Genomic DNA, 57,671 nt, shown 5'->3' with positions numbered 1-57,671 from the left:
TAGTCAAGGTTGCGTTCGGCCTCGGACAGCCGGGTCCGGGCCTCGGAGCCGACGCCGCCGCGGCGGGCGGCAATGAAGTCCTGGGCCGCGGAAATGTGCGCCTGCGCCCCGGCAATGGTTTGTGACAGGGCAGCCTGGGCCCGCAGCGCCTGCTGCTGTTGGTCGCGAATGCCGGTGAGCAGCTCATCGAGCTGGCCGTGGGCACCCTGGACCGCGCCCAACAGGGCCACGGGATCGCTCTTGCCGGCCGAGCTTTGGGCCTTGACGTCGTTGAGGGTTGCTTCCGCGGCCGCCACGGTGGGGGCGTAGCGGGAGAATTCGCCCGAGGCGACCATTGATTTGGCCTGTTCGAGGTCGGCCAGTGCCGCTGGCAGGGCCGATTCCAGCGCTGTCGAGGCGTCCTTGATGGCCGCTTCGCGTTTGTCGATGGCTTCCAGCAGCACCCCGTATTGGAGCAGGCTTTCCTCGGCGGCCTTCACGGAGAGGGCGGCGTTGGCGGTGTCGCCGGCGGCCAGCTTGGCATCGGCGTCGGCCGCGGCCGAGTCCACGAAGTCCAGCCGTTCAGTGGCCTGCTTGACGTTGTCGCGCACCGTGGCGACGGCCGATTCCGAATACTGGGCGGTGAGGCCGGCCAGCGATTGTTCCGCGGCGGCGACGGCGGTCCTTGCCGTTGCCGTCTGGGACCGGATGGTGCCCAGCACCTGCGGCGCCGTGCGTTCAAGTTCGCGCAACTCGTCGAAGGAGGCCTTTTCGGCCTCCAGGGCGGCGTTGGCATCCTCGGAGCGCTTGATGATTTCGCCCAGCCAGCTGCGCTGCTCATCGATGGTGTCCGGGATTTCGTCGTCGAGCTGTTGCTGGAGCTTGAACGATTCGCTCAGGTGCGTCTTGGCGCTCTCCAGGGCGGCCGCGAAGGGCTTCACGGCGTCCTCTCCGTAGGACGCCTGGGCGAAGCCGATCTCGTGCTCGCTTGACTTGATGGCGTCGTCGGCCGCGATGAGCAGCGAGCCGGCCTTGCTGCGCAGCTCCGCGATCGTCATGCCCGCGTTGGGGTCAAGCGCCTTGCCGTCGGGACCGTAGCCCTTGGCCGTGGCCTCCGTGGCAGCCTTCTTGCGCCGGTTGCGAATCACCAGGGCCGTGCCCGCGCCGCCCACGACGACGACGCCGCCAACTCCGAGTGCCACGAGACCGCCCGTGGCATTGGGGACGGTGCCCTTGCCGCCGCCGGCCGCATCGCCCGTCGCGGCCGCTGCATCGATGGCCGCCTGTGCCCAGTTCCCCGCGGAAAGCTGGGGTTTGATCGCATTGGATTGGATGCTGGAACCCTGGGCGGCCGTCAGGAAGGTGTTGGTTCCGCCGATGAACGCATACTGCTTGTCTTTGACAGCGACGGCCAGCAGGACGTCGTACTGGCCCATGTTCTTCTGGGCGGCGACCGTCTGGGCCCACGTCTCCGGGCTCTGCCCGTCAAAGCTGTCCACATAGACCGCGAAGAGCGTGACGCCGTGGTCCTTGCTCAATTTCGTGATGGCGTTCTGGACGTCGGCCTTCTTGCCGCCGAGCACATTGGCGTCATCCACGATGTAGCTGCCCGGCGCAATGGTCACCGGCGGTTCCGCCCGCACAATCGCGGCCTGCGCCGTGCCGGTCTGCACTGTACTTGCCTGCACTGTAGCTGCCTGTGCAGGGCCGGCCGGGAACACCAGGAATGCGGCAAAGCCCAACGCCGCCAGTACCCGGGAGAGTAACTTGAATCGTGAAAACATCGTCCACCTTTGTATGTGCCGACTGTGCAGGGAACCAGCGCGTAGTTTCACTTTGATTCTAGGTCTGTTTTTTCGTCAGCGTCCACGGCCTCCCGGTGTGGCGCAGCGACGCCACCCCGGGCCGGGACGGCGTGTGGGACATAATTGGAAGACGGAGTTCTTCACAGCTACCTTCCAGCGAACGTTCGTAAACGCATCAGACGTGCCGGTCATGATGGATATCAAGCAAGGGTTCAACAACAGATTTTTCAAGAAGGGCAAGGCTAATGAGCGAGAATATGGCTGGGGACACCAACCGCGAGCAAGGCACCCCCGCAGAAACACCGAAGACACCGGCACCAGAAAACGCAGGGGCCCAGGAAACGGCCGCGGCTACGCCCGTCGCCGATTCCCCGGCCGATCAAGCCCCGGAGACGGCATCCCCGGACAGCAACGCGACGGAACAGATCGCACCGTTCGCCGCCGACCCGGCAGCCCCCGCAACGGGCCCCGCCCAGCCATATCCGGCCCAAACCAACCCGACCCAGCCGATCTACACGCCGAGCCCGACCCAAAGCTGGCAGAACCCGGCCCAGCCGGAACACCCCGCCCAGCCGGCACAGCCCGTATGGAACGAGGCGGGCACCCCCGCCGAGACCCCTCGGCACGTTGCGCCCGAACCCGCCTACCCGGCACAGGAACCCACTGCCTATGCCGCGCAGGACGCCGAGGCGCCCTACGGCTATGAGGCGCAGGAGTCCTACCCGGCAACCGCGGCCCAGCCGACGCAGGCCTACCCGGCAGCGCCGTCCGCCGAGGGGGCGGGCTACCAGCACAACGATTCCACTCACGCGGAAGCCGGCTACCCGGCGTCGAACGCGTACCCGCACGTCCTAGCCCCGGCCGTCACGGCACGCCCCCGGCAGCGCAAGAAGGTGGGGATGGGCCTGTTCGCGGGCAGCGTCGTCGCCGCTGCGCTCGTCGGCGGCCTCGTGGCCGGCGGCACCACCTACCTGGTGGGCCAGCAGAGCCCCAGCACGGTCGCCTCCTCCACCCAGCAGTCCTCGCCGATCGTGGTCAACAACCCGAGCTCGGTCAACGCCGTCACGGCGGCCGCGGCCAAGGCGTTGCCCTCCGTGGTGACCATCTCGGCCACGAGCGGCAGCTCCGGCGGCACGGGCTCCGGGATCATCCTGAACACCAACGGCGACATCCTGACGAACACCCACGTGGTCACCCTGGACGGGGCGGCGGCCCACGCCTCCATCTCGGTCCAGACCAGCGACGGCAAGGTGTACGCCGGAACCGTGGTCGGCACCGATCCGCTCTCCGACCTTGCCATCGTCAAGATCTCGGCCCCCAACCTGGTACCGGCAGTGCTCGGCGACTCGAGCACGCTGAACGTCGGTGACAACGTGGTGGCGATCGGCGCCCCGCTCGGCTTGAGCGGGACGGTGACGGACGGCATTGTCTCCACCCTGAACCGCACCATCCAGGTGGCGTCCTCGGCCGTGCCCAGCACGCCGAGCGATTCCTCGCAGGGCGGCAACGGCGGCTCCGGCGGCGGCAACGGCTTCCAGTTCTCCCCGCCGGACGGCTCCAGCGGCAGCGCGCAAACCGCCACCGGCACCGTGAACCTGAACGTGATCCAGACGGACGCGGCCATCAACCCCGGCAACTCCGGCGGTGCACTGGTCAACTCCTCCGGCCAGGTCATCGGCGTCAACGTCGCAATCGCCTCCGCCAGCAGCTCCTCCTCGAGCTCCAGCGGCCAGTCGGGGAACATCGGCGTCGGCTTCTCGATCCCGATTAACAACGCCAAGCGGATCGCCCAGGAACTGATTGCCAATGGCAAGGCCACGCACGGCCAGCTGGGCGTTTCCGTCCAGGACGCCACGGCGGGCGGCTCCTCCGGATTCACCGTCGGAGCCCAGATCGCCTCCGTGACCTCGAGTTCACCGGCGGGCAAGGGCGGCCTGAAGGCCGGGGACGTCATCACGGCGCTGGGCGGCCAGACCGTCAGCGACGCCTCCTCCCTGACGGCGGCCGTCCGGCAGCAGGCCGGCGGGGCCACCGTGAAGGTCACCTTCACCCGCAATGGCAAGACCATGGAAGCCGACGTCACGTTGGGCACCGCGGCCGCCAGCTAACCATCCGCCACCAGTGAAGGACCAGCCCCCGAACGTGGGGGCCGGTCCTTCACTGGTTCTCAGGCGTTAAGCTTCGGCGAGGACGCGGCCCAGGACCGGCTTCGTGGCAGCCAGTCCAAGCCAGACCAGCCCCATCCCGCCGGCCAGGACCCCGGCAATGACGGCCAGCGAAAGCGGGGCAACGATCAGGGCCAGGCCCGTCAGCGGGAACAGGAGCACCGCCGAAAACGCCGCCGAGCCCACGGTGACGAACCGCACCGGCGCCATGACGGCGCGTTGGCGGGCAGCCTCCATGACGCCGCGCGGCATGCCCAGCCGGTCAAGGCTGACATAAAGATCGCGCCGGTCAAGGACGGCCGCCGCGGCATTGACACCCGCACTGCACGCCACCAGCACGAACGACTCCACCACCGTGATGAGCACCCCGGTGCGCATGTCGGTGAACAGGTTGGCCTCGGGTGCGTTGCCGCCCGCGCCCGCCCCGTCGATGACGGCCAGGCCGGTGCCTGCCACGACGGCCACAAAACTTGTCATGGCCAGCCCGCTGACCTGACGCCACGCGGCCTTGGGCGATTCGAGGATGGTGCGCGCCGCCAGCAGCTTGGCGGGGGTGGCCGCCGTGCGGGCGGACCGCCCCGCCGTCCACTTGAGCAGGAACGGTCCCACCAGGTTCAGCAGCGCCAGGCCGCCGGCAAAGACACCCACCAATATCAGGACCATGACGGCCGCAGACCCGCTCGCGGTCAGCGTGCTCATGACCATATAAAGCACGACGCCGGCCCCGGCCCCCAGTGCGATCCGCACCCAATGCACGGCGGGGGCTTTTTGCCGGGTGCGCACGCCGAGCGGCGAGAGGACCACCTGGCGCAGCCCGATCGCGGCGCTCACGGCGGCCAGCAGCAACAGCGATCCCTCGGCCGCCCCCAGGACCAGGGGATGCAGCCACAGCGCCGCCATGCCCAGCGGCTTGCCCTGGAAGGGAATGAGCGCCACGGCGGGGACTGCCGCCGCGTACAGCACCGTGCCCGCCAGGATGCCGGCGGCGGCAATCACGGTGGACTCCACCACCGTCAACACGCCCACGAGTGCCGGGGTGGCGCCCAGCAGCCGCAGCGTGGACAGGCGTTCGTCGCGGCGGCGCGCGGACAGCCGGGCGGCGGAACCGCCCAGCGTCAGCAGCGGCATGACGAGCAGGGCCAGCGCCACCAGGGCAAGGTTTTGGTATGCGCCCGCCGTGCCGGACGGGTCATCTGCGGGGGCGTTGGTGAAGAAGCTCAAGGCCCCGGCCAGCACCGTCAGCAGCAGGGCGGTGACCAGCGCAAAGGCGGTGGCCGGCAGCGCCGTGACGGCCTTGCTGCCCGGTGCCGGCCGGGACAGGAGCCACAGCACGGGCAGCACGGTTTTCATTGGGCACCCCGCGGCCCGGCCATGAACGTGGTGCCGGCGTCGGGATTGCCAGCAGCGGGAGCCGTGAGGTTTCCGCCGCCGGTACCTGCCACCTCGGCCGGGCGGGCCGGCGGCGCGGGGGACAGGACGCCGTCGTGCATGAAAAGGGTGCGGGCACAGCGGGCGGCGACCGTGGGATCGTGCGTGACCACCACCAGGGTGCGGCCGCGGCCGGAGGTGGCCTGCAGGAGGGCCGTCATGACGTCGGCGGAGGTGTGCGAGTCAAGGGCGCCGGTGGGTTCGTCGGCAAAGACGACGCCGGCGCCCGTCACCTGGGCGCGGGCGATCGCGACGCGCTGTGCCTGGCCGCCGGAGAGTTCCCCCATGCGCCTGTTTTCCATGCCGGCCAGGCCCAGCCGGGCCAGCCAGAGCGCCGACTCCGCCTCGGCGTCGCGGCGGGAGAGACCGTTGAGCATCAGGGCCAGGGCCACGTTTTCAAGCGCCGTCAGCTCCGGGATGAGCAGCCCGGCCTGGAAGACGAAGCCAAATTGTTCCCGGCGCAGTTTGGACCGGCCGGTCTCATTCAGGGCCGTGACGTCGATGCCGTTGTAGCTGACCTGCCCGGAATCGGGGGAGGTGATGCCGGCCAGGGTGTGCAGGAGGGTCGTCTTGCCGGAACCGGAAGCACCCATGACGGCCACCGACTCGCCGGCGGCAATGTCCACCGAGACATTGTCCAGGGCCTTGCCGGCGCCGTAGCGCTTGGTGAGGGAGCGTGCGCTCAAAGTAGCTGTTCTCATGCTTCCACTGTGCCCGGGGCGGGGGTGCGCCGGCATCGGGCCGCGGGCGGAATGCCGGCCGGCCGCCCTCATCCCGGGGGAGGAGCGGCGGGATCCCGTGCGGCGGGAAGTAAAGAATCGACCCATGAAATTCCGGCTCCGGCCCGGCACGAACTAAGCTGTAACGGGCAAGGCCAAGGACGAACCCGGGGATCCTGCCCACCACTGGGCACGGGGACCGGAGCCGACCGTCCATGACACAAAGGACAGTAGTGGAAAACTCAGCACTGAACATTGTGGTACTGGTCAAATACGTGCCAGACACGCAATTTGACCGCCACCTCACAGGTGAAAACCACCGCATTGACCGCGACGAGAGCATCCTCTCCGAACTTGACGAGTACGCGCTGGAAGCGGCCCTGGCCCTCACGGACGCCCGCGGCGGCGCCAAGGGCGGCAACACGGTCACGGCCCTGACGATCGGCCCGGCCTCCGCCGCAGCCGCCGTCAAGAAATCCCTGCAGATTGGTGCCACGGACGGCCTGCACATCAGCGACGAAGCACTCGCGGGCTCCGACGCCTCGGCCACGTCCCTGGCCCTCGCCGCCGCCATCAAGACCCTTGGCCCCGTGGACCTGGTCATCACCGGGATGGCGTCCACCGACGGTGAAACCTCCATCGTGCCGGCCCAGCTGGCCGCCCGCCTGGGCCTGGCCCAGATCACCTTCGCCTCCTCCCTCGAGGTGGATGGCCGCACCGTGAGCGCAAAGCGCGACGGCGACGACGTCACCGAGGAGATCCAAGCCCAGCTGCCGGCCCTCGTCTCCGTCACCGACCAGGCCAACGAGCCCCGCTACCCCAACTTCAAGGGCATCTTGGCGGCCAAGAAGAAGAAGATCACCACCCTCTCGCTGGCCGAGATCGGGCTGTCCGCGGACGCTGTTGGCCATGCCGGCTCGCTGACGCAGGTCACGACCGCCGCGGAGCGCCCTGCCCGTACGGCCGGAACCATCATCACCGATTCGGGCGACGCCGGCATTGCCCTCGTCGACTTCCTGGCCGCGCAGAAACTGATCTAAGGACCACTCATGAGTGCAATTGTTGTTTTCATTGACCAGACCGACGCACCCGGCACCCTGCACCCCGTGACACACCAGCTGCTGACGCTGGCCCGCGGCGCCGGCGAGCCGGTGGCCGTCGTGGCCGGTGCGGTCAGCGCCGAGGTGGCCGCCGAGCTGGGCGCCTACGGCGTGAGCCGCGTGCTGCATTCCGAGCAGGCCGAACTGGGCCAGTTCCTGGTGGCCCCGAAGGCCGACCTCGTGGCAGCAGCCGCCGCCGCCGTGGGCGCGTCCGCCGTGCTGGTGGACAACGGCCCGCAGGGCAAGGAAATCGCGGCCCGCGCCGGCGTGGCGCTGAACGCCGGCGTCATCACCGACGCCGTCTCCGTGACCCTCGACGCCGGCACCTTGGTGGTGCACAAGTCGGTCCTGGCCGGTTCCTACACGGTGGAGGCGCGGGCAACGTCCGCCGTCGCCGTCATCAGCGTCAAGTCCCACAGCGTTGAGGCCGCTGCTGCCGCGGAGGCTGCCGTGCCCGCCGTCGAGGTTCTGGACGTGGCGTTCGCCCCGGCCAGCTTGGCCGCCCGCATCGTCACCCGCACCCCGCGCGCCGCGTCCGGCCGCCCCGAGCTGGAGGACGCCCGCATCGTGGTGGCCGGCGGCCGCGGTGTGGACGGCGACTTTGGCCCGGTCGAGGAGCTGGCCGACGTGCTCGGTGCCGCGGTCGGTGCCTCACGTGCCGCCACGGATGCCGGCTGGATCTCGCACGCCGCCCAGGTGGGCCAGACCGGCAAGAAGGTGTCCCCGCAGCTGTACATCTCCGTGGGCATCTCCGGCGCCATCCAGCAAAAGGCCGGAATGCAGACGTCGAAGGTGATCGTGGCTGTGAACAAGGACTCCGAATCGCCGATCTTCGAGATCGCCGACTTCGGCATTGTGGGCGACCTGTTCAAGGTGCTGCCGCAGGCCGTCGAGGAGATCAAGCGCCGCAGGGCCTAATTCGCAAAAGGGTCTCGACGGGCTCGACCACCGGTGGTCGAGCCCGTCGAGACCCTTTTTTGTTTAAGCCGGGACGGTGCCGATGCCGATCAGGGCGTCCGAGTTCATCGTGACCTGCGGGCCGACTGACTTGATGAACTCGCGGCGGACCCGGGCGATTGCGTCGGGGTCGCGGGGGAGCAGGGTGCGCCAGCCGCTGCCCATGACCAGGTCCCAGGCCATGGCGTCGTCCACCGTGAGCGTGAGCGGATGGGTGGAAACTTCCACGTCCGCCAGGCCGCGCGCCGCCAGCCAGCCGGCGAGGGAGTCCGCGGAGTCGATCTTGGCCATGTTTTGGTTGGCCAGCGGCACCACGCCGGCCAGCCGCGGGCGTTCTTTGATGGCGGCTTCCAGGATCAGCCCGGCAAACGGCTCCAGCGCGCCCTCGATCCACGTGCTCGTGACGAGCCGGCCGCCGGGGCGCAGCATGGAGGCCAGGTGCTCCACGCCGGATTCCATGTCGGCAAAGAAGAACATGCTGTACGAGCACAGCACCGCGTCAAAGGTGCGGTGGCCGCGCCACTGCGTGACGTCGGCCTCGGTCAGCGTGGTGTTGAGGATGCGGCGCTCGGCCAGGTTGGCGGCCGCGATGCGCAGCAGCCCGGTGGAGAGGTCGACGCCGTCGACCGTGCCGTCCGGGCCCACGGCCAGGGCCGCCGGAATAGTGGCGGCACCGGTGCCGCAGCAGGCATCGAGCACTTTCTCGCCCGGCTGCAGCCGAGCTGCCTGGACCACGTCGCGGCCCATGGGGTCCCAGAGTTTGTCGGACCACGCCTCGAATTGCAGGGCGCCGTCGGTGAAAGCCAGGCCGGGATCGCGAGCGGACATGCATACCTCCAAGGGGTGAACTGCTGATGTGGGCCGTAGCTTTGGGTGCGGGCCCGGGATGGGTGGCTAGAGCTTGGCGCCGGCAAAACCGTTCTGCCGCCAGGCCTCATACACGGCAATCGAGGCCGCATTGGCCAGGTTCAGGGACCGCAGCGACGGAAGCATGGGCAGTCGGACCCGGCTGGTCACGCGGGGATCGTGCTTGACGTCCTCGGGCAGGCCCTCGGATTCGCGGCCAAACATGAGCACGTCGCCGGCCTGGTAGGCGATGTCCGCGTAGCCGGCTTCGCCGTCGGCCGTGAACGCAAAGACGCGCTCCGGGGCCAGGGCCTCCCAGGCGGCGTCAAGCGTCTTGTGGACGGTGACGACCGCGAGGTCGTGGTAATCCAGGCCGGCGCGGCGCAGCTTGGCGTCGGAAAAGTCAAAGCCCAACGGCTCCACCAGGTGCAGCTCCGCCCCGGTAATGGCGGCCAGGCGTATGGCGTTGCCCGTGTTACCGGGAATTTCGGGGGTTACGAAGAGGATGCGAAACACGGTTCAATCCTAACGGTAGAGGGAACAGGCGTTTGCTCAGCTGCCCGGATGTGCGGGCCGGCAGGTGGGGCTCAGTACATGCCGCCGAGCAGCCTGCTCAGGAGCTGCAGGTCCACCACGTTGGGGGTGGGTCCGGAGGAGAGGAAGTGTTTGGCTTCGCGGACGAACCGGGCGGGGTTGGCCACGTTCACCAGGTTGGAGCCGTCGGGGTCGGAGCCGCGGGCGTAGTCGATGACGGGTTCGAACAGGTTTCCCGTGCTGCTGTGCACGCACACCCAGGCGGTGACGTTGCATTCGGGGAACAGCTCCTGCATGCGCCGGGTGGCCGGGATGAGTTGCGGCGGCGCCACCACCTTGCTGCCGTGGACCAGCACGCCGCCATCCCAGCGGAACGCGCCGTTGGGCACCAGCATGGAGCCGACGATCGCCATGCGGTAGCCGGAGACGAGCACGTGGTCCAGGTAGCCGTTGTTGACGGGGGCGGTCAGGCCGTTGATGAGCCGTGCCGCCGGAACGGCGGGGAGTACCTGCTGCATGATCAGTTGGGCGGTGCGTGCTTCGCGGGCCAGCCGTGAGGCGGCACCAAAGACGCCGCGCTTGCGGGGTGCGCCGTGGACGGGCTGCGCGGCGGTGGGCCGGGGCAGGATCGGCACCTCGCCGGGGAGCAGGTCCTCGTAGGCAGGGACGTAGATGGCCGGGTCGCCGGCCGTGTTGCGGGTTTCCTTCGACGGGCGAGTGGTGAAGGTGCCGCTGAAACCGGCCCCGGAAAACGGTTCGCCGCCGCTGCGGCCGGGGGACCCGTAGCTGCCGGCTGTGCCGGTGCGCCCCGGTGCGCCCTGATAGGAGCCGTCGTAGATCCGGCGTTGGGCCGGGTTGACGAGGACCTCGTACGCCTCGGTGATCTTGCGGAACACCGCGGGGTCGCCGCCGTGGTCGGGGTGGGCCAGGCGGGCCGCCTTGCGGTACGCAATCTTGATCTCGCGTTCGGTCGCAGTGCTGGGGACGCCCAGGACCTGGTAGTGCGTGAGGTACTTCTCGCTCACCGGTGACCTTTCGCTATTCATCAGGTGGTGCGCCCCAAGTCTAGTGGGGCACCCTGTGTGGAGACTCAATTCCGCCCGGGGCCCTCGCGCTGTCATACTGGCTTTCCCATGACTGCCGCACATTCCGCCGACGACGGCGCCACCACACCTCCGCTGCCCGGCCCGCCGCAGGCCCGGGCCCGGATCCTTTCGATCGCCGTCGCCGTGAACCCGCGGGCTGCCTTTGGCGGCCGCCGCAGCAACACGACCGGCCAGGTCGGCGACATGGCGGTCGAGCGCCTGCGGGCCGCCGGGCACACCGTCACCGTGTTGCGCCGGCGCAACTACGCCGAGTTGCGCGACGCCGTGCTCGCCGCACTCGATTCCGGCGCGCAGGCGCTGCTCGTGGTGGGCGGCGACGGCATGGTCCACCTGGGCGTCAATGCGCTGGCCGGGCGCTCCATACCCCTGGGCATCATTCCGGCCGGCACCGGCAACGATGCCGCCCGCGGCCTGGGCCTTGACCCGAAGGACCCGGCGGCCGCCGTCGAGCATTTCCTCAAAGCCGCCCAGGGGGAGCCGCGCGCCCTGGATCTGGGGCGGATCGATCGCGACGGCAACGGTCCGGTCTGGTTCATGTGCGCGCTGTCCGCCGGCTTTGATGCGCTGGTCAACGAGCGCGCCAACGGGTGGCGGTGGCCGCATGGGCCCATGCGCTACAACCTGGCCATCCTGCGGGAACTGGCGACGCTCAAGCCGTTGAGCAATTCACTGGTGGTGGACGGCGTGCCGCGGCAGGAGCGGGCCGTGCTGATTTCGGTGTCCAACGGCCCGTCGATCGGTGGCGGCATGAAGATCACCCCCGATGCCAGGACCGACGACGGCCTGCTGGATTTGTTCATTGTGGCGCCCGTGTCCCGGCTGACGTTCCTGCGCATCTACCCGCTGGTCTATTCGGGCCGGCACACCGGACACCCCGTGGTCTCGATCGAGCGCGTCACCTCCGTGGACATGGACTCGGCCGGGCTCGTGGCTTACGCCGACGGCGAGCGGATCGGCTCGCTGCCGGCCACGGTCCGGGTGGACCCGGGGGCACTGCGCGTATGGGCGTGAGATTCCAGGCCCGGAGCGGGCGGGCCGGTGTCCTTGCTGCCATGGCCGGCGCAGCCGTGGCCGCCATCGCCCTGGCCGGGTGTACCGTCACGGTCCCCGCGCCCGCCACCGGCGGCACGACGGCGCCGCCCAGCCAGGCGCCCACGTTCGCCGCCCCCACCACCCAGGCCGGCCATGACGCGGCCGCCGTCGCCGCGAAGAACCTGACTTTTGCGGCCGGCAACACCCTCTCCGCCAGGGTGCCGGTCGCCTTCAGCGATGCCCTCGGCCAGCCGTCATTGGGCCGGCCCGGCCCGGCGGCGCCGGAATGGACACAGCGGATGAACAATGTTGCCGGGCAAACCCGTTATACGAATGCGGCCGGCTGTCAGCTGGCGTACTGGGTCAACGGCACCACGGGCCCGCTCGTCACGGCCGGGGACGACAAAGCCTCCACCGTGAGATTGATGGAGTACCTCATCCCGTCGCTGGTCCCCGGCTCGCTGGCCGAGGCCAGCCTGCCATGGAGCGCCGAACCGGGCAGGAAATCGCCCACCATCGCGTTCCTGGGCTACACCACGAGAGCCGGCAAGGGCGTTCCGGCCAGCACGGTGTGGGGCCGCGTGCTGGGAACCGCGGGAACAGGCCTGGTGGTCACGCTGGCCTGCCCCAGCGACGCGCTCCTGGCCGCCACGAAACCACAACTCCTGGCGAAATTGTCCGTGGCCCCGCCCTCCAATTAGACTTTCGGACCCTCGCTCGGCCCGGTGTCCCGGACGTAACGCAGGAACAGCATGGACCCGGCCTTGTGGATTTGGGCCAGCGTCATGGCACGCGGCCCGGCACCCTCGCCGTCTCCGCCCGGCAGGACGTCGGCGATGCGCTTCGCGGTCCCGCCCACCAGCAGGGGCGACACCGTCAGGCACAGTTCATCCACCTTGTCCGCGGCCGCGAAGGTGCCCAGCACGGTGGGTCCGCCCTCGGAATGGACCCGGTGCAGGCCCCTGCCCGCAAGTCCGGCCAGAAGCGCGCCCGCATCCAGCGTGTCCGCGCCGGCGTCCACGACGTCGGCCACGGCGGCTAACGCGGCCCGGCGGACCGGCGGTGCCGCAGCCGTCGTGATGACCAGGGGGCGCACGGGGGCGTCGGTGAACACCTCGAGGGTGGGGTCGAGGTTGAGCGAGCCGGACACGATGGCCAGCGGCGGGTGGACGGGCAGGCCGCGATCGGCCCGCCACGCCTGCGCCTCGGGGCTGAGCAGCTCCCCGCCGTAGCCTTCGGACCGGACTGTTTGGGCGCCCACCAGGATCACGTCGGCGTTCCGGCGCATCAGTTGGAAAAAGTGCTGGTCGTCGGCGTTGCCCAACGCGCCCGAACGCCCGTCGACGGTTGCCGCCCCGTCAATGCTCGAGACAAAGTTGAAGCTGACCCACGTCTTGCTGCCGGGGGCCGTGAAGGGCGCGGCGAGGAGGTCGTCGTCGAGCGCCTGCCCGGACAGGCCGGACTCGGGGAAGATCCGTTCAATCATGGCGTCCTCTTCGTGAAGCGTCAGCGGTGGGCGGGCTGGTTGACGTCGCCCATGTTGTGGCGCAGGTATGCCGGTTCCCGCCAGCCCAGCACGGCCTCGGTCATGCGGATGGCGGAGCTGGCAGAGGCCACATTGTGCATGCGCAGGATCCGGGCGCCGCCGAGGATGCAGATGACGCCCGTGGCCAGCGAACCCTCCAGCCGCTGCGCCTTGTCCTGATCGAGGGTTTCGCCGATGAAGTCCTTGTTCGACACGGCGGCCAGCGCGGGAAAGCCCAGGGCGGCGAACTCGTTGAAACGCCGGGTGATCTCCAGCGTGTGCAGCGTGTTCTTGTTCAGGTCGTGGCCGGGGTCCACGATGATCTTCTCGGCCGGGACGCCCAGCGACAATGCAAGTTCCACCTTCTCGGCCAGGAACGCGGCCACCTCGGCGGCGACGTCGCCGTAGCTGGGGCGGGGGTAGACGGTGCGTGGCCGGGCCAGCGAATGGGTGATGACCAGGTGGGCGCCGGTCTCGGCGACGACGGCGGCCAGCTCCGGGTTGGCGAGCCCCGTCGTGTCGTTGATGACATGGGCACCGGCGGCGATGCTGCGCGCCGCAACCTCGGGCAGGAAGGTGTCGACCGAGATGATGACGTCGCTGGCGGCCGACACCGCCTCAATGACGGGCACTACGCGGTCGCCCTCCTCTGCGGCGCTCAGGGCCGGGCCCGGCGCGAAGGGGACGCCGCCAATGTCGACCCAGTCGGCGCCGCCGTCCACGGCGGCCAGCGAGGCGGCAACCGCCGCGTCCAGCGCAAAGGTGGCGCCGCCGTCGTAAAAGGAGTCGGGGGTCCGGTTCACGATGGCCATCAACGCCACCTGGCGGCTGAAGTCCAGCGTCCGGGTGCCGAACTGGTGCACGGGGTGCAGCAGGGGCGGCGTGTAGAAGGGCGCCGCCGATCCGTGGGCGGTGCGGGCCGGCTCGAAAGTAGTCATCTCCACCATCAAATAGCCTCGAGCGGGATTTGCGGGTCAGCCAGCGCCTGCGTGTCGACCGTGCGGCCGGAGCCGATCAGCTCCTTGATGGCGTCCTGCACGTCCCAGATGTTCACGTTCATGCCGGCCACAACGCGGCCTTCGAGCACCCAGAACGCGATGAACTCGCGTTTCTCCAGGCTGCCGCGGACCACCAGTTCGGCGTCCCTGGTCAGTGCGCCGTAGCCGGAGTACTCCATGCCCAGGTCAAACTGGTCGGTGTAAAAGTAGGGGATGTCATCGAGCACCGCGTCCCGGCCCAGCATGGACCTGGCGGCCACCTTGCCGGCGGCGATCGCGTTGGCCCAGTGTTCGGAGCGGGCATAGGCGCCGGTGACGGGGTGCAGCGAGTTGGCCACGTCGCCGGCGGCGAAGATGTCGGGATCGGAGCTTTGCAGGCTGCCGGAGACCTGGATGCCGTTGTCGATGGCCAGGCCGGCCTCCTTGGCCAGCGCGATGTTCGGCACCACCCCGACGGCCACGATCACCAGGTCCGCGGGCAGCGTGACGCCGGTGGTCGTCACGACTCCGGTGACCCGGCCGGCGTCGCCCTTGATTTCCGCGGCGCTCGCCGGCAGCACAAACCGCACCCCGGCCTCCTCATGGCGGGCGGCAAAGACCGCGCCGAGTTCCTTGCCGATGGCCACCGAGAGCGGCACGTCCTCCAGGCCCAGCAGGGTCACGTTGTTGCCAAGCTCGCGGGCGGTGGCGGCAATTTCCATGCCGATCCAGCCGGAGCCGATCATGACCAGGTTGTGGCCGCCGGCGGACAGCAGCTCCTTCATGGCCACGGCGTCGGCCTTCGAGCGGAAGTAGTGGACGCCGTCGAGCTCCACGCCGGGGAAGGGGATCACCCGCGGTAAGGCGCCCGTGGCAATGAGCAGCTTCGCATACGGCAGCACCGAGCCGTCGGACAGGCTCACGGCGTGGGCGGCGGGGTCGATCGCGGTGGCAGCCGTGCCGGTGCGGACCGTGACGTCGTGTTCGGGGTACCAACTTGCGGGGTAGGGGAGCAGGGCGTCGTCGCCCTCCTTGCCGGCCAGGAAACCCTTGGACAGAGGCGGGCGCTGGTACGGGATCTCCGGCTCCTCCGCCACGATCGTCACCGGGCCCGTGTAGCCTTCGGCGCGGAGGGTGTCGGCGGCGGTGGCGCCGGCCAGACCCCCGCCAATGATCACCATGCCCGCATCGGCACTACTGGTGTCGGCGCCGGTGGGGGTTGCTGCGCTGTTTGACTCGCTCATGATCGAAACTCTTTCCGTGGAAATGACTGTTTCTTGGGAGGAACGACTGCCTGGGGTTGGGGTGGGTGGAAGGGCCGCTTCGGAGCCTTAGCCCGGGAACTGGTCCCGCAGCGGGCCGGCACCGGCCAGGGCGCCGGTGAAGACCGAGGTGCGGGTGGACGTGCCGGCCGCCTGCACCCCACGCAATGACATGCACATGTGCTCGGCCTCCAGTACGACGCCGACGCCGCGCGGTGACAGCGTCTCCTCCAGCCAGTCTGCCACTTGCTGGGTCAGGCGTTCCTGGACCTGCAGGTCACGGGCAAAGAGCTCCACGCCGCGGGCCAGCTTCGACAGCCCGAACAGCCGCTCACCCGGGAGGTAGCCCACATGTGCCACGCCGCGGAACGGCAGCAGGTGGTGCTGGCACAGGGAGTTGAACGGCACGTCCTTGACCAGCACCAGGCCCGCATAACCCTCATCGTTGGGGAAAGTGGTCCAGCTGGTTTCCCGCGGGGTCAGCATTTCGGCGTAGGCGGCGGCCACGCGCCGTGGCGTATCCAGCAGGTGGGGGTTGTCCACGTCGCGGCCCAGGGCGCGCAGGAAATCGGCGATCGCGGCCTGCGCGGCCGGCAGGTCGATCCCGGGCGAGGTAGCCGGCTCGTCGTCGGAGGGATCCTCATAGGCGAGCAGACTGGGGAGGGCGGCGCTTGAGATCGACATGTCCCAACCTTTCTAAATCTTGTATTTTTGACTTTAGAAGGGCAGACTCAAGGCGTCAAGACAATGCGACACAATCCAAAACATCGCTTCCCGAAACCCGCCGCACCCGGTGTGGGAAGCCGCGAAGCAAACCCGGAACTGGAGGCACCATGAATGAGGCGGAACGGCTCCGCGCCGTCGCGTCGTTGGGCGATCCGGTGCGCAAACAGATCTTTGAGCTGCTGCGCAAGGCCCCGGACCCGCTGAGCCGGGACGACTGCGCCGCAGCCCTGGGCCTGCCCAAAAGCACCATCCGGACACACCTTGACCGGCTCGAGGCGGAGAAGCTGCTCCACGTCGAATTCCGCAAGGTGGGGGACCGCACGGGGCCTGGCTCCGGCCGGCCCACCAAGCTGTACACCGTGGCCATCGCCGAGGTGGGCGCTTCCGTGCCCGCCCGCCACTACGACCTCGCCGCCCAACTGCTGGCCGCCGCCGTGCAACGCTCCATCGATACTTCCGAAGGTGTGGAGGACGCGCTCGCCGCCGTGGCGTTCGACGCCGGCCAATCCCTGGGTGCCGAGGCCGGCAGCATCGGGCACGTCCTGGCCGACACCGGCTACGACCCCAGGCCCGACGGCGCCGGCGGCATCATCATGGCCAACTGCCCGTTCCACCGGCTGGCCCAGGAACACACAGGCGTGGTGTGCGCCCTCAACGGAGCCCTGCTCAACGGCGCCCTGGCCGGCTGCAGCGACACCGCCCACAGCATCGAACCCGATCCGGATGCCTCCCACTGCTGCGCGAGGATCGTGCCCGTCCGGTAGCCGGCGCCCTCGGTGGCCGAGCTTGTCGGTGGTCGAGCTTGTCGAGACCCAGTCCGGCCCGAGCCTCTCGGTGGTCGAGCTTGTCGAGACCCGCTCCCGGCCGAGTCTCTCGATGGTCGAGCTTGTCGAGACCCGGTTCCGGCCCGAGCTTGTCGGTGGTCGAGCCTGTCGAGACCCGGTTACGGCTGCGAATTCTGCGCCGGCTCCTCATTGGCGCCACACCCGGCGCGGGTTCGCCGCATAAGCATCGCGGCGTCACGCTTTCTTCACCGAACACGGGGCGAACCCGCGCCAAGCTCTGCACATAAGGGAAACGGCGTCGTCGTCGAGCCCTGCTTTTCGCGCCGAAAACTGAATTCGGTGCCGAGCACTGCCGCAGGTGCGTCATGGTCGGCAACAACACCAGTTTTCGGCGTCAAAACCAGTTCTCGCGACCATCGGGCCGGATCACGGTGGTCGAGACTGTCGAGACCCGGCGGCGACCACGAATCCTGCGCCCGCCGAGCCGTGAGTCCGGCGCCGGATCCGTAGCGCCATTCCCCCTTGCACCGAAAACGGGGCCAAGTCGCGAGAACGGTGGCGATGCACCGTTCCGCGGCTTGGCCCCGTCTTGGGGTGCAGGGCTAGTTAGAGCACGGCGGCCAGGGCGTCGGAGATGCCTTCGCCGTAGTAGCTGTTGTTGTCCAGGGTGCCCACGCAGGCTGCGCCGACGGGAGTCGCGGACGGCATGCAGATGTGGTTCTGGGCTTGCTTCTGCAGTTCGGAGATCAGCTTCTTCGGGGCCCATCCGGGGTGCTGGGACTTCATGAGCGCCAGTACGCCCGCCACGTGCGGGGATGCCATCGACGTACCGCTAAGCAGGCCGTAGCTGTTGTTCGGCAGCGTGGAAAGGATCCGGGAGCCCGGGGCTGCGACGGCAATCGAGTTCAGGCCGCGGTTGGAGAATGAGGACAACTTGCCGGCCTGGTCGGTCGAGGAAACGGTGACCACCCCGTCCAGCTCGGTGGGGATGTCCTTGCACTGGTTGTTGATGCCGCGCGCAATCGGCGTGCTGTCGTTCGGGCTGGCGTTGTCCGTGGTCTTGTTGGACAGGTCGTAGGAGGAGTTGCCGGCCGCGGCCGCGTGCACCACGCCCTGCTTTGTTGACCAGTTGACGGCGCGCTCAACGGCAACCCGCACGGCTGCCTGGTCGGGCTGGTCGTTGCACCAGAATTCCAGCGGGTCGATGTAGTAGCTGTTATTTGTGACGTCCATGCCCTTCATGCCCGCCCACATGAAGCCGCAGATGGCGTATTCGGGGTAGATCGAGCCGGCGTCGTTGACCACCTTGACGGAGGCCATGCGCACGTTCGGGGCCACGCCCACGATCCCGACGCCGTTGCGGGCGGCACCGATGATGCCGGCCACATGGGTTCCGTGCGAGGAGGTGGTGGGGTTCCAGCCGGTGGGGGAGGTGTCGGGACGGCCGGCGTTGGTGCAGTTTACCGACGCCGCGACGTCGATGTTGGCCTTCAAGTCGGGGTGGTTCGGGTCGATGCCGCTGTCGAGGACTCCCACCAGGACGTTGCGGGATCCGTCGGTCAGCTGGTGGGCCTGGTCCGCCTTGATCTGCACCATGTCCCACTGCTCGGTTTCGCGCGGGTCCGCGGCAACGCCGTCGAACGTGGCGTCGCCGTACAGGAGGTCGGACTTGGCGAGTTGCTTGCTGCGGGGCGCCATAGCCTTCTGCCAGGGGACGGGGATCCCGGCCGGCGTGCCCTCCGCGACCGGAATGGTGCGCGTTGCGCCCACCGATTCGACGGTGGAGTAGCCGTACTTGAGGATGTCGGAGCGGAAGTTGGCGCTCTCGGACTGGACGATGACCACGCCAATCTCGGGCCACTGCTGCACGGCGACGCCGCCGGCGGCCTCAACGGCCTTCACGACCTCCTTGGTCTTGTTGGCGTTGGCGACCTTCGCGTTGACGACGTAGCTCATGAGCTGGCCCTCGACGGCGGGAAAAACGACGGGCGTGGACGGCGTGGCTGCGGTTGTTGCCATGGCGCTGCCGCTGAGCACTGTGGACGCGGCGAAGGCGACGGCGCACGCGGCAGCCGCCGTCGCGCGACGGAATGTAGCTGTCTTCATGTAAGAAAATCCCCCATGGATTCGGTGAGTGATGCACAACACGCTCGATACTGCCATTGACAACAGTTATTGACAACCGTGACAACTCCGTTGACTTGGTTGACATGATGTGGCAAATGCCTCCCCGGCGGTGCCGGCCGGATGCCGTAGAATTGAGCAGTGCCCGTGTATCTAGACCACGCGGCGACCACGCCCCTTTCGGCCCCGGCCCTCGCCGCACTCACCTCCGTCATCGCCCGTCCCGGCAACCCCTCATCGCTGCATGGGGCAGGCCGTCGCGCCCGCGCCACCGTCGAGGCGTCCCGTGAAACCATCGCGGCGGCCGCCGGCGCCCACCCCACCGAGGTCATCTTCACCTCCGGCGGCACCGAGGCGGACAACCTCGCCGTCAAGGGCCTTTTTTGGAACCGCCGCGACGCCGATCCCCGCCGGACCCGCATCCTGGTCTCCGGCGTCGAACACGCCGCCGTCCAGGACACCGTGGAATGGCTGGAAAAGCACGAAGGCGCCCAGGCCGTCTGGCTCCCCGTCGATGAAAGCGGCACCGTGAGCCTGGCAGCACTGGCCCGCGAGCTCGACGACGGCGGCGCGGACACCGTGGCCCTCATCAGTTGCATGTGGGCCAACAACGAGGTCGGCACCATCGAGCCCATCGCCGGGATCGTGGAGCTCGCCGGCGCCCACGGCATCCCCGTGCACTCCGACGCCGTCCAGGCCTTCGGCTCCGTGCCCGTGAACTTCAAGAAATCCGGACTGGCCGCCATGTCCATCAGCGGGCACAAGATCGGCGGGCCCGTCGGCGTCGGCGCGCTCCTGCTGGGCCGCGCCGTGTCATTGACTCCCGTCCAGCACGGCGGGGGACAGGAACGCGGCGTCCGCTCCGGCACCCTGGACACTGCTGGAATCGCCGCCTTTGCCGCCGCCGCACAGGACGTCACCGACAACCTGTCCGACGAAAGTGCCAGGATCGCCGCCCTCCGCGACGGGATCATCGCCGCCGTCCGTGCGGCCGTGCCGGACGCCGTGCTGCGCGGCGTGGACCCGGCCGTCAACCCGGCCGGCCGCCTACCCGGCAACGCCCATTTCACGTTTCCCGGCTGCGAGGGAGACTCGCTGCTGTTCCTGCTGGACATGGCCGGCATTGAATCCTCCACCGGCTCGGCCTGCACGGCCGGCGTGCCCCGACCCTCCCACGTGCTCCTGGCCATGGGCCTGGACGAGGACACGGCACGTGGCGCACAACGCTTCAGCCTCGGGCATACATCGAGCCCGGAAGACGTTGAAGCCTTTGTGGCCGCGTTGCCGCAAGCACACGCACGCGCAAAAACAGCCGGCATGGCCGGGCATCAATCGTCGATCCAAACGGCGAGTACGCAGTAGCGGCCGGCCCAAAGCCTGCGCTTTGTAGGTGCCCCGCCCGCTTCGCGGGCGCCCGAAGCCGCTCCCGGGTACCTACAAAGCTTCGGCTTTGAACGGGCCGGCACGGCCAGTCGCAGTTTGCGACGAGTGATTGATTTTTTGTTCCAACTGAAAGGTACGTAATGCGAGTATTGGCCGCCATGAGTGGCGGGGTTGACTCCGCCGTTGCCGCCGCCCGCGCCGTGGAAGCCGGGCACGACGTCGTCGGCGTCCACCTGGCCCTCTCCCGCATGCCCGGAACCCTGCGCACCGGCAGCCGCGGCTGCTGCACCGTGGAGGATTCCAACGACGCGTGGCGGGCGTGCGACAAACTCGGCATTCCGTACTACGTCTGGGACTTCTCCGAACGGTTCAAGGAGGACGTGGTCCAGGACTTCATCGACGAATACGCCGCCGGCCGCACCCCGAACCCGTGCATGCGCTGCAATGAGCGCATTAAGTTCGCGGCGCTGCTGGAGAAGGCCATCGCGCTGGGCTTCGACGCCGTCTGCACGGGCCACTACGCCAAGGTCATCACGGACGCCGACGGCAACCCGGAACTGCACCGCGCCGCCGACTGGGCCAAGGACCAGAGCTACGTGCTCGGCGTGCTGACCCACGAGCAGCTCAAGCACTCCATGTTCCCGCTCGCGGACACCCCGTCCAAGGCCGAGGTCCGGGCCGAGGCCGAGCGCCGCGGCCTGTCCGTGGCCAAGAAGCCGGACAGCCACGACATCTGCTTCATCTCCGACGGCGACACCGCTGGCTGGCTGGCCGAAAAGATCGAGATGACCGACGGCGACATCGTCGACGAGACCGGCAACAAGGTGGGCGGCCACACGGGCGCCAACCAGTTCACGGTGGGCCAGCGCCGCGGCCTGAAGCTGGGAACCCCGGCCGCCGACGGCAAGCCGCGCTTCGTGCTGGAGATCCGGCCCAAGGAAAACAAGGTCGTCGTCGGTCCGCACGCGTTGCTGGCCATCGACGAGCTCAAGGGCATCAAGGTCTCCTGGGCCGGGCTGCCCATCGCCGAGGTCGCCACCGGCGCCGAATTCGACTGCTACGCCCAGGTGCGCGCGCACGGCGATCCCGTGCCCGCCCGCGCCTTCGTCACCGAGGTGGCCGACGACGCCGGCACCCGCCAAACGCTGACCGTGACCCTGGGCGAGCCGCTGCGCGGCGTGGCTCCGGGCCAGACCGTGGTCCTGTACCAGGGCAGCCGCGTCCTGGGCCAGGCGACGATCGACACCGCCCGCTCACTGGCCCGCCCCGAGCTCTAGCCGCCCACCCCAACGCCGTATCACTTTTGGCTTGGATCCGGCTGACGCCGTATCACCTTTGGCTTGGATCCAGCTGACGCCGTATCACTTTTGGCATGAATCTACGCAACGCCGTATCACCACAGAGGTGATACGGCGTTGCTGATTTTCGCGCCAAAAGTGATACCGCATCGCCCATTTTCGCGCCAGAAGTGATACCGCATCGCCCATTTTCGCGCCAAAAGTGATACGGCGTCGGGCGGGGAGGGGATTTTGACCCACCACAAAAGGGCGTTCATTTTGGCGCGCCCGGAGATGTCATAGCCGCCCACGAGTGACCGGCCTGGCGTACACTTCCGTTCAAGGTGACTTGGCTCATGGAAGGTACTGATATGCCCCCGCACTTGATTCCAAACCCGCTGCAACTACTGGAACGCGCTCTCGAGCAGTGCTCCGAAGTGATTGCCGCGATCTCCTCCAACCAGGCCCATTGGCCCACGCCCTGCGTGGAGTGGAACGTCCAGGATCTCCTGCACCACCTGGTGGTCCAGGACCTGCACAATTACACCGTGATGGCGCGTGGTAGCAACGTGGACCCGCAGGCTGCGGCGGCCACCGTGGGCGCGGATTGGTCCACGCGTTTTAGCGACGGGGCGGCCATGCTGATGCGGGTCTGGAACGCCGCCGACCTCAGCCGGCAAGTAGCGCTGCCCGGCGGCGGGGAAGCCCCGCTGCGCAGCCGGATCGGCCTGCAAATTGCCGAGTTCACGGTTCATTCCTGGGATCTGGCCAAGGCCACCGGCGTACCGGTCGTCCTGGATCCGACGCTGGCGGACCAATCCCTGGCGTGGTCCCAGCGAGTCATGAAACCGGAGTACCGGGGCCCGGACAAGGCGTTTGGCCATGAGGTGCGGGTGCCCCTGAATGCGGATAATTATGCACGCCTGGCCGGCTGGTTTGGCCGCAATCCGCAATTCGTGCCCGGCCCACGGGCGGAATCCCTAAAGTAACCATCTGATTGCAACTTCCTCCTCCATGCCCGGAGCAAGCTCATTGTCTGGTACAAAGTAAACATCAGGCAAGTGGTGCAGGTCACACAACGTAGTGTGGCCTGTTCCATGTGAAGCACTAGAGAAAGTTTGCTGATGGCTAAGAACATGTTTGGACTGCGCTCGGTGATCGCCGTCGCGGGTGTATCAATGCTGGCATTGACCGCCTGCACGGGTCCCAGCAGCAGTGGGGGCGGCAGCGCCGGTGGCGGATCCGCCGGCGGGCCGGTGGTACTGGGCACCACGGACAAGGTCACCTTCCTTGACCCGGCCGGCTCCTACGACAACGGTTCGTTCATGGTGATGAACCAGATTTACCCCTTCCTGATGAATACCAAGCCGGGCGCCAAGGATCCCACGCCGCAACCGGACATAGCCGTTTCGGCATCGTTCACCACCCCCACCGACTACACGGTCAAGCTCAAGCCGGGTCTGAAGTGGGACAACGGCACGGCCCTTGATTCCAAGGACGTGAAGTTCACCTTCGACCGCCAGCTGAAAATCAACGACGAGAACGGCCCGGCATCACTGCTGGGCAACCTTGAGAGCGTCTCTGCGCCCGACGCCACCACCGTGGTGTTCAAGCTCAAGACGCCCAACGACCAGACCTTCGCCCAGGTGCTGACAAGCCCCGCCGGCCCCATCGTCGATGACACCGTATTCAGCCCGACCTCGGTGACCAACGACGACACCATCATCAAGGGCAAGTCCTTCGCCGGCCAGTACACGATTGATTCGTACAAGAAGAACGAGCTCATCGCGTTCAAGAAGTACGCCGGCTACCAGGGCCTGTTGGGCCCGGCCAAGTCCGACGCCACCATCAAGTACTACGCCAGCTCCAACAACCTCAAGCTGGACGTGCAGCAGGGCAACATCGACGTCGCCTGGCGCAGCATGACCGCCACGGACATCGACAGCCTCAAGTCCGACAGCAAGGTCAATGTCGACATCGGCCCCGGCGGCGAGCTGCGCTACATCGTGTTCAACTTCAACACGATGCCGTACGGAGCCAAGACGTCCACGCCCGACGCCGCCAAGTCGCTGGCCGTCCGCCAGGCAGCCTCCGACATGATCGACCGCAACGCCATCGCCACCCAGGTCTACAAGGGCACCTACCTGCCGGCCTTCTCCTGGGTTCCGCAGGGCTTCACTGGCGCCATCGAGCCCATGAAGGCTAACTACGGCGACGGCAACGGCGGCCCCGATGCCGACAAGGCCAAGAAGGCACTTGCCGACGCCGGCGTGCAGACCCCGGTGACGCTGAACCTGCAGTACAACTCGGACCACTACGGCCCGTCGTCGTCCGACGAATACGCGCTGATCAAGACCCAGCTGGAAAAGGGCGGCCTGTTCAAGGTCAACCTGCAGTCCACCGAGTGGGTCTCCTACTCTGCCAATAGGACCAAGGACGCCTACCCGCTGTACCAGCTCGGTTGGTTCCCGGACTACTCCGACGCCGACAACTACCTGAGCCCGTTCTTCAGCGCCAACAACTTCCTGAAGAACCACTACGACAACCCGTCGGTCCAGGCGATGATCGAGAAGCAGCGCTCCACGACCGACCCGGCCGCCCGAACCAAGCTCATCGAGGACATCCAGACGGCCGTGGCCAAGGACGTCCCGACGCTGCCGCTGCTCCAGGGCGCCCAAGTGGCCGTCTCGGGCAAGAGCGTCAACGGCGTCAAGGACACCCTTGATCCGTCGTTCAAGTTCCGGCTGGGCGTGCTGTCCAAGGGCTAGGCCCGGCTCGAGCGGACATGACACACGCGAGGTGAAGGCGGGGAATCCCATGGATGCCCCGCCTTCACCTCGCGCAACCACCACCCATAGCACTGATGAACTGAGCTTTCATGACAGCAATGATTGAGTTGCCCGAGGCCCAACCGGCCGGGCAAATCCCCACACGCAAAAACAAGTCTGGGGGGAGCCTGGGCAAATACCTTCTGATCAGGTTCCTATTGATCTTCCCCACCATCCTGATCCTGGTCACCATGGTTTTCTTCCTGATGCGGATCACCGGCGATCCCATCACGGCGGCCCTGGGTGGACGCCTGCCACCCGACCAACTGGCCCAACGCATCCATCAAGCCGGGTATGACCGGCCCATCTTTGTCCAGTACTTCGAGTACCTTGGCCAGCTGCTCAAGGGCAACTTTGGCCGCACCATTTCCGACAACCTCCTGGTCACCGACATGCTGGCCACCTACGGGACGGCCACGCTTGAACTGGCCATCAACGCCCTGATCGTGGCACTCGCCGTGGGCATTCCGTTGGGCATGCTTGCCGCGTACAAGCGCGACAAGTGGCAGGACGCCGTGCTCCGCGTCTCCGCGATCCTGTTCTACGCCACCCCCGTCTTCTTTGCCGGGTTGTTGCTGAAGCTGGTGTTTTCCGTCTGGCTGGGCTGGCTGCCCGTGGCCGGGCGGGCCAGCATCGACACCGAGGTGTTCATGACAAACCTGGCCAGTCCCACCGGAATCTACTGGCTGGACGCCCTGCGCAGCGGCAACATGGACGCGTTTTGGGACGTCGTGCAGCATTCAATCCTGCCCGCCGTGGCGTTGGGCTTCCTGACGGCCGGGATCTTCCTGCGCCTGGTCCGCACCAACGTGATCGGCACCCTCGGCAAGGACTACGTGGAGGCCGGCCGCTCCCGCGGTGTCAGCGAATACCGACTGGTCACCAAGCACGCCTACAAGCCGGCGCTGATCCCCATCATCACCGTCATGGGCCTGCAAATCGCGCTGCTGCTCGGCGGCGCCGTACTGACGGAGACCACCTTTGAGTGGAAGGGGCTTGGGTTCCAGCTGGCCTCCTACCTGACGGCCCGCGACTACGTGGCCGTGCAGGGCATCGTGGTGCTGCTGGCAGTGATCGTGGCCCTGACGAACTTCATCGTGGACGTTATCGCAGCGCTCATCGACCCAAGAGTGAGGTACTGACATGGCAGAGACAAAGCAGTCACTGTTCAGCAGGCTGCCCGTGGTGTCGCAGCTTAAAAAGAGCGTAGGGCTCCAGCGCGGCATGCTCGTCTCCGGGCTGGTGATCACGGTCATCTTCCTACTGACCGCGGCTCTCGCCCCCATGGTGGCCCCCTACGGCTTCAGCCAGCAATTCAGCGAAACCCAGGCACCGCCGTCGTCCGCCCATATCTGGGGCACGACGGCGGGTGGTTACGACGTCTTTTCCCGCACCATTTGGGGTGCCCAGACTGCGGTTTTAGTGGTGGTCATCGCGGTATTCCTGTCTATCTTCGCCGGCGTCATTCTGGGTTTGGTCTCCGGTTACATCGGTGGCTGGCTGGACCGGATCCTGGTGGTCGTGGCGGACGCTATCTACGCCTTCCCCACACTTCTGCTGGCCATCGTGATGTCGATCGCCATCAGCGGGGGAAATTCAAGCCTGTGGGGCGGTATTTTCTCGGCGGCGATTTCCATCACCGTGGTGTTCATCCCGCAGTATTTCCGGGTGATCCGTGCCGAGACCATCCGGTTGAAGGCCGAACCGTTCGTGGAGTCCGCCATCGTGGTGGGCGCCTCCAGCGTGCGCATCATGGCCCGGCACATCTACAAGAACGCCACCCGGACGCTGCCGCTGATCTTCACGCTGAACGCCTCCGAGGCGATCCTGACGCTGGCTGCCCTGGGCTTCCTGGGCTTCGGCATTGAACCGACATACGCGGCGGAATGGGGCTACGACCTCAACCATGCCCAGTCCGACGCAACCGCCGGCATCTGGTGGACAGGCGTGTTCCCCGGTGCCGCGATCGTGCTGACGGTGCTTGGGCTGACGCTGCTGGGTGAGTCCATGAATGACCTGAACGATCCGCGGCTGCGCGGACGCAAGCGGGCCGGCAGGAAGAAGGCCCGCAATGACAACCCGGGCAATGACAACAAGGAGTTGGTGGACGCATGAGCCGGCACAGCGAAGTTCCAGCCGAGGGCGGAGCAGACATCCGCCCCGTCCTGGACGTTGACCGCCTCAGGGTCACTTTTGCCACCGACGCCGGGGACGTGCACGCCGTCAAGGACGTGTCCTTCACGGTGGCGCCGGGGGAGATCGTGGCGATCGTGGGCGAGTCCGGTTCCGGCAAGACCGTCACGGCCAAGACCATCCTGGGCCTGCTGCCGGAAACGGCGCAGAGCAACGGCGCCGTGATCATCAGCGGCAACGACGTGATCAGCGTCAGCGCCCACCAGCTGCGCCAGATCCGCGGCCGCGATGTCGCCATGGTGTTCCAGGAGCCGTCCACGGCGCTGAACCCGGTGTACACGGTGGGCTGGCAAATTGCCGAGGGCCTGCGCGCGCACCGGCCCGAGGGCAAGCGGGTGGGCCGGCGTGAGGCCCGCGGGCTCGCAATCGATGCCCTGCGCAAGGTGGGCATCCCGGAACCGGAGAAACGGGTGGACTACTACCCGCACCAGTTCTCCGGCGGGCAGAAGCAGCGCGTCGTCATTGCCGCCGCACTCGCCTTGAACCCGGGCTGATTGTGGCCGACGAACCCACCACGGCCCTGGACGTCACGGTCCAGGCCGAGATCCTCGAACTGCTCCGCGACCTGCGGGACCGCTTCGGTACCTCGATTGTGCTGATCACGCACAACATGGGCGTCGTGGCGGACCTGGCGGACCGCGTGGTGGTCATGTTCCAGGGTGACGTGGTCGAGGAAGCGAGCGCGGAAGTGCTCTTTGCCGAACCGAAGCAGGCCTATACGCAAAAGCTGCTGGCCGCCGTGCCGCACCTGGGCCGCAACTCCGCCTCGGCGGGATTCACGGAGCGGGCCTACCAGGACGCCGAGGTGCTGGTCCGCGCCACGGACCTGGAGATCGAATACCCCGGACGGCTGGGCAGCCCCGCCTTCCGCGCCGTGGACAAGGTCTCCTTCACCATCAGCGCCGGTGAGGTGTTTGGCCTGGTGGGTGAGTCCGGCTCGGGCAAGACCACCATTGGCCGGGCCATCGCCGGGCTGAACCGGACCACGGGCGGCTCGCTGAACGTGCTCGGCTACGAAATGCTCAACTATAAGGAACGCAGCTTCCGCCCCTTGCGCAAGGACATCGGCTTTGTGTTCCAGGACCCGGCCGCCTCCTTCAACCCGCACCTGACCATTGGCGAGTGCGTGGCCGAGCCCCTCCTCATCCACACCAAGATGAGCGGGCCGGCCGTCACCAAAAAGGTGGGGGAGCTGCTCGAATCGGTGCAGTTGCCGGCCGCCTATGCCAGGAGGTTCCCGCATGAGCTCTCCGGCGGGCAGCGCCAGCGGGCCTCCCTGGCACGCGGACTGGCGCTGCAGCCGAAGCTGCTCATCGCCGATGAGCCGACGTCGGCCCTGGACGTTTCCGTCCAGGCGAAGGTGCTGGAGCTGTTCCGCGAGATCCAGGCCGAACTGGGCTTTGCCGCCCTGTTCATCAGCCACGACCTTGCCGTGGTTGACATCCTGGCCGAGTGGGTCGGCGTGCTGTACAAGGGCAGGATGGTGGAGCAGGGGATTGGGAACCAGATCATGGGCAACCCGCAGGATGACTACACCAAGCGGCTCATTGCCTCCCTGCCCGTGCCCAACCCGGCCGAGCAAGCCGAGCGCCGGGCGGTGCATCAGGCTCTACTGGCCAGCAGGTGACAGCAATCAGGTAGCGGTGGCGGTGGTGTGCGGGCGTGGACACGGGTTTTGCCCGCCCCGCACACCACCTAAACTGTTTTCATGACCGAACCGAGCCACGCCACCGAGGCCGCGCACTTGTCCGTTGAAGACTTTGACCCGGCCGCAAGCTCCCTGACCGGCGCCGTCGACCCCGCCGTCATGGCCGAGCTGCTGTCCATCCGCTCCAGCATCGACAACTTTGACGCCACCTTGGTGTACCTGCTGGCCGAACGGTTCAAGGCCACCCAGCGCGTGGGCATCCTCAAGGCCCGGCACCAGCTGCCCCCGGCCGACCCCAACCGCGAGCTCGCCCAGATCCAGCGCCTGCGCGCCCTCGCCGAGTCCGCCCACCTGGACCCCGCCTTCGCCGAAAAGTTCCTGAACTTCATCATCAGCGAGGTCATCCACCACCACCAGGCCATCTCGGAGAGCCACTCCGCCGTCGCCGCCACGGGCGCAGTGCCGGTGGTCAGCCTGGACGGCCAGGGATTTGTTGGTGCCCCCGGCACCGGCGACGGCGGCCACCTCAGTTGAGCGGCCTCCCCACCCCGGGTGTCCTCCATTGAGCGGACACGCCATCCCGGGTGAAATGGTCGACGCCGGCCCGTCGGCACTGGGCGAGGAAATCGGCGCGACAGCCCTCGGCCCCTGGCCGGGAACCGACCCCGTGGAGGCCGCAAAGGTTTCACTGGGCATTTTCACGCCACCGCACCTGCCGTCGCTCGTGGAACTGCCGGCTCGCGGTATCGGTTCCGACGCCGTGGGCCGCACCGCGGCACTGCTCGTCGAGCTGCCCGTGGACGTCCAGCCGTATGGCTGGCGCTTCGTGGACAGGCCCGGCAACGACCACCGCCGCGCCGTCTCCGCACTGTCCACGGACATCAACGTGTTGGCCGACGTCGCCGGCGCCGCCGAACTGCAGCCGGCAGAGTTGAAACTGCAACTCGTGGGCCCCTTTTCCCTGGCCGCGGTCATCCACCTGCACTACGGCGAGCGGGCGCTGCGCGACTACGGCGCCCGGCGGGACGTGGCCCAGTCACTGGCCGCGGGGCTCACCGCGCACGTCGAGAAGGTCCGCGCCGCCGTCCCCGGAGCCGAACTGACGCTGCAAATCGACGAACCCGACATCGCCGCGGCGCTGGCCGGCACCATCCCCACGGCGTCCGGCTACCGGACCCTGCGCTCAATCCCCGGCTCCGAGCTGCGCCAGAGCTGGTCCGCCTTCGTCCAATCCGCCCGCGACGCCGGCATCGCCAAGGTCGCCATCAACCTCCCGGTCCCGGCGCGGGGGCAGGCCAATCCGATGGCGGATCCGGAACGGGACGCTGCCGAGACGGCATCCTGGCGCAAGGCCCTCGAACTTGCCCTGGAGTGCGGCATCGACGCGATAGCCCTCCCGCTGCACCACCTCGACACCGGCCACTGGGAACAACTGGCGGGCGCCGTCGAGTCCGGCACCTCCATCTGGGCCGGGGCCGTTCCGGTGCGCGCCGGGCAGCTGCCGCCGTCGTACTCAGCCCTCGTGGAGCGCGTGATGCGGCCGTGGCACGGCCTGGGCCTGCCGGAATCGTCGCTGAACCGGCTCCGCATCACCCCGGAATCCGGCCTGGCGGCCCTGTCGCCCGTGGAAGCCCGGGAAGTTGTGAACCGCACACTTGAGGTGGCGGACGCACTGAGCGAAATCCGCAACGCCTGATCGATCCGCGCCCCCACAGTGCGGACAACGCAATGAAAGGATGCCGTCATGGTTGAACGCAACGAGGCCCCGCGGGGCCTCGTGATGCACGGATTCGGTGCGGGCAGCGAGCAGGTGACCGCGGCCTTTCGCAGCGCGGGAAATGCTGCAAAGGCCTTGCCCGGGGCCGTGATTGAGCTTGTCATCCAGGGCCCGGCCGTTGCCGCGCTGGTGATCGACGGCGAATTGGCGGCTCCCGTGGCGGCAGCCCTGGGAAACGGGGTTGCCGTCCTCGCCTGCGAGAACAGCATGCGGTCCGCGGGCGTGGACCGTGGCAGCTTGTTGCCCGGCGTAGCCTCGGTTCCGTCCGCCGTCGCCCACCTTGCGCAACGGCAATGGGATAACTGGGCGTACGCCCGCGTTTAGGGGAGGCCCTTAGAGCCGGCCGGCCGCTTTGAGCCGGATGTACGTGTCGGCAAGGTCCGGCGGGAGCTCGTGCGGCTGGGCGTCCACCACTTCGGCGCCCAGCTCCTTGATGAGGGCCGTGATCGCCGCCCGCCGGTTCAAGGCGTGTTCGGCGGCGGCCGCACGGTAGGCGAGCGTCGTCGTCGAACGTTCCAAACGGGCCGTGTCCAGGGCGGGGTCCCGGACCGAGGCAACCACCACCACGTGCTTGCGAGCCAGCTGGGCCACCAACGGGATGAGGCCCTCCTCGGCGGCCCCGGCGTCCAGCGAGGTCACCAACACCACGAGGGCCCGGTGCGCCGTGACGGCGCGGACCTGGCCCGGAACACCCGCCGCGTCCAGTTCAATGAGCTCCGGCTGCAGCGGCGCCAGGCCCTGCACCATGGCGTTGAGCATGTTTCCCTTGCCGGAGGAGGAGACCCGGGTGCGGACCCGGCGGTCGTAGGCGATCAGGCTGACCCGGTCACCGCCGCGTTCGGCCAGCACGGCCAGCAGCAGGGCCGCCTCGATGCCGGTGTCCAGCGCGGGCTCGTCGTCGATCCTTGCAGTGGAGGTGCGGGAGGTGTCGAGCACAATGACCACGCGGCGGTCGCGTTCGGGCCGCCAGGTGCGCACCACCACGTCGCGACGCCGGGCCGTGGCCCGCCAGTCGATGGAGCGGACGTCGTCGCCGCGCACGTAGTCGCGCAGTGAATCAAACTCGGTGCCCGCCCCGCGAATCTGCACGGCTGCCTTGCCGTCCAGTTCGCGCAGCTTGCGCAACTTCGACGGCAGGTGGCGTTTGGAGTGGAATGGCGGCAACACGCGCAAGGTGCCCGGCGCCGTGATGGTGCGTTGCCGCGCCGCCATGCCCAGGGGCCCGTAGGAGCGGACAGTGACGTGGTCGCTGCGCAGGTCCCCGCGCCGGCTCGGCATGAGCGCCACCGTCATGACGGCGCGCTCCCGGGGACGGATCCGCAGCTCTTGCAGGGCGTTGAGGGCACCCACGGACGGTTGCCAGCCGTCCTTCACCCGGGCCCGCAGCAACCGGCCGGCACCGTTGGCAACCGTGAGCGACGCCGTCGTGCCCTCACTGAGCCGGACACCGGCGGGGATGTCCCGGCGCAGGGACACCTTGCGTGGCGAGGCGGCCAGCAGCAGGTCGACCACCAGCACCAGGAGCACCACGGCAAGCGCCAGCAGCCAGGTGGAGGTGCGGGGCACGGCGATGACGGGCACCAGTGCCAGCATTGCCAGGAGGAAGAATCTGCCCGAAACGGCCATCCGTTACCGCCGGGCCTAACGCGGGACCGGGACCGTGGCGAGGATGGATTGCAGGATCCCGTCCACGGCCACGCCGTCCATCTCGGCCTCGGGGCGCAGCGCAACCCGGTGGCGCAGGGCCGGCAGCGCCAGGGCCTTGACGTCGTCGGGGGTCACGAAGCTGCGCCCGCACAGCCAGGCGTAGGCGCGGGCCGTCTTCAGCAGGGCCGTGGCGCCGCGCGGTGAAACACCGAGCTGGAACGACGGCGCCGTGCGGGTCGCGCGGACCAGGTCCACCACGTAGGCCAGGACTTCACCAGCCACACTGACCTGTGCCACGGCCTCGCGCGCCAGGGCAAGATCGGCGGCCCCTGCCACGGGGCGCACCCCGGCGGCATGGAGGTCCTGCGGGTCAAAGCCGAGGCTGTGCCGGCGGATCACCTCGATCTCCTCATCCCGGCCGGGCAATTCCATGGTGAGCTTGAGCAGGAACCTGTCCAGCTGGGCCTCGGGCAGCGGGTAGGTGCCCTCATATTCGATGGGGTTCTGCGTGGCCGCCACCATGAACGGGGCCGGCAGTTTCCTGGACACGCCGTCCACGGAGACCTGGTGTTCCTCCATGGCCTCCAGCAGGGATGCCTGCGTCTTGGGAGGGGTCCTGTTGATCTCGTCGGCCAGCAGGATGTTCGTGAACACGGGCCCCTCGCGGAACGTGAATTCGGAGCTGTGGGCGTCGTAGACGAGGGAGCCGGTGACGTCGCCGGGCATGAGGTCGGGGGTGAACTGGACCCGTTTCGTGTCAAGGCTCAGGGCCGTGGACAGGGCCCGCACCAGCAGTGTCTTGGCCACCCCCGGTACACCCTCAAGGAGCACGTGCCCGCCGGCCAGCAGGGCGATGAGCAGCCCCGTGACGGTGGATTCCTGGCCCACCACGGCCTTGGCCACCTCGGTGCGGACCTGCAGGAGGGCCGCGGCGGGGGCGTGGTTGGCCGGCAGGGTTTCCGGGTACGGTGAGCTCATCGTTGGGTGACTTCTTCCTCTAGGGCCGCCAATTGCGTGGCCATGGTCAACATTTCCTTTTCATTCCGGGGCACGCCGGCCACCAGGAGCTGGTGCAGTTCCCGGCCATTCCGTCCGGTGTGTCCGGCCACCGCGGCGACGACGGCGTCCGGGCCTGCCGTTGCCCCCAGCCGCAGTTGCCGGGCGAGCCGGGTCAGCGTGGCGTGTTGGAGCGTCCGGGCCGCGGTGTCCACGGCCTTCGCGTCCTGGTAGAGCCGGGCCCGGCCCGTGACGGTCTCGGAGGCCTTGACGATGACCGGCAGTGGTTCGGTCACGAGTGGGCCGTTCCGCCGGCCCCGCCACAGCATGCCCACCACGCCCACCAGCAGCAGCCAGGCCGACGCCGGGAAGATCCACGCCGGGGTGAGCTCGGCCAGGCTGGGCGGCTGGGATGCCACCGGAACGTCCTTGAGTGAGGCCGTGTACCAGATCAGCTGCGGCCGGCTTCCCAACAGCCGGAACACCAGGGCCGCGTTGCCCCGGCTGGCCAGGCTGTTGTTGCTGACGACGCCGGCATTGCCGAGCACGCTGACGGAACCGGTGCTGTTGCTTGCCAGCAGGCCTGCCGTGCCGCCGTCCGGCGTGAAGCAGGTCTGCGTGCCCCGGTACAGGAAAACGGAGGTGCCGCTGCCGGCAGTGCCCAGGCCGTCAATGCTTTCGGAGTCGATGGAGCCTGCGGCGGAGGCATCCGGGTTGGCGCAATCGGCCTGTACCGCTGCGGCGCCGGCCGGGGCAACGCCGGCGCTCGAGATGTCGCTGCTGAGCTTTTGCACGGCCAGCGGGCCCGGGGCGATCCCCACCACCTTGGCATCGTGGTCGGTGGCGGCGCCGGACAGCTCGGCGAGCTGGGTCGGGCGGAGCAGTGTTTGGGGGTCATAGACCAGCACGGTGCTGGCGGCCGGGCCGTTGGCTTGGAGGGCCGCGATCGTGGCCTCCAGCGAATCGGTGGCGGTGACCTCCACGCCCTGGCCGCGCAGCACGGACGCGGCGGCCCGGCCTCCCTCGGGCGCGGGATTGTCGATCGCCAGGGGGCCGCCGCTGCGCTGCCCGGACAAGCCAAGCACCACGCTCACGGTGATGACCAGCACAAACGCGGTCCCGGCCAAGAGCCAGAACCGGTGCTTGCGCCACCAGGTGCGCAGCCGTTCGGACCGGGTGCCGCCGTCGGCCGCAAAGACGGCCCGGGCGTCCGGCCCATTGGCGGGTTCCGTCGCGGGGGCTGTGGAAGGCGCCGGTGCCGGGGCGCTCACGGCGCCACCAGCTCGTCGGCATAGACGGGCTTGGCGGCGGATATGGCCCGGTCGGTGGCCACCAATTCCGCCAGGAGCGACTGCGAGGCTTTGGCATGGCCGTAACGCACGGCGTTGAAGATGTCGGCCGCGCGGAGCAGGGCCTGTCCATGCGCGGGGAAGGCGCGCTGCAATTCGGCGGCAACCTCGGCGGCAGTCCGCCCGGGTGCAGGGGAGACGACGTCGCGCTCCTCGCCGGCGCGGACCAGGGCCCGGAATTGCTCGCTGACGGCCGTGTCCAGGTCCCCGGCGGCGGCCGCCGCGCGGGCCAGCGACCTGTGCTGCCCGGCGGTGAGCACGGAGGGTCCGGCAAAGACCGCCGCATCCCTGGCCCGTTTCCGGTTGAGCCTGGGCCGGACAACGGCGACGGCGGCAATGACCGCCACCAGGAGAATGCCGATCACCACCAGCAGTCCGGCGTTGGCGTTCAGGGAGCCCATGCCATCGAGGAAGCCGGCAAGCGCCTTCTTGACCCAGGCGATAAATTGTTCGGCGAGGCCCGGCTTGGCGTTTTGATACACGGCCTTGGCCAATTCCTCAGCAGCCCAACGGCGCGCCTCATCGGCCCCCGGGGTGACGGGGACATCGAAGCCAAGGGCCCCCGGGAGGGCCGCGAGTGCGAGCATGGGCGCCACGCCGCGGCTACTGCCCGGTGAACTGGGCCGGTGGCTGCGGTGCCGGAGGCTGCTGGGCAGGCGGGTATTGCGTCGGGGGGTATTGCTGTGCCGGGGGATAGTGCTGGGGCGGGTAGGGCTGCTGCGGGTACTGCTGGGGAGGGTAGGGCGCCCCGGGCTGCCGGCCCGCCACGGCGGTGACGGATGCGTCGCGGCCGGGGATCCCGCCGTCGTCCGTGCCCGTCTCGGATTCCTTGAGCAAGGAAACATCGAAGCCGTCGCGGCGCATGCGCAGGTCCACATAGATCAACGCCATGACGCCGGTCTGGAACGCGACAGTTACGGCGCCCACGAGGGCGCCGATGAACGTGGAAATAACCTGCGAAACGAGGGTGACGTTCACCATTTGCTCGGCCGTGGCATGGGGCATCATGACGGGCAGGAGGAAACCCAGAAGCAAGGTGACCGGCGTGGTGATGACCCCGCCGATGAACGACGCGATGACGGCGGCCAACACCGAAATTCCAAAGGTGCGCCACCAGTTCCGGGCGGTCAACTGCCAGGAGCGCTTGATGGCCGCAAAGACGCCGATGTTCTCCACCACGATCGCGGCGGGCGCAATTAGCACCTTGGTACCGGCCCAGATCCCCGCTGCCAGGAACGGCAGGCTGAGCAAGAGTGCGATGCCAATGGCCGCAAAGCCGTTGGAACCGCTGCCCACGCTGCCCGTGGCATAAAGCAGGCCCACCAGAATTCCGAAGTAGGCGCCGGCCGCCACGAGGAAGGCGAGCCCATAGACCACGGCGAGCAGGAGCAGGGATCCGATGCGCGGTTTGACCAGCTGCCACATTTGGCCAAAACCGGTTTTTTGGTTCAGCACGGCGCGCAGCACGGGGACCACCAGGGCGCCCTGCAGCACCATCTCCAGCAGCCCGGAAATCAGCGAGACGGCAATCAGGGCAAGGGAGAGTTGCAGGACCCCGCCCAGAAGCTGGTTCAGCTGCGCCTCGGTGGGTGCCGACTCGGCGAAGGAACCGTTGAGGAGCTCGGTGCCCAACGTTGAGCCGAACGCCGTCAGGGTGACGGCCAGGGTGAGGACGGCGGTCAGGATTTGGAAGATGAGGGCCGAACCGAACATGGCCTTGCCATTGCGGCGGGCAGCCTGGAAGGCGCCGTCGAGCACCTCGCCAAGGCGCAGCGGGCGCAGCGGGATGACCCCGGGCTTGGGCGGGGCCACGTACCGGCCGTAGCCGGGCTGGCCATAAGGGGGTTGTCCGTAACCGGGCTGACCGTAACCCTGACCGGGTTGCTGCGGACCGGGCGGCGGCGCGTACTGGCCCCATTGGGGTTGTTGCGGCTGGCCCCACTGCTGGCCCCACTGTTGGGGCGCGGCGGGTTGCTGCGGCTGGCCCCCGGCGGGCGGGTTGCCGGCGGGTGGGTTGAAGACGGGCGGCGCGTATTGGCCCCAGCGCGGTTGCGGGAGCTGCGCGTCGGCCGGGGGACTTGCCGGCGGCGCGACGGGGGGTTGCCCGGGGATGGCGGGGATTTGCGGCGGGGCGGCATCGGGGCCCGGCCCAGGCTGTGGAGCTGCCGGTGGTTGCTGTGGTTCGTTCGTCATGCTGTTCCCCTAGTACATAGCCCGATCGATCTTCCGCTGTTCACCGCCGGTGGTCGCTTGCGCCCAACTGCTGCACGGGTGACGCCGGCCATTCGGAATCCTTGACGGGCTTCCTCCTTCAAACCCTATCGTCGAAGATCCGGATTTGCCGCGTGGCGGCCGGTCGCTCGCGCCATATTTTCCGCAGTATGCGCCTGCCGGGCCTGCATCGACCTTCCGTTACGGACCTTCCGCAGCGCCTGCGGGTACACAGCCTGGACACCCGCGGGAGCCGCCCAATGAGTCCCCGGGCTGCCGTGACGGAGCGTCGATGGCGACTTTGTGTCCCGGATAGGCAAATATAGAACCATGAAGGCACGCATTTTAGTGGTTGACGACGACGAAGCACTGGCAGAGATGATAGGCATTGTGCTGCGCAATGACGGGTTTGACCCCGTCTTTTGTGCCGACGGTGCCAAGGCATTGGAAGTTTTCCGCGCCAACAAGCCGGACCTGGTGCTGCTGGACCTGATGCTTCCGGGCCTTGACGGCATCGAGGTGTGCCGTCAGATTCGCGGCGAGTCGGACGTGCCGATCGTCATGTTGACGGCAAAGTCGGACACGTCCGACGTCGTTCGCGGCCTTGAATCAGGTGCCGACGACTATGTGGCAAAGCCGTTCAAGCCCGCCGAGCTGGTGGCCCGTGTGCGCGCACGCCTGCGCCCCGGTGACGTCAAGGCGCCCGAGACGCTCGTCATCGGCGAGATCAGCATTGACGTGGCCGGCCATGCGGTGCGCCGTGCGGGCGAACGTGTCCTGCTGACTCCGCTGGAATTTGACCTGCTGGTGGCCCTGGCCCGCAAGCCGTGGCAGGTATTCACCCGTGAGCTGCTGCTGGAGCAGGTGTGGGGCTACCGCCACGCCGCGGACACCCGCCTGGTCAACGTGCACGTCCAGCGTCTGCGCTCAAAGATTGAGCGCGACCCCGAGGCCCCCGAAGTGGTCCTGACCGTGCGCGGCGTGGGATACAAGGCCGGGCAGTAGCCTGGCCGGCAGTTCGGGCAACAGTGCAGCAGGAAACAGTGCAGGAAAAACGACGAAGTGAGCATTGACAGCACCTCCGGGCAGCCCGACGGCGCGGCCCCCGGTGACGGCGTCCCCGGAACTTTGGGACCCGGAACCCCCGGCCCCGCTGCATCGCTGTGGGGAAAATTGGCGGCCGGGACCGGCGCCGGGCTGGCCGCAGCGGGCCGGTTCCTGTGGCATGCCGCCCGACGGGTCCAGCGATCACTCTCACGGCGCTGGCGCACCTCCCTGCAGTTCCGCACGGTGCTGACCACGCTGGTGGTTGCCTCGATCGCCGTGGTGGGGGTGGGCGGCTACCTGGCCGGGCAGGTTTCCAACGGTTTGTTCAAGGAGCGCCTGGCCCAGGCCCAGCAGGAGTCCCTGCGTGGCGTCACCCAGGTCCAGGACAGTTTCAACAACGCAAGCCTCAGCGACCAGCCGCGCGTTTCGACCTATGTGAAGGACACGCTGAAACTGCTGGAGGTCGGGGGTGCGGATGACAACCGCAAATACCTGATGGTGAAGATCCCGGGCCAGACCAGCAAGCTTGCCGTCAGCTCCTCGGATTCCGGCGGCGTCACCGCGGCCATCATCCCCGATGACCTGCGCGCCGCCGTCCAGGGCGATCCCGACGGCCAGTTTTGGCAGTCGATCGCCCTGCCCACGGGGTCCTCGGGCGTCCACCCGGCGGTCGTGATCGGCAGTCAGGTCGAACTGCTGCAAACCAACTATGAGCTCTACATGATCTATGACCTGAACAGTGCTCAGGTCACCTTGAACTACATCAAATCGGTGCTGTGGCTGGCCGGCAGCGTCCTGCTGCTGCTGATCGGCGCCATCACCTGGTACGTGACCCGGATGGTGGTCAAGCCCGTCAGCCAGGCCGCCGCCGTCTCGGAAAAGCTGGCCGCCGGACGGTTGGAGGAACGCCTGCAGGTGGTGGGCGAGGATGAAATGGCACGCCTGGCCACCTCCTTCAACAAGATGGCCACCTCGCTGCAGGACCAGATCAACGCCCTGGCCACCCTCTCGGAAATGCAACAGCGCTTCGTCTCCGACGTATCGCACGAACTGCGCACCCCGCTGACCACCGTGCGCATGGCCGCCGAGGTCCTCTACGACGCCCGCGACGACTTCGATCCCGTCAACAAGCGCTCCTCCGAGCTGCTCTTCCACCAGGTGGAGCGCTTTGAACTGCTGCTGGCGGACCTGCTGGAGATCTCCCGGTTCGACGCCGGCGTGGCCGACCTCGACGTGGAATCCCTGGACATCTTCTCCGTGATTCATTCCGTGATCGACGTGGCAACCCCCGTGGCGGAGGCCAACAAATCGGAGCTTTCCGTGGTGACCCGCCTGCGCAACCACAAATGCGTGGTGGAAATGGACTCCCGCCGCATTGACAGGATCCTGCGGAACCTGGTGCTCAACGCCCTTGAACACAGCGAGGGCAACCCGGTGAAGATCTTTGTCTCCGCCGATGAAACCGCCGTCGCCGTGGCCGTCAGGGATTACGGAATCGGCATGTCCCCGGACGCCGTGGGGCACGTGTTTGACCGTTTTTGGCGTGCCGACCCGGCCCGCGCCCGCACCACCGGCGGCAGCGGCCTGGGCCTTTCCATCGCCATGGAGGATGCCCGGCTCCACGACGGCTGGCTGGACGCCTGGGGCGTGCCGGGAGAAGGCGCCTGCTTCCGGCTGACCCTGCCCCGCAAACGGGGAGGCGTGCTGACGCACTCGCCCGTGCCGTTGCCGCCCGACGGCGGAGTGGCCGCGACCGCCGACAGCCTGAACACCGGGCCCATCACCACCAACACCGGCTCCTTCGGGGTGGTCGGCGCGCTGGGCAGCATCCACCCGGCCACTGCCATCGACATCGGCAAGTCCGAAAGCCGGCACGAGGACCCCGTTGCGCCCGCGGCGGCACCCCGCACGGACTCCACGACGACGGGATACTAGGACATGGAAGGGACACGGAAAGCCATGATGGGACAGCGCTTGGCGGCAAACCGCAGCAGCCGGGCACGGCGAAAAGGCGTCGCAGCCTGGTTGGTGATGGTCGTCGTCGTGCTTTTCACGGCGGCCGCATGTGCCGCGATTCCCATCAGCGGGCCGGTGGGAAAGAGCGATCCGCTGGCGCCCCGCAACAACTCCGTGAACATCAACTTCCAACAGTTCGCACCCGTCGAGGGCGCCTCGCCGGAGAGCATCATCAGCGGTTTCATTGACTCCGGCACCGGGATCAACGACGACTACCAGGTGGCGCGGCTGTACCTCACGGCCGGGCTGGCACAGTCATGGGCGGCGGACAAACGCACCCTGGTCTACAAGAACACGTTCTCGGTGGCGCCCGGCAAGGAAAAGGACTCCTACGAGGTCACCTTCGACGTGGTCTCCACGGTGGACGCGACGGGGGTGCTGACCCCGGCCGCGGCCAATGCCAAGGAAACCATCGAGATGAAGCTTGTCCAGGTGGGAGGCCAGTGGCGCATCAGCGAAACCCCCGACGGCGTGCTGCTGGCGGACGCAAACTTCCAGACCCTTTTCAGCCCCGTTTCCCTGTACTTCTATGACCCCACCTTCACCTACGGCGTGCCCGACGTGAGATGGCTGACGGCGCGGTCTTCGCGGGCGTCCACCGCCATCGTCAAGGCCATGCTGGGCGGCCCGGCACCGTACCTGAAGGGCGCCGTGGTGAGCGCCTTCCCCAGCGGCATTTCGCTGGAACGCGACTCCGTGCCGGTGAACAACGGTGTGGCGAAGGTGGGCCTCGTGGCGCAGCCCTTGTTGGAGACAAGCGTGCGCCAGCGCCAACAAATGCGCGCGCAGCTGCTGGTCACCATGCAAAAGGCGCTCAACACCGTCACCGACGTCCAGTTCCTCGCCGATGACCGGGAGGTGGACATGGGAGGCTCCTCCGATTCTGTCCCGCCCATGATCATCGACAACCCGGTGCCGTCCACCCAGGTGGCGTTGTCCAAAAACGAACTGGTCAACTTCGACGGAACCCAGATTTCCGCCATCGCCAACGTTGGCCCGATCGCCGATCTGGCACCCTCGGCGCCCGCGGTGTCGTACTCGGGCAAGCAGTACGCGTTCCTTTCAAGCGGCGGAAACCGCATCTACAGTGTGGCCGCCGGCCGGTCGCCGGCCACGGCGATTTCGGGCGTGGCGCTCACGCCGCCGTCGTTCGCGCCCAACGGCTGGTTGTGGTCGGCGGAGGGCGACGGCTCCGGGACGGTGATGGCCATCAACGCGACCAACGGCGTCAAGGACGTCACCCCGGTGGTGCTGACGGTTCCGTGGCTGGTGGGCCGGCACGTGACCACGCTGCGCATTTCCCGGGACGGCACCCGCGCCCTGGTCATCTCCGACGCCGGGGGAGAGACCCAGGTGTCCGTCACGGGCATCGTGAAGGCCGGCGAGGCTCCCAAGGAGCTGACCGCGCCGATCACGCTCCCGCAGGCCGGAACGCCAACCCTGGGCGTCTGGGTGGGCGACACAAGCGTCGCCGTCATGGAGCCGTCGGCAACCCTGCCCGTCGCGATCGACGTCCTTGACCTGACCCGGGACCCCGTGTCGCTGAGTGAGCTCATGGGCATTGAATGGCTCAGTGCCGGGTCCGGGGTCCGCAACGTGCACGCGCAAAGCGCCACCGAGCTGTTCACGCTCATCGGCAACAACTGGGAGGTCTCCACCAAGGGCCTGCGGCAGGCGTCCTTCGCCGGCTAGGGTTCCCGGCCTGCCGTTGGGCCATCCGTTGGCAACCTCCCTCCACAGCCCAGGCGTGTCGATGCGTCGTGCACAAGTTGCCCTGTCCCCGCTGACGACGGCGGCGCTCGGGCGGATCCTTGAACCATGGATGCAAAGCAGCGGCACCCCGGGGTCCGGGACGCTCCCGGCACCGGTGCCGGCCGCCACCGCGGCACGGCCGGTACGTGGCGGGCTCGGACAATGCTCTGGTGGGCTGACGCCTGGCGGGAGTTCCAATTCCTGGTGATGCCCGCCGAATGCGTCGTGTGCGGGTGCGACGACGCGGCCCTGTGCGCGCCGTGCGCAGCCGCGTTGCGGCGGCAGACCCGGACACCGTTTCGGGCCGAACACGGTGCCGATGCGCTGATGAGCATCTTCGGGCACGCCCTCCTGCCCGTGGTGGCAAGCGGCGAGTACCGGGACGGGCTGTCGGCGGCCATCCTGGCGTTCAAGAATCACGGCCGCACCGAACTTGGACCGGTACTGGGCCGCTGCCTGGCTCGCGGGATTGCGGCCCTGCCGGAGTACGTCCCGGGCACCCGGGGCCGCCCGCTTGTCCTGGTGCCCGTCCCGAGCACGGGAACGGGGTGGCGCCGTCGCGGCTACGACCCCGTCGCGGTGCTCCTGCGGGCGCTGGAGCGCGAGCGCAGGTTGCCGGCCGGCGTGTCGGTGGCACCCCTCCTGGGCGTGAAGATCCGGCTGCCATGGCACCGGCACCACCAGAAGGGACTGGGCCGCGCCGCACGGCGCGCAAACGTCCGTAACACAATGCATATCAGGGGCCGGCCGCTGATGTTTTTTCGGCCCCCGGCGACCATTGCGGGGGCCTATGTGGTGGTGGTTGACGACGTCCTCACCACGGGGTCAACCGTGCGCGAAGCGGCTCAAACACTGGAAAACGCGGGGGCCCTGGTGTGCGGCGAGGTGGTCCTGGCGGTGGCCGGGGCGCCGGCTTCGGATGCCGGTGAAGCACCGTTCCCAAGACGCGCCGAAAATAGTTTTGCCGCAAAAGATGAATAAACGGATGCGGTGAACTAACGTGAGTGAACGGGTACCTCTTTCGAGGGGAAACCACCCGTCGGCGGCCAGGAGCGTAGCTTGGATTGCTAGCCGGCCGCCGTGTCACCGAAGTTATTTGGAGGGCACCATGGAGTTCATGATCAGCGGTCGCAACCTGAGTGTTTCAGACCGTTTCCGCGAATACGCCGGCGAGAAGCTCGCGAAGATCGAACAGCTGGCCAACAAGGTCCAGCGGGTTGACGTGAAGGTCTCCAAGGAGACCAAGTCCCGTACTGCAGAGTCCCCCCTCACGGTGGAGCTGACCGTTGTGGGCCGCGGCCCGGTAATCCGCGCGGAGGCAGCAGCCGCGGACAAGTTCGCTGCTTTTGACCTGGCCTACGGAAAGCTTTTGGAGAGGCTGCGCAGGGCCAAGGACAGGAAGAAGGTCCACCACGGACGGCACGCCCCCGTCGCCGTGAACGAAGCCACAGGATCGCTGACTCCCGTCAGCAGTTCCGAGCCGATCTACGCGCAGAGCGCGCCGGCCGCCGTGGAGGAAAAGTCTCCCTACGACATTGAAAACGACATCCCGGCAGGAGATTCGCCGGTGCTGATCCGCCGGAAGGTGTTCCCGGCCGCCGCACTGACCCTCGATGACGCCGTCGACAACATGGAATTGGTCGGTCACGACTTCTACCTGTTCATCGACTCCTCCTCCGGCATCCCGTCAGTGGTCTACCGCCGTCGCGGGTGGACGTACGGAGTCATCTGCCTGGATCCCAATGTGGAGAACGCCGAAGGGGCCGAGGAAATCTCCGCCTACCGTTCGCCGGATGAGCCGGCCCGCGTGTAATGTCTACGCAGATGCGTAAGCGTGAAAGAGCCTAAGGAGCCACAAACATGGGTGCAAGCCTGAGCCTGTCACAGGCCCGGCGAATTGCACTCGGCGCCCAGGGACTTGCAGGAGTCCGGCCCACCCAACCCGTCAGTGCACGGGTGGTGGGCCGGACTTTTGCGCAACTACAGCTGGTGCAGATCGACTCCGTCAACATCGTGGCCCGCAGCCACTTCCTGCCGTTCTTCTCCAGGCTCGGCGACTACGACCGCGACATCCTTTCCACCCTGGCCGGCACCGCCCCACGGAAGATGATGGAATATTGGGCCCATGAGGCGAGCTTCATCCGGCCCGACCATTTTCATGACCTCAAAATGTGGCAGAACCGCCAATGGGTGGGTGGCGGAAACCTTGACCCGGCGCTGCGGGCCTCGCTCGAGGAACAAATCCTGTCCCTGCTGGCGCACAGCCGTCCGCTGACCGCCCGTGAAGTCAAGGAACGGATTGGCCATGAAGAGGTCAAGAACACGGACGAATGGGGCTGGAACTGGAGCGCCGTCAAACGCACCCTCGAAGGCCTTTTTGAACGCGGCGTGGTGGGCGCCGCCTCCCGCAACGAGCAATTTGAGCGCCGCTACTCACTCGTGGACAAGGTCCTGCCGCCGGCGCTGCGGCTGGCTCCGGGGGACGACGCCGACCCGCAGCTGAAACAAGACGCAGTGGACCGGCTCATCGAGGCCGCGGCCCGGGCGCACGGCATCGGCACGTCGCGGTGCTTTGCCGACTACTTCCGGCTCCCGCACAAGGAAGCCGCCGCCGCAGTGGCCCGGCTCGTGGACGACGGCGTCCTGGCGCCGGTCACCGTGACCGGCTGGGCTGCGCAGACGTACCTGCATGCGAGTGCCAAAATCCCGCGCCGGGCCCAGGGCCGGGCGCTGCTGAGCCCCTTCGATTCCCTTGTGTTTGAGCGGCGGAGGCTCCTGGAGTTGTTCAATTTCCACTACCGGCTGGAAATCTACACTCCGGCAGCCCAACGAAAATTTGGATATTACGTCCTGCCATTTCTGCTGGGCGAGAACATGGCCGCCCGGGTGGACCTGAAAGCGGACCGGCAGGCCGGCCGGCTCCTGGTCAGGGGCGCCTTCGCCGAACCGGACGCCCCGGCCGAAACCGCGGCCGAGCTGGCCGAGGAGTTGGCGCTGATGGCAGGATGGCTGGGACTCGAAGACGTCGTCGTGCTTCCCCACGGGGACCTCGCCGCGGCACTGGGCCGCGAGGTGGGACACCGCTGACGGTAACGGCATACGGGCAGTCACCAGCGGACTCCCAGCCAAAACCACGCCGGGCATGCAAGACTGGACGTTTGGTGTGCGTCTTCTCACGTAGACTAAACACGCCACTTTTAGGCAGCCATAGATTGGGAGCAATTTCGTGCCATCACTTCTTGAGCGGGTCCTTCGAACAGGCGATCGCAAGACGCTCAAACGACTCACCGTGCTCGCAGACGCCATTGATTCGCTGGAGGATTCTTTCCAAACCTTCACCGACGCTGAGCTGCGTGAAGAAACGGAAAAGCTGAAGCTGCGCCACAAGGACGGCGAGACGCTCGATGACCTGCTGCCCGAGTCCTTCGCCGCCGTGCGCGAAGCATCCTCGCGCACCCTGGGCCTGCGCCACTTCCGTGTCCAGCTCATGGGTGGTGCCGCCCTGCACCTGGGCAACATTGCCGAAATGAAGACCGGTGAGGGAAAGACCCTGGTCGCCACGGCGCCGGCATTCCTGAACTCGCTCGGCGGCAATGGCGTCCACGTGGTCACGGTCAACGACTACCTGGCCCAGTACCAGTCCGAGCTCATGGGACGCGTGTTCCGCTTCCTGGGCCAGACCAGCGGCTGCATCCTCTCCAACCAGGACCCGTCCGTGCGCCGGCTCCAGTACGCCGCGGACATCACCTACGGCACGAACAACGAGTTCGGCTTCGACTACCTGCGCGACAACATGGCCTGGAGCAAGGACGAGCTCGTCCAGCGCGGCCACAACTTTGCGATCGTCGATGAAGTCGACTCGATCCTCATCGACGAGGCCCGTACCCCGCTGATCATCTCCGGCCCGGCCTCCGGCGACGCCAACCGCTGGTACGGCGAATTCGCCAAGGTGGTCCTGCGCCTGGACAACGAGACCGACTACGAGGTCGACGAGAAGAAGCGCACCGTCGGCGTCCTCGAAAACGGCATCGAAAAGGTCGAGGACTACCTGGGCATTTCCAACCTGTACGAGTCCGCCAACACGCCGCTCATCGGCTTCCTGAACAACGCCATCAAGGCCAAGGAACTGTTCAAGCGCGACAAGGACTACGTCATCATGGACGGCGAGGTGCTGATCGTTGACGAGCACACCGGCCGCATCCTGGCCGGGCGCCGCTACAACGAAGGCATGCACCAGGCCATCGAGGCGAAGGAAGGGGTGGAGATCAAGGCCGAGAACCAGACCCTGGCCACCGTGACCTTGCAGAACTACTTCCGCCTGTACGACAAACTCTCCGGCATGACCGGTACCGCCGAGACCGAGGCCGCCGAATTCATGGGCACCTACTCCCTCGGCGTGGTCCCGATCCCCACGAACAAGTCCATGCAGCGCAAGGACCAGTCCGACCTCGTCTACAAGAACGAGATCGTCAAGTTCGACGCCGTCGTTGAGGACATTGCCGAACGCCACGAAACCGGCCAGCCCGTCCTGGTGGGTACCACCAGCGTCGAGAAGAGCGAATACCTCTCCAAGAAGCTGTCCGAAAAGGGCATCAAGCACGAGGTCCTCAACGCCAAGAACCACGCCCGTGAAGCGGCGATCGTGGCCCAGGCCGGACGCCGCGGCGCCGTCACCGTCGCCACCAACATGGCCGGCCGCGGTACCGACATCATGCTCGGCGGCAACGCCGAATTCAATGCCGTCGCCGCGCTGGCCGCCAAGGGCCTGGATCCCGAGGAAACCCCGGAGGAGTACGAGGCCGCCTGGCACGAAGCCTTCGAGGCCGCCAAGGACGCCGTCAAGGACGAACACGAGGCTGTCCTGGAAGCCGGCGGCCTGTACGTGCTGGGTACCGAACGGCACGAATCCCGCCGCATCGACAACCAGCTCCGCGGCCGTTCCGGACGCCAGGGCGACCCGGGTGAATCCCGCTTCTACCTGTCCCTGACGGACGATTTGATGCGTTTGTTCAACTCCGGTGCCGCCGAGCGCCTCATGTCCCGATCCTCCATGCCCGACGACGTCGCGCTGGAATCAAAGCTCGTCTCCAAGGCGATCGCCTCCGCCCAGGGACAGGTCGAGGCCCGCAACGCCGAACAGCGCAAGAACGTGCTCAAGTACGACGACGTCCTCAACCGCCAGCGCGAAGCCATCTATGGCGACCGCCGCCGGATCCTCGAGGGCGACGACCTGCACGAGAAGGTCCAGTTCTTCCTCGAGGACACCGTGAACGAAATCATCGAAGCCGCGATTGCCGAAGGGCACCCCGGCGACTGGGACTTCAACACGCTGTGGACCAACCTGCGCACCATCTACCCGGTTGCCGTGACCCCGGACGACCTTGCCGAGGAAGCCGGCGGACCCGGCCGCATCACCGCCGAAATGCTCAAGACCGAACTGCTCTCCGACGCCCAGGTGGCCTACCGCGAGCGTGAGGCCGCGCTCGGCTCGGAAACCATGCGCGAACTCGAACGCCGCGTGGTGCTCTCCGTCGTCGGCCGCAAATGGCAGGAACACCTCTACGAGATGGACTACCTGAAGGAAGGCATCGGCCTGCGGGCCATGGCCCAGCGCGACCCCCTGGTCGAATACCAGCGCGAAGGCTTCGAGATGTTCCAGTCCATGATGGCCGCCATCCGTGAGGAGAGCGTCGGCTTCCTGTTCAACCTCGAGGTCCAGGTCGAAAACGCACCGGAGACCGCCGTGGGCGTCGTCGCCGAAGCTCCCGCCGGCCTTATGGACCGGGTTGCCGGAGCATCCGAGGCCGACCACAACCACACCGGACCGCGGATCACCGCGCCCGGCCTGGAGGAGCCGGCCAAGCCGGCCCAGTTGCAGTTCACCGCACCGGACGCACAGGGTGACGCCGAAACGCACGTTGAACGCCGCTCCAGCGGTGACGGCCTCCCGCCGTCCGCCAAGCGCGCCGGCAACAAGACTGCGAAGAAGAAGAAAAAGCGCTGACCCAAGCCTGACTTAGGTGCCAAACAGCAAAAGAGCGGTCCGCTTGCGGGCCGCTCTTTTGCGTCCCCGGCGTCAGCCGATCTGCAGGGCCGTGACCTTCCACGTGCCGTGGCTTTCCTCGAACCGCATGGCGATGGCGCGGAACCGGGTCTTGTCGGCAATGACGACGTTTGTCTCGTAGATGCCGGGTGCAACTGCGCTGGCGTGGATGGAATGCACCACCGGCTGGTGGTGCAGGGTACGGACGTTCCCATCCGAATCCGCGTGGCTTTGATGGCGGCTCTGGACCTGGCACGCCTGTGCGTAAAGTCGGGCCCGGGTGGTCAGGGCGTTGAAGCACCTGATGTCCAGCCACCGGGAGAGCTGCTGGACCGAACGGACGCCGCTGAGCACCTCCAGGGCGGCCAGGGCGATCGTTCGGGTCATCTCCGTCAGGAGCGCCCGCTCCGAGGCCATGGGATCCAGGGCGCGTGCAGCTTCGGGCCCTGACCCAGCCGCCGGGCCGGCCTGTTCAGCCGGGCCCGTCACGGCGCCGTCGGCCTGTTCCGCGAGCCGGCCCGCGCCGGGACGTTGGCGCATCTTCACCACGGTCCCAAACGAATCCGCGGCCGTGCTCCCCGCGGCCTGGACAGCGGGCGCCGGCCGGGTGGTCAGCGGGGGAAGCCCGGAGGCTGCGGCAGGTATGGCAATGATGCTCATGACGTTCTCCTTTGAACCGTTCAGTAATCGATGGTGGATCCGTGGCCGGGCTAACCTGCCGGGGCGTGCAGCACCTGCCCGGGCAGGATGACGTTTGGATCGGCGCCGATGACGCCGCGATTGACCCGGTACCATTCGGGCCAGGCCTGGGCCACCTCCACATCGCTGGCGTATGGACCCAGGGCGGCAGCCACGATGGACCACAGGCTGTCACCGCCCTGCACCACCACGGGGTCGCCGCCGTCGATTGCCGGGGCCGGCTGGCGTGTGGCCGGCCGTGCCAGGGCGCCGGGATCCGCCGCAGGGGCCTGTGGGGTCCACGCAGGGTCGACCGGCTTTTGAGGTGCGGGAGACGTAACGGCAGGCCCTTTGGCTGTTGGTGACGGGGCCGGGTGCAGCGGGGCGGCCGCGACGGATTCGGCATGCCAGAGCGGATCAATCGGGCCGACGGGGGACGCGGCCAGGGCCAAGGGGGCGGACAACAGATTCAGGCCCAGGACCGCGGCGGCCAGGCGGCGCATGAATGCCGGCGACCAAAGGGCGGCGGCGGAGGCGATCCGGCCCTTCCCGTGAAGGGCCGCAACGGTGGAAACAACGGCACACGCCATGGCCAGCAGCCACCACAGGGCTACGGCAATGCCGGTGCCGGCGGCCAGGGCGCCGATGGCCTCGTCCATTTCCAACGGCCCGGCGAAGCTGCCGCCGGAAAAGCGGAGCCGCAGTACGCTGGCCCCGGCAAACACCAGGGAGGCCCCCAAGAGGAGGATCGCCGCGGTCATGCCCGCATCCGCTCCGGTCTGGCGTTTCATGACCTCACCCCTTTTTGATGTGTTTAGACATCGTTTGATCTTCTTAGATGGTCTATAAATTATTTTGAACCCGGATAGTTGTGGTTGTCCATACCTTTTGGTGAAGCTGTGGATAGCTGTTTCCTGTTGACCGGGCCACCGTTCGCGGCCTACCGTGGCGACATGCGATGGGACGCACTTTTTGGGGATCTGGACGCCCAGTGGCATGCCGCGACGCAGCAGGACCTCGAACGCGAAGTCAACGAACTTTCCCGGGTCGAATCGGCGCAGGCCACCCTGGCGGACGCCCTGCGCGGCGCCCTGGGACGGGAGATTTCAGCGGTCGCACGCAACGGCGTCGCCCATCACGGGCAACTTCAGAGGGTTGAGGCGCAGTGGGTCCTGTTGGGTGACGGGGCGAGGTCGGTCATCCTGCCCATCCACAAATTGCTGCGGGTCCAGGGCCTGGACGGTGCCCGGGTGCCGGCGTCCGGGCGGCTGCGCCACACCCTGGCTGCAGCCCTGCGGGTATTGGCCAGGAACCGGGCCGTGGTGCTTCTTGAACTTGATTCGCTGCAACCCACCCGGGTGCGCGGCGTCCTGGACCAGGTCGGCGCGGACTTTGTGGTGGTCATGCAATTGGCCGACGGCGTGGGCCGGGGCAGGGACAACATGCAGGGCAGCGTCGTCCTCCCGCAGGACGGCCTGCTGTCCATCATGTCCTCGGCGGAGAATGAACTCTAGACGCTGCGTTCGCTGCTGTTCTCCGCCGCCAGCATGGCCCGGGCCGCCGCGTGGCGGTCTTCGATGAACTGATCAAACTTGGCCGCGTCAACACGCCACTGGCCGCGACCGCCAATTTGGAATGCGGGGAGTTCGCCACTGTGCACCAGCCCGTAACAGGCCGCCGCGGAGATTTGCAGTTGTTCGGCCACGTCGGCCAGGGTCAGGAATCTTGGCATGTCTAAAGTATCCTCCCGTTTGACCCGATTTGCAGCAGTTATCCACCGTTTGTCCGTGCCGGTTCCCGGAAACTGTTCCGTGCTGTGTTGTCCACAGATTTCCGCCATTTCGCGCCGGGGTCTTTTCCCCGGCACGGATCGGCGGTAGAACTATGAGCATTGCGGTCCATGCCGTGGGGGAGAACACCCATACCCAACCGTCGGCACTGCGTCCAGGGCGCTCCGGGACCCGGCGGTGGGAGGAACGATGGGCATGGATGCGCCGGCACGGTCGGCCCGCTTGGGAAAGCCGTCATGGAAGGACCCTCGGTTGTTTGTGGGGGTGCTGTTGGTTTTGGCCTCGGTGGCGTCGGTCGTGGCCCTCGTGGGCGGCGCGGACAAGACGGCGCCCATGTACGTGGCCAGGGACGGCCTGGTGGTGGGACAGCCCGTCACCGAGGACTCCTTCAATATCGTCCAGGTGCGCCTTGGCGACGTCAACGGCAAGTACCTTGGCCCCGCCCAAAAACTGCCCGGGCACGCCGTGGCCGTGCGGATGGTGCCGGCCGGGGAGCTGGTATCCGTGTCAAGCATTGGCGGAACCGACGCGCTGGACCGCAAACCGGTGTCGGTGACGGTGACCGAACCGCTGCCCAAGGAGGTGGTGGTGGGCTCCCACGTGGACGTGTGGGTTGCCCTGCCGGATGAGCGCAACGGCTTCAAGGAACCGGTGCTCATGCTGCCGGGCGTTGAGATTGCCGCGTTGACGTCGTCGTCCTCAAGCCTGAGCTCCACCAGGAGCACGCAATTGATGGTGTTGGTGAAGGATGCGCAGATGCCCAAGTTCCTCGGCGCCGTGGCCAATAAGGCCAAGGTCTCGGTGGTCTGGAATCCGGGCGCCGCACAATGAACCCCGTGACGGTTGTGAGCGTCGGGGACACCCCGGAGCAGGCGATCGCCGCCTTGGAACGCCTGCGAGGCCCGGTAAGCGTGGTGCGCCGCTGCCCGGAGCTGACCGGCCTCCTGGCAGCCTGCCAAAGCGGCCTGGCGAGGGTGGCCGTCGTGGCCGAATCCGCCGACGAACTGACGGCCACCCTCGTGGACCGGCTAACGGCCGTTGGCGTCAGTGTGGTGGCGGTTGCCGGTTCCGCCGACGAGGCCGTCCGGTTGCGCGGGATAGGCGCCATCGCCTTGACGGGGCGGGTGAGCGCCGAATCGCTGTCCGATGCCGTGCTGGCCGCCGTCCACGCCCGAAAGTTTCCCGGAACTTCCGGCTTCGGCACCGTGGCGCCCGCCGCCGAAGCGATGCCGCATGCGGACGACGCCGGCACCGGCTCCGGCGCGACGGCCGCCGATGCCGGGGACGACGCCCGCGGTGTGGCCGCCGCTGCCGGCCCCGGAACCCGGGACGACGACGGTACTGCGAAATCCGAACGAGGCGGCCCCGCGCCGAAGCCCCAAGCCAACCCCGCAGAGCTGCCGGGGCGCACCCACCACGGCGCAAAGGCTTCAGTCGAAAACCGCGGCACCGCCGGTGCCCGGGCCGTGGCCACACTCACCCGGCTGATTCCGCACCGCAATAGTGGGCCGTCCGCAACCCAACAAAGAGGCCCTTTTTCACGGCAACGCCAAGGCAAGGCCACGGGATCTGCCGGAGCCAACAGTGCCGCCGGGGAACGGCCGGCACCCCAAACCGTGGCGGTTTGGGGGCCTGTGGGATCGCCCGGGCGGACACTGCTGGCCGTGAACCTTGCCGCCGAATATGCGGTCCAGGGGCGCTCCGTCATGGTCATCGACGCCGACAGCTACGGGGCCAGCGTGGCCGCAACGCTCGGCCTGCTCGATGAGGCGGCGTCCTTCGCCCAGGCCTGCCGGATCGCCGACCAGGGCACGCTGAGCCGGGCCGAACTGGCCAGGGTCGCCACCGAGGTGGTGTTTTCGGCCGGCACCTTTACGTTGCTGACGGGGCTGACCCGCCCGGACCGCTGGCCCGAACTCCGGGCGGCCGCCGTCGAACGGGTGCTCAGGACTGCCGCCTCCCTGGCCGACGTGGTGGTCATCGACTGCGGCTTCAGCCTGGAAAGCGACGAGGAGCTCAGCTACGACACCGTGGCGCCGCGCCGCAACGCGGCAACCCTGAGCGCGCTGGCCGCGGCCGACGTCATCTACGCCGTGGGAAGCGCCGACGCCATTGGCATTCCCCGCCTGGTGCGGGCGCTGGCCGAGCTGCCCGAAGCCTGCGTGGGCACGGATGTCCGGATCGTGCTGAACAAGGTGCGCAGGAAGGCCGTGGGAGGTTCCCCCGCGAAGGGCTTGAAGGAGGCCTGGGAGCGGTTTGGGCCGGAGGCGCCCATCAGCCATTTCCTGCCCTGGGATCCCGATTTGGCGGACAAGGCCCTGTTGGAGGGGCGGTTGTTGCTGGAGATTGCACCCGACGCGCCGCTGCGGAAGGCCGTCCGCGAGCTCCTTTGTGCACCTGTCCAGTGAAACCAAAAGACCGCTGTAACTTCCGCCACAGCAAGGGTTGAAAATCCGGGCTAGGCTCGGATGAAGGCCGCAAAGAAGCGGCCTTTTACATTTTCTGACGGAGGCGTTTGATTTATGTCGTCTAACTCACCCACGACCGATGCTGTGCAAAACCCCGCACGTCAAAATGCCGGTGACCAACAACTCATCACCGACTACTACGTGCAGTTGGCCGCCGAAGACGCAGCCGCGTACGACCCGGCCGTCCTTGATGCACGGGCCCTGGCCCACCGCGAACTGGCCGGCCAGCGCGTGCCCGGCACCGTCAAGGTTGAGGTCCTGGACGAACGGGACGCCAGCGTCGTCTACATCGTCACCGACGACATGCCGTTCCTGGTGGACTCCGTCAGCGCCGAGCTGGTCCACCAAAAGCTCGCCATCCGACTCGTCACGCACCCCATGTTCGTGGTCTCCCGCGACCGGGCCACGCACGCACTCACCGGAATCAGCAAGGTTCCCTCGCACGCCGGCGTCGCCAGCGGCGACACCTCCACGATGCCGAGCATTGCGCACCTGATCGCCGCCGGGGACAACACCTCCCACCTGGAGTCGTGGATCGCCGTCGAAATCGACAAGATCGACGACGCCGCCAAGGCCAACCTCGTCGACGGGCTCGGCAAGGTCCTCGCCAACGTGCGCGCCGCCGTCGAGGACTGGCCCGCCATGCGCGAACGGGCACTGAGCCGTGCCGAGGTGCTGGCCACCGAGCTGGCGGGGGAGTCCATCACCGACATCCGCGAAGCCGAGGACCTCCTGCACTGGATGGACGCCGGCAACTTCACGTTCCTCGGGTACCGCGAATACGACCTCGTGAAAAAGGACGGCGAGGACGTCCTGGTCAACCGCGAAGGCAGCGGGCTTGGCCTGCTGAGGGACGGCTCCACCCACCCCACCGTCCAGCACCTGACCACCACCGGCCAGCGCAAGGCACGGGAAAAGCGCGTCCTGGTCATCACCAAGGCGAACTCACGTTCCACCGTCCACCGCGCCGCCTACCTCGACTACATCGGCATCAAGTCCTTTGACTCGCAGGGCAACGTCAACGGCGAACAGCGTTTCATCGGCCTGTTCTCCTCCGCCGTCTACACCGGCTCCGTGCGCAACATCCCCGTGGTGCGGGAAAAGGTCGACGCCGTCCTGCGCCACTTTGGCTTCCCCCCGGACTCCCACTCGGGCAAGGACCTGTTCGCCGTGTTGGAGACCTACCCGCGCGACGAGCTGTTCCAGATGGAAACCGACGACCTGATCGAGACGGCCGACGGGATCCTGCGGCTGGCCGAACGACGCCGCACCCGGTTGTTCCTGCGCCCCGACATCTACGGACGCTTCATGTCCGCGCTGATCTACATTCCGCGTGACCGCTACACGACCGCCGTGCGCCGCCGCATCGAGGACGAGCTCACGCGCACCTTCGACGCCGTCTCGATCGATTTCGAAGCGAAGATGAGCGAATCGGCCCTGGCCCGGCTGTTCTTCCGCATCCGCCTGCCCAAGGACTACTTTGTCCCCGCGGACCTGCAAGCGGCCGAGCTCGAACAGCGCCTGGTCATGGCCGCCCGGTCCTGGCCCGAAGGCATCACCGAGGTATTGCGCGACACCCTGCCGCTGGAGAAGGCCGACCGCCTTGCCGGCAAATGGTCCGAGGCCTTCCCCGCCAGCTATCGGGTGGACTTTGAGGTCGAGGACGCCCTGGCCGACATCAAGCGTTTCGAAGACTTTGACACCACCTACAAGGCGATCGTGGCCGCCGGCACAAGCCCGGACAAATGCGCCCCCGGCATGCAGGTCTACCTGCCCCGGTCCGCCGGCGACGGCCTCCGCGAGGACGCCCGCGTCAAGCTGTACATGGCGCACCCGCAAAGCCTGAGCAAGATCCTGCCCTTCTTCCACAACCTCGGCATCGAGGTCATCGACGAGCGGCCGTTTGAGATCGAATCGGCCGACAAGCGCGACTTCTTCCTCTACGACCTCGGCCTGAAGTACCCGGCCGGCGTCGACCCGCTGGCCACGGCAACCCTCCTCACCGAGGCGTTTGGGGCGGCCACCACGGGGACCAGCGAGTCGGACCTTTTTGACCGCCTGGTGCTGACCGAGGGCATGGACTGGCGCCAAATCGTGATCCTGCGCGCCTACGCAAAGTACCTGCGCCAAATGGGCAACACGAATTCCTATGGCTTCATCGCCGACACCCTCCTGCACAACGTCCCGGTCACCCGTGCCCTGGTGGCGTTGTTTGAAACCCGCTTTGACCCCAGCGGCGACGCCGCAACCCGCCCCGAGCGGATCGAGGCGGCCCGCGCCGGCCTGAACGAGGCCCTCGAGGGCGTCCCCACGCTGGACGCGGACAGGGTGCTGCGCACCATCGCGAACCTGCTCGAGGCAACGCTGCGCACCAACTACTACCGCGGCCGGGACTTCCTGAGCTTCAAGCTTGACCCCTCCATGATCAACGGCCTGCCGTTCCCGCGACCGATGTTCGAGATTTGGGTCTACTCGCCCCGGGTTGAGGGCGTGCATCTGCGCTTTGGCAAGGTCGCGCGCGGCGGTCTTCGCTGGTCGGACCGCCGGGAGGATTTCCGCACCGAGGTCCTGGGCCTGGTGAAGGCGCAAACCGTCAAGAACGCCGTGATCGTCCCGACCGGCGCCAAAGGCGGCTTCTTCGCCAAACAGCTGCCCAACCCCGCGATCGACCGCGGCGCGTGGATGGTTGAGGGCCAGGAGAGCTACAAGACGTTCATCCGCGGCCTGCTCGACGTCACCGACAACCTTGTCGCCACCGACGCCGGAGAAGTGGTGGTGCCGCCGGAAAACGTGGTCCGCCACGACTCCGACGACACCTACCTGGTGGTCGCCGCGGACAAGGGTACGGCCTCGTTCTCCGACACGGCCAACGCGATTTCCGCCGAGTACGGCTTCTGGCTCGGCGACGCCTTTGCCTCCGGCGGTTCGGTCGGCTACGACCACAAGGAAATGGGCATCACGGCCCGCGGCGCGTGGGAGTCGGTCAAGCGGCACTTCAGCGAGTTCGACGTCGACACCCAGAATGAGGAGTTCACGGCCGTTGGCATTGGGGACATGTCCGGTGACGTGTTTGGCAACGGCCTGCTGCGGACCCGCCACGTGAAGCTCGTGGCCGCCTTTGACCACCGGGACATCTTCCTCGACCCGACCCCCGATGCCGGGGTGTCCTTCGATGAGCGCCAGCGCCTCTACGATCTGCCGAGGTCGTCCTGGCAGGACTACAACCCGGAGCTGATCAGTGCCGGCGGCGGCGTGTACTCGCGCACGCTGAAGTCGATCCCGATCTCCGCGCAGGTGCGGGCGGCCCTCGGCTTGCCCGACGGAACCCTCAAGCTCAGCCCGCCGGAACTGCTGCGCGCGATCCTGCTGGCCCCGAGCGATCTGCTCTACAACGGCGGCATCGGCACCTACATCAAGGCCAGCACCGAGACGAACGCTGAGGTCGGCGACAAGACCAACGACGCCATCCGGGTGGACGGCCGGGACCTGCGCGTGAAGGTGATCGGCGAAGGCGGAAACCTGGGCATGACCCAGCGCGGGCGTGTCGAGGCGGCACTCCACGGGGTCATCCTGAACACCGACGCCATCGACAACTCGGCCGGCGTGGACTGCTCCGACCACGAAGTGAACATCAAGATCTTCGTGGACCGCATGGTGGCCGCCGGCAAGCTCGGTGCGGACGAACGCACGGGATTCCTGATGTCCATGACCGATGAGATCGGCCAGCTGGTCCTCGAGGACAACATCGACCAGAACGTGCTGCTGCTCAACGACCGCCAGCGCGTGGTGGAGTGGAGCCCCAGCTACGAGCGCTTCATGGACTGGCTTGAGGAGCACGGCGACCTCGACCGTGAGCTCGAGGCGCTGCCCAGCAACGCCGAACTGCACGAACGCCTGCAGGGCGGGCAGGGCCTGACTTCTCCGGAACTTGCCGTGCTCGCCGCATACGCGAAGATGGAACTGGCCACGGCCCTCGGTGCCGGCGACCTTGCCGACGATCCCTGGTTCAAGTCGACCCTCCGCCGGTACTTCCCGGCCCAGGTCGCACAACGGTTCGACGCCGAACTGGACACCCACCCGCTGCGCCGGGAAATCATTGCAACCCTCGTCGCCAACGACATGGTGAACCTGGGCGGGATCACCTTTGCCTTCCGGGCCATGGAGGAGTCCTCCGCGGACGAGACCGTGATCGCCAAGGCCTTCGTCGCGCTGCATGAGATCTTTGACTTCGACACCATGACGAAGGCCCTGCGCCAGTTGCCGCCGTCGTTCCCCACCGAACAATGGTGCACCGTGCAGCTGGACATGCGCCGGCTCCTGGACCGCGCCCTGCGCTGGCTGGTCAACGAGGGCAACGTCCAACGCACCATCGCCGAGGTCATCGAGCAGTTCAAGCCGGTGGTGGGTGCCCTGGGATCGCACATGGGCGACTTCTTCCAGGGCAACGACGCCGAACGCGTCCAGGCCTGGTATGACCGTGCCCGCGAGTTTGAGATGCCCGAGGCGCTGGGCCGGCAGTGGGCGGAACTGTTTGAGACGTTCCCGCTGCTGGACGTGGCCAAGGTCAGCGAATCCATCGACGAACCGGTGGCGGACGTGGCCAGCGTGTACTACGCGCTGTACAACCGCTACGGGGTCGACGCCCTGCTCGAACGCATCACGGCGCTGCCGCGCAACGACCGGTGGCAGGCACTGGCCCGCGCCGCCCTGCGTGACGACCTCTACGCCACGACGGCGGACATGACCCGCAACGTCATGCTCAGCACGGAGGACGGCATCGCCACGATGGAACGGATCGCGGGCTGGGAGGCGGCGAACAAGGAACAACTGGCGAGGGCCACCAAGATGTTCGCCGAGGTCAACGAGCTCGAACAAGACGACATGGCGTCCTTGTCGGTAGCATTGAGGCTGCTGCGTTCGATCGTTCGACGCTAGCAATTTTTCGCAGGTGCCCGGTTCCGCCATGGAACCGGGCACCTCCCCACCACATAAGGAGTCCGGGTGGCCATCTTTGCCGACATGATCAGGGAAGGCGCTGATTTTGGCCCCGGAGACGCCGAATGGCTGCACCTCTTGGTGGGGGACTGGCAGCTCATTGCCGATCTCTCCTTCGCCGACCTGGTGCTGTGGTTCCCGCACCCGGAAAAAGGCTATGTGGCGCTGGCCCACGTCCGGCCCTCCACGAGCCACACCATGTTCCACTCGGACTTTGTGGGCGATGCCATCCAGGGCGACCTCGAGCCGCTGGTCGGGGCCGCCTGGCGGAGCCAGAACATTGAACGCTCCGCGGAGACGAACATCTGGAACGCCGATCTCGCCATGCGGGTCGAGGCCATCCCCATGGTTCGCAACGGCCGCACCCTGGCCGTCATCACCACCCACATGGACCTGTCCAGTTCCCGCATGCCGTCGCGGCTGGAACTGACGTACCGGCAATGTGCCTACGATCTTTTGAAAATGGGCACGCTGGGGCTGTGGCCCGACTTTGCCTCGCCCAC

The 57,671-nt window shown here is 67.5% G+C and carries 46 protein-coding genes and 1 pseudogene (2 of these 47 only partly in view); 28 read left to right on the top strand and 19 right to left on the bottom strand.

What is annotated here, in order from left to right; all coding sequences use genetic code 11:
• Positions 1-1,763, bottom strand: partial view of a TPM domain-containing protein gene (locus AL755_RS16635; protein WP_054011956.1) — the 5' portion only. Its footprint begins 328 nt before the window's first position; 1,763 of the gene's 2,091 nt are visible here — the first part of the coding sequence; its start codon is at positions 1,761-1,763; its stop codon lies beyond the left edge, outside the window.
• A 266-nt stretch (positions 1,764-2,029) separates the two neighbouring features.
• Here AL755_RS16635 and AL755_RS16630 point away from each other — a divergent pair, with 266 nt between their 5' ends.
• The gene (locus tag AL755_RS16630; protein ID WP_237762517.1) at positions 2,030-3,892 is read left to right on the top strand and encodes a trypsin-like peptidase domain-containing protein; all 1,863 of its coding nucleotides are present in this window, start codon (positions 2,030-2,032) and stop codon (positions 3,890-3,892) included.
• Between the two features lie 66 nt (positions 3,893-3,958).
• Here the strand turns inward: AL755_RS16630 and AL755_RS16625 are convergent, their stop codons facing one another.
• Both AL755_RS16625 and AL755_RS16620 read right to left on the bottom strand, forming a co-directional pair.
• Positions 3,959-5,299 carry a hypothetical protein gene (locus AL755_RS16625; protein WP_054011955.1) on the bottom strand — a complete coding sequence of 447 codons (1,341 nt, stop codon included), beginning with the start codon at positions 5,297-5,299 and terminating at the stop codon, positions 3,959-3,961.
• A complete protein-coding gene (locus tag AL755_RS16620) occupies positions 5,296-6,078 on the bottom strand; it encodes an ABC transporter ATP-binding protein (RefSeq protein WP_082369368.1) in 783 nt (260 codons plus the stop codon). The genes AL755_RS16625 and AL755_RS16620 overlap by 4 nt, the downstream gene beginning before the upstream one ends.
• A gap of 266 nt (positions 6,079-6,344) precedes the next feature.
• Between AL755_RS16620 and AL755_RS16615 the strand changes: the two genes are divergently transcribed.
• Entirely contained in the window at positions 6,345-7,136 is a 792-nt protein-coding gene (locus AL755_RS16615) for an electron transfer flavoprotein subunit beta/FixA family protein (protein WP_054013133.1), read from the top strand.
• A gap of 9 nt (positions 7,137-7,145) precedes the next feature.
• On the top strand, positions 7,146-8,114 hold the full coding sequence (locus AL755_RS16610; protein ID WP_054011954.1) for an electron transfer flavoprotein subunit alpha/FixB family protein: 969 nt from the start codon (positions 7,146-7,148) through the stop codon (positions 8,112-8,114).
• Positions 8,115-8,177: 63 nt separating this feature from the next.
• On the opposite strand, the gene AL755_RS16605 is transcribed toward AL755_RS16610, so the two are convergent.
• The 3 genes from AL755_RS16605 to AL755_RS16595 form a co-directional block, all read right to left on the bottom strand.
• Entirely contained in the window at positions 8,178-8,981 is an 804-nt protein-coding gene (locus AL755_RS16605) for a class I SAM-dependent methyltransferase (protein ID WP_054011953.1), read from the bottom strand.
• A 66-nt stretch (positions 8,982-9,047) separates the two neighbouring features.
• On the bottom strand, positions 9,048-9,515 hold the full coding sequence (locus tag AL755_RS16600; RefSeq protein ID WP_054011952.1) for a tRNA (cytidine(34)-2'-O)-methyltransferase: 468 nt from the start codon (positions 9,513-9,515) through the stop codon (positions 9,048-9,050).
• A 71-nt stretch (positions 9,516-9,586) separates the two neighbouring features.
• Positions 9,587-10,558: a J domain-containing protein gene (locus AL755_RS16595; protein ID WP_054011951.1), complete on the bottom strand. Its 972-nt coding sequence runs from the start codon at positions 10,556-10,558 to the stop codon at positions 9,587-9,589.
• Positions 10,559-10,666: 108 nt separating this feature from the next.
• Between AL755_RS16595 and AL755_RS16590 the strand changes: the two genes are divergently transcribed.
• Positions 10,667-11,650, top strand: coding sequence for a diacylglycerol/lipid kinase family protein (locus AL755_RS16590; RefSeq protein WP_082369367.1), 984 nt, complete (start codon positions 10,667-10,669; stop codon positions 11,648-11,650).
• Positions 11,641-12,372, top strand: a complete 732-nt coding sequence (locus tag AL755_RS16585) for a hypothetical protein (RefSeq protein ID WP_054011950.1) — start codon at positions 11,641-11,643, stop codon at positions 12,370-12,372. The genes AL755_RS16590 and AL755_RS16585 overlap by 10 nt, the downstream gene beginning before the upstream one ends.
• Here AL755_RS16585 and AL755_RS16580 read toward each other — a convergent pair.
• The 4 genes from AL755_RS16580 to folE form a co-directional block, all read right to left on the bottom strand.
• Complete coding sequence (locus tag AL755_RS16580) at positions 12,369-13,157, bottom strand: pyrimidine reductase family protein (RefSeq protein ID WP_054011949.1); 789 nt, start codon at positions 13,155-13,157, stop codon at positions 12,369-12,371. The two genes, AL755_RS16585 and AL755_RS16580, sit on opposite strands and share 4 nt — an antisense overlap.
• Before the next feature lie 20 nt (positions 13,158-13,177).
• Positions 13,178-14,134 carry a dihydropteroate synthase gene (gene folP, locus AL755_RS16575; protein WP_054013131.1) on the bottom strand — a complete coding sequence of 319 codons (957 nt, stop codon included), beginning with the start codon at positions 14,132-14,134 and terminating at the stop codon, positions 13,178-13,180.
• A gap of 8 nt (positions 14,135-14,142) precedes the next feature.
• Positions 14,143-15,417 (bottom strand): NAD(P)/FAD-dependent oxidoreductase, encoded by a 1,275-nt coding sequence (locus AL755_RS16570; RefSeq protein WP_237762516.1) that lies wholly within the window; start codon positions 15,415-15,417, stop codon positions 14,143-14,145.
• A gap of 87 nt (positions 15,418-15,504) precedes the next feature.
• Entirely contained in the window at positions 15,505-16,119 is a 615-nt protein-coding gene (folE, locus tag AL755_RS16565) for a GTP cyclohydrolase I (protein WP_082369366.1), read from the bottom strand.
• A 149-nt stretch (positions 16,120-16,268) separates the two neighbouring features.
• Between folE and AL755_RS16560 the strand changes: the two genes are divergently transcribed.
• Complete coding sequence (locus tag AL755_RS16560; protein ID WP_054011948.1) at positions 16,269-16,925, top strand: helix-turn-helix transcriptional regulator; 657 nt, start codon at positions 16,269-16,271, stop codon at positions 16,923-16,925.
• A 627-nt stretch (positions 16,926-17,552) separates the two neighbouring features.
• Here the strand turns inward: AL755_RS16560 and AL755_RS16555 are convergent.
• Positions 17,553-19,052, bottom strand: coding sequence for a S8 family serine peptidase (locus tag AL755_RS16555; RefSeq protein WP_054011947.1), 1,500 nt, complete (start codon positions 19,050-19,052; stop codon positions 17,553-17,555).
• Between the two features lie 159 nt (positions 19,053-19,211).
• Here AL755_RS16555 and AL755_RS16550 point away from each other — a divergent pair, with 159 nt between their 5' ends.
• The 10 genes and pseudogenes from AL755_RS16550 to AL755_RS16505 all read left to right on the top strand — a co-directional run bounded on the left by AL755_RS16550 (position 19,212) and on the right by AL755_RS16505 (position 30,500).
• The gene (locus AL755_RS16550) at positions 19,212-20,432 is read left to right on the top strand and encodes a cysteine desulfurase family protein (protein WP_054011946.1); all 1,221 of its coding nucleotides are present in this window, start codon (positions 19,212-19,214) and stop codon (positions 20,430-20,432) included.
• Between the two features lie 161 nt (positions 20,433-20,593).
• The gene (gene mnmA, locus AL755_RS16545; protein WP_082369365.1) at positions 20,594-21,730 is read left to right on the top strand and encodes a tRNA 2-thiouridine(34) synthase MnmA; all 1,137 of its coding nucleotides are present in this window, start codon (positions 20,594-20,596) and stop codon (positions 21,728-21,730) included.
• A gap of 356 nt (positions 21,731-22,086) precedes the next feature.
• Positions 22,087-22,719, top strand: a complete 633-nt coding sequence (locus tag AL755_RS16540) for a TIGR03086 family metal-binding protein (protein WP_082369364.1) — start codon at positions 22,087-22,089, stop codon at positions 22,717-22,719.
• A gap of 135 nt (positions 22,720-22,854) precedes the next feature.
• Entirely contained in the window at positions 22,855-24,498 is a 1,644-nt protein-coding gene (locus AL755_RS16535) for an ABC transporter substrate-binding protein (RefSeq protein WP_054013128.1), read from the top strand.
• Positions 24,499-24,608: 110 nt separating this feature from the next.
• Positions 24,609-25,700 (top strand): ABC transporter permease, encoded by a 1,092-nt coding sequence (locus AL755_RS16530; protein ID WP_054011943.1) that lies wholly within the window; start codon positions 24,609-24,611, stop codon positions 25,698-25,700.
• 1 nt (position 25,701) lies between these two features.
• The gene (locus AL755_RS16525; protein ID WP_054011942.1) at positions 25,702-26,673 is read left to right on the top strand and encodes an ABC transporter permease; all 972 of its coding nucleotides are present in this window, start codon (positions 25,702-25,704) and stop codon (positions 26,671-26,673) included.
• Positions 26,670-28,378: pseudogene (locus AL755_RS24315) on the top strand (dipeptide ABC transporter ATP-binding protein). Before AL755_RS16525 ends, AL755_RS24315 begins: the two are co-directional and overlap by 4 nt.
• Positions 28,379-28,459: 81 nt before the next feature.
• Complete coding sequence (locus AL755_RS16515; protein WP_082369363.1) at positions 28,460-28,933, top strand: chorismate mutase; 474 nt, start codon at positions 28,460-28,462, stop codon at positions 28,931-28,933.
• A 28-nt stretch (positions 28,934-28,961) separates the two neighbouring features.
• Positions 28,962-30,095 carry a hypothetical protein gene (locus AL755_RS16510; RefSeq protein ID WP_337589559.1) on the top strand — a complete coding sequence of 378 codons (1,134 nt, stop codon included), beginning with the start codon at positions 28,962-28,964 and terminating at the stop codon, positions 30,093-30,095.
• A gap of 48 nt (positions 30,096-30,143) precedes the next feature.
• Positions 30,144-30,500 carry a DsrE family protein gene (locus AL755_RS16505; RefSeq protein ID WP_054011940.1) on the top strand — a complete coding sequence of 119 codons (357 nt, stop codon included), beginning with the start codon at positions 30,144-30,146 and terminating at the stop codon, positions 30,498-30,500.
• A 9-nt stretch (positions 30,501-30,509) separates the two neighbouring features.
• Here the strand turns inward: AL755_RS16505 and AL755_RS16500 are convergent, their stop codons facing one another.
• From AL755_RS16500 to AL755_RS24130, 5 genes are read right to left on the bottom strand one after another with little or no spacing between them, the layout of a single operon-like run.
• Complete coding sequence (locus AL755_RS16500) at positions 30,510-31,802, bottom strand: DUF58 domain-containing protein (protein ID WP_054011939.1); 1,293 nt, start codon at positions 31,800-31,802, stop codon at positions 30,510-30,512.
• Between the two features lie 15 nt (positions 31,803-31,817).
• Entirely contained in the window at positions 31,818-32,801 is a 984-nt protein-coding gene (locus AL755_RS16495; RefSeq protein WP_054011938.1) for an AAA family ATPase, read from the bottom strand.
• Positions 32,798-34,090 carry a DUF4350 domain-containing protein gene (locus AL755_RS16490; RefSeq protein ID WP_054011937.1) on the bottom strand — a complete coding sequence of 431 codons (1,293 nt, stop codon included), beginning with the start codon at positions 34,088-34,090 and terminating at the stop codon, positions 32,798-32,800. The genes AL755_RS16495 and AL755_RS16490 overlap by 4 nt, the downstream gene beginning before the upstream one ends.
• The gene (locus tag AL755_RS16485) at positions 34,087-34,755 is read right to left on the bottom strand and encodes a DUF4129 domain-containing protein (RefSeq protein WP_054011936.1); all 669 of its coding nucleotides are present in this window, start codon (positions 34,753-34,755) and stop codon (positions 34,087-34,089) included. Before AL755_RS16485 ends, AL755_RS16490 begins: the two co-directional genes overlap by 4 nt.
• 16 nt (positions 34,756-34,771) lie before the next feature.
• Complete coding sequence (locus tag AL755_RS24130; protein ID WP_150117151.1) at positions 34,772-36,361, bottom strand: hypothetical protein; 1,590 nt, start codon at positions 36,359-36,361, stop codon at positions 34,772-34,774.
• Between the two features lie 348 nt (positions 36,362-36,709).
• Between AL755_RS24130 and mtrA the strand changes: the two genes are divergently transcribed.
• From mtrA to secA, 7 genes are all read left to right on the top strand, one after another.
• Entirely contained in the window at positions 36,710-37,384 is a 675-nt protein-coding gene (gene mtrA, locus AL755_RS16475; protein ID WP_054011934.1) for an MtrAB system response regulator MtrA, read from the top strand.
• 57 nt (positions 37,385-37,441) lie between these two features.
• Positions 37,442-39,361 (top strand): MtrAB system histidine kinase MtrB, encoded by a 1,920-nt coding sequence (gene mtrB / locus AL755_RS16470; protein ID WP_054011933.1) that lies wholly within the window; start codon positions 37,442-37,444, stop codon positions 39,359-39,361.
• Positions 39,362-39,385: 24 nt separating this feature from the next.
• Positions 39,386-41,134 (top strand): LpqB family beta-propeller domain-containing protein, encoded by a 1,749-nt coding sequence (locus tag AL755_RS16465; protein WP_054011932.1) that lies wholly within the window; start codon positions 39,386-39,388, stop codon positions 41,132-41,134.
• A gap of 126 nt (positions 41,135-41,260) precedes the next feature.
• Complete coding sequence (locus AL755_RS16460; protein WP_054011931.1) at positions 41,261-42,175, top strand: ComF family protein; 915 nt, start codon at positions 41,261-41,263, stop codon at positions 42,173-42,175.
• Positions 42,176-42,302: 127 nt separating this feature from the next.
• Positions 42,303-43,007 (top strand): ribosome hibernation-promoting factor, HPF/YfiA family, encoded by a 705-nt coding sequence (gene hpf, locus AL755_RS16455; protein ID WP_054011930.1) that lies wholly within the window; start codon positions 42,303-42,305, stop codon positions 43,005-43,007.
• Between the two features lie 47 nt (positions 43,008-43,054).
• Complete coding sequence (locus AL755_RS16450) at positions 43,055-44,281, top strand: winged helix-turn-helix domain-containing protein (RefSeq protein WP_054011929.1); 1,227 nt, start codon at positions 43,055-43,057, stop codon at positions 44,279-44,281.
• A gap of 139 nt (positions 44,282-44,420) precedes the next feature.
• Positions 44,421-47,198 (top strand): preprotein translocase subunit SecA, encoded by a 2,778-nt coding sequence (gene secA, locus AL755_RS16445; RefSeq protein WP_054011928.1) that lies wholly within the window; start codon positions 44,421-44,423, stop codon positions 47,196-47,198.
• 72 nt (positions 47,199-47,270) lie between these two features.
• On the opposite strand, the gene AL755_RS16440 is transcribed toward secA, so the two are convergent.
• Positions 47,271-47,897: an Rv3235 family protein gene (locus AL755_RS16440; RefSeq protein ID WP_054011927.1), complete on the bottom strand. Its 627-nt coding sequence runs from the start codon at positions 47,895-47,897 to the stop codon at positions 47,271-47,273.
• A 50-nt stretch (positions 47,898-47,947) separates the two neighbouring features.
• Complete coding sequence (locus AL755_RS16435) at positions 47,948-48,706, bottom strand: LysM peptidoglycan-binding domain-containing protein (RefSeq protein ID WP_054011926.1); 759 nt, start codon at positions 48,704-48,706, stop codon at positions 47,948-47,950.
• Between the two features lie 126 nt (positions 48,707-48,832).
• Between AL755_RS16435 and AL755_RS16430 the strand changes: the two genes are divergently transcribed.
• Positions 48,833-49,429: a hypothetical protein gene (locus AL755_RS16430; protein ID WP_054011925.1), complete on the top strand. Its 597-nt coding sequence runs from the start codon at positions 48,833-48,835 to the stop codon at positions 49,427-49,429.
• Here AL755_RS16430 and AL755_RS16425 read toward each other — a convergent pair.
• The gene (locus AL755_RS16425; protein ID WP_054011924.1) at positions 49,426-49,647 is read right to left on the bottom strand and encodes a helix-turn-helix domain-containing protein; all 222 of its coding nucleotides are present in this window, start codon (positions 49,645-49,647) and stop codon (positions 49,426-49,428) included. The two genes, AL755_RS16430 and AL755_RS16425, sit on opposite strands and share 4 nt — an antisense overlap.
• A 316-nt stretch (positions 49,648-49,963) precedes the next feature.
• Here AL755_RS16425 and AL755_RS16420 point away from each other — a divergent pair, with 316 nt between their 5' ends.
• The 4 genes from AL755_RS16420 to AL755_RS16405 form a co-directional block, all read left to right on the top strand.
• Complete coding sequence (locus tag AL755_RS16420) at positions 49,964-50,536, top strand: hypothetical protein (protein WP_337589601.1); 573 nt, start codon at positions 49,964-49,966, stop codon at positions 50,534-50,536.
• Positions 50,537-50,541: 5 nt separating this feature from the next.
• Positions 50,542-52,113, top strand: coding sequence for an AAA family ATPase (locus tag AL755_RS16415; RefSeq protein ID WP_337589558.1), 1,572 nt, complete (start codon positions 50,542-50,544; stop codon positions 52,111-52,113).
• A gap of 114 nt (positions 52,114-52,227) precedes the next feature.
• Positions 52,228-57,108 carry an NAD-glutamate dehydrogenase gene (locus AL755_RS16410; protein WP_054011921.1) on the top strand — a complete coding sequence of 1,627 codons (4,881 nt, stop codon included), beginning with the start codon at positions 52,228-52,230 and terminating at the stop codon, positions 57,106-57,108.
• Positions 57,109-57,174: 66 nt separating this feature from the next.
• Positions 57,175-57,671, top strand: the start of a protein-coding gene (locus AL755_RS16405) for a sensor histidine kinase (RefSeq protein ID WP_054011920.1). It continues 979 nt past the right edge of the window; only the first 497 of its 1,476 coding nucleotides appear in the window; its start codon is at positions 57,175-57,177; the stop codon falls past the right edge of the window.

This window comes from Arthrobacter sp. ERGS1:01 (assembly GCF_001281315.1).
Lineage (GTDB): Bacteria > Actinomycetota > Actinomycetes > Actinomycetales > Micrococcaceae > Specibacter.
This window is presented reverse-complemented; position numbering and strand designations above follow the sequence as displayed.

Excerpts from the sequence above, each read along its gene's own strand:
- AL755_RS16585 (WP_054011950.1), top strand. The coding sequence starts at position 11,641 with ATGGGCGTGAGATTCCAGGCCCGGAGCGGGCGGGCCGGTGTCCTTGCT.
- AL755_RS16555 (WP_054011947.1), bottom strand. The coding sequence starts at position 19,052 with ATGAAGACAGCTACATTCCGTCGCGCGACGGCGGCTGCCGCGTGCGCC.
- AL755_RS16605 (WP_054011953.1), bottom strand. The coding sequence starts at position 8,981 with ATGTCCGCTCGCGATCCCGGCCTGGCTTTCACCGACGGCGCCCTGCAA.
- folP (WP_054013131.1), bottom strand. The coding sequence starts at position 14,134 with ATGACTACTTTCGAGCCGGCCCGCACCGCCCACGGATCGGCGGCGCCC.
- AL755_RS16505 (WP_054011940.1), top strand. The coding sequence starts at position 30,144 with ATGGTTGAACGCAACGAGGCCCCGCGGGGCCTCGTGATGCACGGATTC.
- folE (WP_082369366.1), bottom strand. The coding sequence starts at position 16,119 with ATGTCGATCTCAAGCGCCGCCCTCCCCAGTCTGCTCGCCTATGAGGAT.
- mtrA (WP_054011934.1), top strand. The coding sequence starts at position 36,710 with ATGAAGGCACGCATTTTAGTGGTTGACGACGACGAAGCACTGGCAGAG.
- AL755_RS16540 (WP_082369364.1), top strand. The coding sequence starts at position 22,087 with ATGGAAGGTACTGATATGCCCCCGCACTTGATTCCAAACCCGCTGCAA.
- AL755_RS16450 (WP_054011929.1), top strand. The coding sequence starts at position 43,055 with ATGGGTGCAAGCCTGAGCCTGTCACAGGCCCGGCGAATTGCACTCGGC.
- hpf (WP_054011930.1), top strand. The coding sequence starts at position 42,303 with ATGGAGTTCATGATCAGCGGTCGCAACCTGAGTGTTTCAGACCGTTTC.
- AL755_RS16495 (WP_054011938.1), bottom strand. The coding sequence starts at position 32,801 with ATGAGCTCACCGTACCCGGAAACCCTGCCGGCCAACCACGCCCCCGCC.
- AL755_RS16630 (WP_237762517.1), top strand. The coding sequence starts at position 2,030 with ATGAGCGAGAATATGGCTGGGGACACCAACCGCGAGCAAGGCACCCCC.
- AL755_RS16500 (WP_054011939.1), bottom strand. The coding sequence starts at position 31,802 with ATGGCCGTTTCGGGCAGATTCTTCCTCCTGGCAATGCTGGCACTGGTG.
- AL755_RS16580 (WP_054011949.1), bottom strand. The coding sequence starts at position 13,157 with ATGATTGAACGGATCTTCCCCGAGTCCGGCCTGTCCGGGCAGGCGCTC.
- AL755_RS16425 (WP_054011924.1), bottom strand. The coding sequence starts at position 49,647 with ATGCCAAGATTCCTGACCCTGGCCGACGTGGCCGAACAACTGCAAATC.
- AL755_RS16625 (WP_054011955.1), bottom strand. The coding sequence starts at position 5,299 with ATGAAAACCGTGCTGCCCGTGCTGTGGCTCCTGTCCCGGCCGGCACCG.
- AL755_RS16590 (WP_082369367.1), top strand. The coding sequence starts at position 10,667 with ATGACTGCCGCACATTCCGCCGACGACGGCGCCACCACACCTCCGCTG.
- AL755_RS16610 (WP_054011954.1), top strand. The coding sequence starts at position 7,146 with ATGAGTGCAATTGTTGTTTTCATTGACCAGACCGACGCACCCGGCACC.
- AL755_RS16530 (WP_054011943.1), top strand. The coding sequence starts at position 24,609 with ATGACAGCAATGATTGAGTTGCCCGAGGCCCAACCGGCCGGGCAAATC.
- AL755_RS24130 (WP_150117151.1), bottom strand. The coding sequence starts at position 36,361 with ATGACGAACGAACCACAGCAACCACCGGCAGCTCCACAGCCTGGGCCG.
- AL755_RS16560 (WP_054011948.1), top strand. The coding sequence starts at position 16,269 with ATGAATGAGGCGGAACGGCTCCGCGCCGTCGCGTCGTTGGGCGATCCG.
- AL755_RS16435 (WP_054011926.1), bottom strand. The coding sequence starts at position 48,706 with ATGAAACGCCAGACCGGAGCGGATGCGGGCATGACCGCGGCGATCCTC.
- AL755_RS16485 (WP_054011936.1), bottom strand. The coding sequence starts at position 34,755 with ATGCTCGCACTCGCGGCCCTCCCGGGGGCCCTTGGCTTCGATGTCCCC.
- mnmA (WP_082369365.1), top strand. The coding sequence starts at position 20,594 with ATGCGAGTATTGGCCGCCATGAGTGGCGGGGTTGACTCCGCCGTTGCC.
- AL755_RS16440 (WP_054011927.1), bottom strand. The coding sequence starts at position 47,897 with ATGAGCATCATTGCCATACCTGCCGCAGCCTCCGGGCTTCCCCCGCTG.
- AL755_RS16525 (WP_054011942.1), top strand. The coding sequence starts at position 25,702 with ATGGCAGAGACAAAGCAGTCACTGTTCAGCAGGCTGCCCGTGGTGTCG.
- AL755_RS16460 (WP_054011931.1), top strand. The coding sequence starts at position 41,261 with ATGGATGCAAAGCAGCGGCACCCCGGGGTCCGGGACGCTCCCGGCACC.
- AL755_RS16620 (WP_082369368.1), bottom strand. The coding sequence starts at position 6,078 with ATGAGAACAGCTACTTTGAGCGCACGCTCCCTCACCAAGCGCTACGGC.
- AL755_RS16465 (WP_054011932.1), top strand. The coding sequence starts at position 39,386 with ATGATGGGACAGCGCTTGGCGGCAAACCGCAGCAGCCGGGCACGGCGA.
- AL755_RS16535 (WP_054013128.1), top strand. The coding sequence starts at position 22,855 with ATGGCTAAGAACATGTTTGGACTGCGCTCGGTGATCGCCGTCGCGGGT.
- AL755_RS16515 (WP_082369363.1), top strand. The coding sequence starts at position 28,460 with ATGACCGAACCGAGCCACGCCACCGAGGCCGCGCACTTGTCCGTTGAA.
- AL755_RS16410 (WP_054011921.1), top strand. The coding sequence starts at position 52,228 with ATGTCGTCTAACTCACCCACGACCGATGCTGTGCAAAACCCCGCACGT.
- AL755_RS16570 (WP_237762516.1), bottom strand. The coding sequence starts at position 15,417 with ATGAGCGAGTCAAACAGCGCAGCAACCCCCACCGGCGCCGACACCAGT.